Annotated in this window: 51 protein-coding genes and 1 pseudogene (2 of these 52 cut by a window edge); 23 read left to right on the forward strand and 29 right to left on the reverse strand. The window is 62.6% G+C overall.

The annotated features are described in order from the left end of the window. Positions 1-492 carry the end of an NADP-specific glutamate dehydrogenase gene (gene gdhA, locus CAY53_RS01375; protein ID WP_104935621.1) on the forward strand. It extends 861 nt beyond the left edge of the window, so only the last 492 of its 1,353 coding nucleotides appear in the window; its start codon lies off the left edge, out of view; the stop codon is at positions 490-492. Positions 493-699: 207 nt separating this feature from the next. Here gdhA and CAY53_RS01380 read toward each other — a convergent pair whose 3' ends face one another. The 12 genes from CAY53_RS01380 to CAY53_RS01435 form a co-directional block, all read right to left on the reverse strand. Further along, positions 700-1,653, reverse strand: coding sequence for a D-alanine--D-alanine ligase family protein (locus tag CAY53_RS01380; protein WP_104935622.1), 954 nt, complete (start codon positions 1,651-1,653; stop codon positions 700-702). Positions 1,654-1,748: 95 nt separating this feature from the next. Further along, positions 1,749-3,254 (reverse strand): sensor histidine kinase, encoded by a 1,506-nt coding sequence (locus CAY53_RS01385; RefSeq protein WP_245874833.1) that lies wholly within the window; start codon positions 3,252-3,254, stop codon positions 1,749-1,751. Between the two features lie 88 nt (positions 3,255-3,342). Beyond that, positions 3,343-4,572: a cell division protein FtsZ gene (gene ftsZ, locus CAY53_RS01390; RefSeq protein ID WP_104935624.1), complete on the reverse strand. Its 1,230-nt coding sequence runs from the start codon at positions 4,570-4,572 to the stop codon at positions 3,343-3,345. 151 nt (positions 4,573-4,723) lie between these two features. Beyond that, positions 4,724-6,016: a cell division protein FtsA gene (ftsA, locus tag CAY53_RS01395; RefSeq protein ID WP_104935625.1), complete on the reverse strand. Its 1,293-nt coding sequence runs from the start codon at positions 6,014-6,016 to the stop codon at positions 4,724-4,726. Positions 6,017-6,082: 66 nt separating this feature from the next. Beyond that, a complete protein-coding gene (locus CAY53_RS01400; protein ID WP_181040347.1) occupies positions 6,083-6,832 on the reverse strand; it encodes a cell division protein FtsQ/DivIB in 750 nt (249 codons plus the stop codon). 203 nt (positions 6,833-7,035) lie between these two features. After that, positions 7,036-7,962, reverse strand: a complete 927-nt coding sequence (murB, locus tag CAY53_RS01405; protein ID WP_104935627.1) for a UDP-N-acetylmuramate dehydrogenase — start codon at positions 7,960-7,962, stop codon at positions 7,036-7,038. A gap of 52 nt (positions 7,963-8,014) precedes the next feature. Beyond that, positions 8,015-9,403 carry a UDP-N-acetylmuramate--L-alanine ligase gene (gene murC, locus CAY53_RS01410; RefSeq protein WP_104935628.1) on the reverse strand — a complete coding sequence of 463 codons (1,389 nt, stop codon included), beginning with the start codon at positions 9,401-9,403 and terminating at the stop codon, positions 8,015-8,017. A 4-nt stretch (positions 9,404-9,407) separates the two neighbouring features. After that, entirely contained in the window at positions 9,408-10,499 is a 1,092-nt protein-coding gene (murG, locus tag CAY53_RS01415; RefSeq protein ID WP_104935629.1) for an undecaprenyldiphospho-muramoylpentapeptide beta-N-acetylglucosaminyltransferase, read from the reverse strand. 1 nt (position 10,500) lies between these two features. Continuing rightward, a complete protein-coding gene (gene murD, locus CAY53_RS01420; RefSeq protein WP_104935630.1) occupies positions 10,501-11,889 on the reverse strand; it encodes a UDP-N-acetylmuramoyl-L-alanine--D-glutamate ligase in 1,389 nt (462 codons plus the stop codon). A gap of 2 nt (positions 11,890-11,891) precedes the next feature. Next, positions 11,892-12,971 carry a phospho-N-acetylmuramoyl-pentapeptide-transferase gene (gene mraY / locus CAY53_RS01425; RefSeq protein WP_104935631.1) on the reverse strand — a complete coding sequence of 360 codons (1,080 nt, stop codon included), beginning with the start codon at positions 12,969-12,971 and terminating at the stop codon, positions 11,892-11,894. After that, positions 12,961-16,020, reverse strand: coding sequence for a UDP-N-acetylmuramoyl-L-alanyl-D-glutamate--2,6-diaminopimelate ligase (locus CAY53_RS01430; protein WP_181040348.1), 3,060 nt, complete (start codon positions 16,018-16,020; stop codon positions 12,961-12,963). Before CAY53_RS01430 ends, mraY begins: the two co-directional genes overlap by 11 nt. Next, positions 16,017-17,684 (reverse strand): PASTA domain-containing protein, encoded by a 1,668-nt coding sequence (locus CAY53_RS01435; protein ID WP_181040350.1) that lies wholly within the window; start codon positions 17,682-17,684, stop codon positions 16,017-16,019. Before CAY53_RS01435 ends, CAY53_RS01430 begins: the two co-directional genes overlap by 4 nt. On the opposite strand from CAY53_RS01435, the gene CAY53_RS12845 reads away from it, so the two are divergent. Further along, positions 17,676-18,161: a hypothetical protein gene (locus CAY53_RS12845; protein ID WP_181040351.1), complete on the forward strand. Its 486-nt coding sequence runs from the start codon at positions 17,676-17,678 to the stop codon at positions 18,159-18,161. The genes CAY53_RS01435 and CAY53_RS12845 overlap by 9 nt on opposite strands. A gap of 88 nt (positions 18,162-18,249) precedes the next feature. On the opposite strand, the gene rsmH is transcribed toward CAY53_RS12845, so the two are convergent. The 10 genes from rsmH to recN all read right to left on the reverse strand — a co-directional run bounded on the left by rsmH (position 18,250) and on the right by recN (position 27,671). Continuing rightward, positions 18,250-19,146: a 16S rRNA (cytosine(1402)-N(4))-methyltransferase RsmH gene (gene rsmH, locus CAY53_RS01445; RefSeq protein ID WP_104935635.1), complete on the reverse strand. Its 897-nt coding sequence runs from the start codon at positions 19,144-19,146 to the stop codon at positions 18,250-18,252. A gap of 8 nt (positions 19,147-19,154) precedes the next feature. Next, a complete protein-coding gene (gene mraZ / locus CAY53_RS01450; RefSeq protein WP_181040353.1) occupies positions 19,155-19,607 on the reverse strand; it encodes a division/cell wall cluster transcriptional repressor MraZ in 453 nt (150 codons plus the stop codon). 241 nt (positions 19,608-19,848) lie between these two features. Beyond that, positions 19,849-20,925, reverse strand: a complete 1,077-nt coding sequence (gene ruvB / locus CAY53_RS01455; RefSeq protein ID WP_104935637.1) for a Holliday junction branch migration DNA helicase RuvB — start codon at positions 20,923-20,925, stop codon at positions 19,849-19,851. Between the two features lie 21 nt (positions 20,926-20,946). Next, a complete protein-coding gene (gene ruvA, locus CAY53_RS01460) occupies positions 20,947-21,564 on the reverse strand; it encodes a Holliday junction branch migration protein RuvA (RefSeq protein WP_104935638.1) in 618 nt (205 codons plus the stop codon). 33 nt (positions 21,565-21,597) lie between these two features. Continuing rightward, entirely contained in the window at positions 21,598-22,074 is a 477-nt protein-coding gene (gene ruvC, locus CAY53_RS01465; protein WP_104935639.1) for a crossover junction endodeoxyribonuclease RuvC, read from the reverse strand. A 6-nt stretch (positions 22,075-22,080) separates the two neighbouring features. After that, positions 22,081-22,827, reverse strand: a complete 747-nt coding sequence (locus CAY53_RS01470) for a YebC/PmpR family DNA-binding transcriptional regulator (RefSeq protein ID WP_104935640.1) — start codon at positions 22,825-22,827, stop codon at positions 22,081-22,083. Positions 22,828-22,833: 6 nt separating this feature from the next. Then, positions 22,834-23,454 carry an SAM-dependent methyltransferase gene (locus CAY53_RS01475; RefSeq protein WP_104935641.1) on the reverse strand — a complete coding sequence of 207 codons (621 nt, stop codon included), beginning with the start codon at positions 23,452-23,454 and terminating at the stop codon, positions 22,834-22,836. A 1-nt stretch (position 23,455) separates the two neighbouring features. Beyond that, on the reverse strand, positions 23,456-24,964 hold the full coding sequence (locus CAY53_RS01480) for an HD domain-containing protein (protein ID WP_104935642.1): 1,509 nt from the start codon (positions 24,962-24,964) through the stop codon (positions 23,456-23,458). Further along, positions 24,961-25,995 carry a thiamine biosynthesis protein gene (locus tag CAY53_RS01485; protein ID WP_104935643.1) on the reverse strand — a complete coding sequence of 345 codons (1,035 nt, stop codon included), beginning with the start codon at positions 25,993-25,995 and terminating at the stop codon, positions 24,961-24,963. Before CAY53_RS01485 ends, CAY53_RS01480 begins: the two co-directional genes overlap by 4 nt. After that, complete coding sequence (gene recN, locus CAY53_RS01490; protein ID WP_104935644.1) at positions 25,992-27,671, reverse strand: DNA repair protein RecN; 1,680 nt, start codon at positions 27,669-27,671, stop codon at positions 25,992-25,994. The genes CAY53_RS01485 and recN overlap by 4 nt, the downstream gene beginning before the upstream one ends. A gap of 193 nt (positions 27,672-27,864) precedes the next feature. Here recN and CAY53_RS01495 point away from each other — a divergent pair, with 193 nt between their 5' ends. Next, the gene (locus CAY53_RS01495; RefSeq protein ID WP_104935645.1) at positions 27,865-29,082 is read left to right on the forward strand and encodes a type II secretion system F family protein; all 1,218 of its coding nucleotides are present in this window, start codon (positions 27,865-27,867) and stop codon (positions 29,080-29,082) included. A 31-nt stretch (positions 29,083-29,113) separates the two neighbouring features. On the opposite strand, the gene CAY53_RS01500 is transcribed toward CAY53_RS01495, so the two are convergent. From CAY53_RS01500 to tnpA, 5 genes and pseudogenes are all read right to left on the reverse strand, one after another. Continuing rightward, positions 29,114-29,773, reverse strand: coding sequence for a tetratricopeptide repeat protein (locus tag CAY53_RS01500; protein ID WP_181040355.1), 660 nt, complete (start codon positions 29,771-29,773; stop codon positions 29,114-29,116). Between the two features lie 192 nt (positions 29,774-29,965). Further along, positions 29,966-30,013: pseudogene (locus CAY53_RS14015) on the reverse strand (hypothetical protein); the annotation flags it as partial. Between the two features lie 247 nt (positions 30,014-30,260). Continuing rightward, positions 30,261-30,464 (reverse strand): hypothetical protein, encoded by a 204-nt coding sequence (locus CAY53_RS14020; RefSeq protein ID WP_146106361.1) that lies wholly within the window; start codon positions 30,462-30,464, stop codon positions 30,261-30,263. Beyond that, complete coding sequence (locus CAY53_RS14025) at positions 30,445-30,636, reverse strand: transposase (protein ID WP_425430771.1); 192 nt, start codon at positions 30,634-30,636, stop codon at positions 30,445-30,447. The genes CAY53_RS14020 and CAY53_RS14025 overlap by 20 nt, the downstream gene beginning before the upstream one ends. Positions 30,637-31,251: 615 nt before the next feature. Continuing rightward, the gene (gene tnpA, locus CAY53_RS01505; protein WP_104935414.1) at positions 31,252-31,695 is read right to left on the reverse strand and encodes an IS200/IS605 family transposase; all 444 of its coding nucleotides are present in this window, start codon (positions 31,693-31,695) and stop codon (positions 31,252-31,254) included. A 275-nt stretch (positions 31,696-31,970) separates the two neighbouring features. On the opposite strand from tnpA, the gene CAY53_RS01510 reads away from it, so the two are divergent. The 3 genes from CAY53_RS01510 (at position 31,971) to CAY53_RS01520 (ending at position 36,399) form a co-directional block, all read left to right on the forward strand. Beyond that, positions 31,971-33,857, forward strand: a complete 1,887-nt coding sequence (locus tag CAY53_RS01510) for an alkaline phosphatase family protein (RefSeq protein ID WP_104935647.1) — start codon at positions 31,971-31,973, stop codon at positions 33,855-33,857. 27 nt (positions 33,858-33,884) lie between these two features. Beyond that, on the forward strand, positions 33,885-34,439 hold the full coding sequence (locus CAY53_RS01515) for a hypothetical protein (RefSeq protein WP_017865861.1): 555 nt from the start codon (positions 33,885-33,887) through the stop codon (positions 34,437-34,439). Positions 34,440-34,779: 340 nt separating this feature from the next. After that, on the forward strand, positions 34,780-36,399 hold the full coding sequence (locus CAY53_RS01520) for a BCCT family transporter (RefSeq protein ID WP_104935648.1): 1,620 nt from the start codon (positions 34,780-34,782) through the stop codon (positions 36,397-36,399). A gap of 238 nt (positions 36,400-36,637) precedes the next feature. On the opposite strand, the gene CAY53_RS01525 is transcribed toward CAY53_RS01520, so the two are convergent. Next, positions 36,638-38,053 carry a sigma-54 interaction domain-containing protein gene (locus CAY53_RS01525; protein WP_219842697.1) on the reverse strand — a complete coding sequence of 472 codons (1,416 nt, stop codon included), beginning with the start codon at positions 38,051-38,053 and terminating at the stop codon, positions 36,638-36,640. A 306-nt stretch (positions 38,054-38,359) separates the two neighbouring features. On the opposite strand from CAY53_RS01525, the gene CAY53_RS01530 reads away from it, so the two are divergent. From CAY53_RS01530 to lplA, 8 genes are read left to right on the forward strand one after another with little or no spacing between them, the layout of a single operon-like run. Continuing rightward, complete coding sequence (locus CAY53_RS01530) at positions 38,360-38,797, forward strand: OsmC family protein (RefSeq protein WP_104935649.1); 438 nt, start codon at positions 38,360-38,362, stop codon at positions 38,795-38,797. A gap of 9 nt (positions 38,798-38,806) precedes the next feature. After that, the gene (gene lpdA, locus CAY53_RS01535) at positions 38,807-40,285 is read left to right on the forward strand and encodes a dihydrolipoyl dehydrogenase (protein WP_104935650.1); all 1,479 of its coding nucleotides are present in this window, start codon (positions 38,807-38,809) and stop codon (positions 40,283-40,285) included. Then, positions 40,269-40,646, forward strand: coding sequence for a glycine cleavage system protein GcvH (gene gcvH, locus CAY53_RS01540; protein ID WP_104937387.1), 378 nt, complete (start codon positions 40,269-40,271; stop codon positions 40,644-40,646). The genes lpdA and gcvH overlap by 17 nt, the downstream gene beginning before the upstream one ends. Positions 40,647-40,676: 30 nt before the next feature. Beyond that, positions 40,677-43,124 carry a choline trimethylamine-lyase gene (gene cutC / locus CAY53_RS01545; protein WP_104935651.1) on the forward strand — a complete coding sequence of 816 codons (2,448 nt, stop codon included), beginning with the start codon at positions 40,677-40,679 and terminating at the stop codon, positions 43,122-43,124. Positions 43,125-43,178: 54 nt separating this feature from the next. Then, positions 43,179-44,111, forward strand: coding sequence for a choline TMA-lyase-activating enzyme (cutD, locus tag CAY53_RS01550; protein WP_104935652.1), 933 nt, complete (start codon positions 43,179-43,181; stop codon positions 44,109-44,111). A gap of 13 nt (positions 44,112-44,124) precedes the next feature. Next, entirely contained in the window at positions 44,125-44,463 is a 339-nt protein-coding gene (locus CAY53_RS01555; protein ID WP_017865962.1) for a DMT family transporter, read from the forward strand. Continuing rightward, on the forward strand, positions 44,456-44,803 hold the full coding sequence (locus tag CAY53_RS01560; protein WP_104935653.1) for a DMT family transporter: 348 nt from the start codon (positions 44,456-44,458) through the stop codon (positions 44,801-44,803). Before CAY53_RS01555 ends, CAY53_RS01560 begins: the two co-directional genes overlap by 8 nt. A 38-nt stretch (positions 44,804-44,841) precedes the next feature. Next, on the forward strand, positions 44,842-45,822 hold the full coding sequence (gene lplA / locus CAY53_RS01565; protein ID WP_104935654.1) for a lipoate--protein ligase: 981 nt from the start codon (positions 44,842-44,844) through the stop codon (positions 45,820-45,822). A 164-nt stretch (positions 45,823-45,986) separates the two neighbouring features. Here the strand turns inward: lplA and CAY53_RS01570 are convergent, their stop codons facing one another. Next, a complete protein-coding gene (locus CAY53_RS01570; RefSeq protein WP_104935655.1) occupies positions 45,987-47,432 on the reverse strand; it encodes an RtcB family protein in 1,446 nt (481 codons plus the stop codon). Between the two features lie 298 nt (positions 47,433-47,730). On the opposite strand from CAY53_RS01570, the gene CAY53_RS01575 reads away from it, so the two are divergent. From CAY53_RS01575 to CAY53_RS01610, 9 genes are all read left to right on the forward strand, one after another. After that, a complete protein-coding gene (locus tag CAY53_RS01575; RefSeq protein WP_219842700.1) occupies positions 47,731-48,282 on the forward strand; it encodes a TetR/AcrR family transcriptional regulator in 552 nt (183 codons plus the stop codon). A 147-nt stretch (positions 48,283-48,429) separates the two neighbouring features. Next, positions 48,430-48,813 (forward strand): flavin reductase family protein, encoded by a 384-nt coding sequence (locus CAY53_RS01580; RefSeq protein WP_281261058.1) that lies wholly within the window; start codon positions 48,430-48,432, stop codon positions 48,811-48,813. Positions 48,814-48,907: 94 nt separating this feature from the next. Beyond that, positions 48,908-49,108, forward strand: coding sequence for a hypothetical protein (locus tag CAY53_RS12410; RefSeq protein WP_181040357.1), 201 nt, complete (start codon positions 48,908-48,910; stop codon positions 49,106-49,108). A gap of 7 nt (positions 49,109-49,115) precedes the next feature. Then, complete coding sequence (locus tag CAY53_RS01585; protein WP_104935656.1) at positions 49,116-50,141, forward strand: radical SAM protein; 1,026 nt, start codon at positions 49,116-49,118, stop codon at positions 50,139-50,141. Between the two features lie 722 nt (positions 50,142-50,863). Next, complete coding sequence (locus tag CAY53_RS01590) at positions 50,864-52,063, forward strand: efflux RND transporter periplasmic adaptor subunit (protein ID WP_104935657.1); 1,200 nt, start codon at positions 50,864-50,866, stop codon at positions 52,061-52,063. Beyond that, a complete protein-coding gene (locus CAY53_RS01595) occupies positions 52,063-54,015 on the forward strand; it encodes a MacB family efflux pump subunit (protein ID WP_104935658.1) in 1,953 nt (650 codons plus the stop codon). The genes CAY53_RS01590 and CAY53_RS01595 overlap by 1 nt, the downstream gene beginning before the upstream one ends. Before the next feature lie 49 nt (positions 54,016-54,064). After that, positions 54,065-55,444, forward strand: a complete 1,380-nt coding sequence (locus CAY53_RS01600) for a TolC family protein (RefSeq protein ID WP_104935659.1) — start codon at positions 54,065-54,067, stop codon at positions 55,442-55,444. 190 nt (positions 55,445-55,634) lie between these two features. Next, positions 55,635-55,964, forward strand: coding sequence for an ArsR/SmtB family transcription factor (locus tag CAY53_RS01605; protein ID WP_104935660.1), 330 nt, complete (start codon positions 55,635-55,637; stop codon positions 55,962-55,964). 24 nt (positions 55,965-55,988) lie between these two features. Continuing rightward, positions 55,989-57,671: the beginning of an MFS transporter gene (locus CAY53_RS01610; RefSeq protein ID WP_104935661.1), read on the forward strand. The gene runs 2,286 nt beyond the window's last position; 1,683 of the gene's 3,969 nt are visible here — the first part of the coding sequence; its start codon is at positions 55,989-55,991; its stop codon lies off the right edge, out of view.

Genomic DNA, 57,671 nt, shown 5'->3' on the forward strand with positions numbered 1-57,671 from the left:
ATGCGCTATGAGGAGCTGGTGTCAACCGCAAAATACACGCCGCTTGCCGACTACCCGAAGGGACGCAACGCGGTATGGGACGTGCCCTGCTTCGCGGCCTTCCCCTGCGCCACCCAGAACGAGCTGAACGGGGCCGATGCCCAGGCGCTGTTGAAGAACGGCTGCAAGTGCGTGACCGAGGGGGCGAACATGCCCTCCACCCTGGAGGCGACCAATACCTTCCTCCAGGCGGGCATTGCCTATGCGCCGGCCAAGGCCGCCAATGCGGGCGGTGTGGCCACGAGCCAACTGGAAATGGAGCAGAACGCCAGCATGCAGAGCTGGACTTTCGAGGACGTGGACGCCAGGCTGCGGGCCATCATGCAGAATATCTACCAGAATGCCGCGGGTACCGCCGCCGATATGGGCGCACCGGGCAATCTGGTGGTGGGCGCGAATATCGCCGGTTTCCGCAAGGTCGCCGACGCCATGCTGGCCCTGGGCGTGTGCTGAAGCGACAGCCGCCGCAAAGCGCAGACAGGAGGCCGTTCAGCTCAAGCTGGACGGCCTCTTTTGCAAGACAGCCCAGCTCAGGCCAACCGGCCTCCGCTGCCTGGGCGCACAGCGCGCTCCACCACAACCCGAACCTGGTTTTTGCAGCCCACGTTCCGGAGGATTCCGGACAAGGGCCTGTAGGCCTTGGCCTTGAACCGGCAGGGCTCAGGCCTTTTTCTGCTCCCGCCTGGCGAGCGCCAGTTCAATCAGCTTGTCCAAAAGCTCCGGGAAGGCATAACCGGCCTTGGCCGCCGCCTGGGGCAGCAGGCTGGTCGGGGTCATGCCGGGAATGGTGTTGGTTTCCAGCAGATACAGGCGGCCGTCAGGGGCCATGATCATGTCGGTGCGGCTGTAGTCGGACAGGCCCAGGCAGCGATGCGCGGCCACTGCGTAGGCCTGGGCCTGGTCGCGGATGCTGGCTTCGATCTCCGCCGGACAGACCTCGCGGGTCGCGCCCTGCCTGTACTTGGCCTCGTAGTTGAAGAAGGCGTAGCGGCTGTCCGGGATGATCTCGATCACCGGCAAGGCACGCAAATCCTCCTCCCCGCCCATAACCGACACGGTCAACTCGCGGCCCCGGACATATTCCTCCACCATGACCTGGGCGTCATGCCGAAAGGCCAGCGCCAGGGCCGGGCCGAGTTCGTCCTGGGTATGCACAATGGACATGCCGATGGACGAGCCCTGGCTCACCGGCTTGACCACGCAGGGCAAAAGCAGCTCACGGGCCAGTCGCTCCGGCTGGCGGGCGTCCGCGGGCTCTGCCATGCGCCACGGCGCGACCGGCAGACCTGCCGCCCTGTACAGCGTCTTGGCGCGATGCTTGTTCATGGCCGAGGCGCTGCCCAGCACCCCCGAACCCTGGTAGGGCAGCCCCAGAAGATCGAGAAAGCCCTGAATGGCGCCGTCTTCGCCGTAGCGGCCGTGCAGCACCAGAAAGGCGCAGTCCAGATCGCCCGCATCCCTGGCCAGTCTGGCCAGATCGCTTGCCGGATCATAACGGCTGATCTCGTATTTTTCGGAACTCAGCGCGGCCGCCACGCCTGCCGCGCCCCTGAGGGAAACCTCCCGCTCATCGGACATGCCGCCTGCGATCAGGGCCAAACGAATCTTTGCCATCATGTGCTCCTTGGGGAATATGAATCAGACACAGGTTGCCGCTTCCGGGACATGCGGACAGAAGAGGCGCAAGCGGCAGGATCGCCATCCACGCCTCAGGAGGTCGCGGTTTTCCTGTGTTCCTGCGGGCCGGACTCCGTCGGCACCGGCAGAACAATGGTGAAATTGCTGCCAGCGCCCACGAGGCTGCTCACCTCTATCCGGCCGCCATGCTTTTCCACAATGCTGCGGGCAATCGCCAGCCCCAGTCCGGTACCGCGGGTTTTGCTGGTGAAGAAGGGGGTGAAAATCTGTTTCAGGTCCTCAGGAGCAATGCCGCAACCCGTATCGACGATGGCCAGCCTGACCGCCCGGCCGCCCGGCGCGAACCCGGTTTCCAGCCGCAGGCGGCCGCCGCCCCTCATGGCCTGCATGGCATTGTACACCATGTTGAAAACCATCTGATACATATGGGCACTGTCCATGAGCACAGCAGGCAGGTCAGGGGCGAAATGCGTTTCCACCTCAATGCCTGCCTGCTCCAGCTCGGCATGCAGAAAGGCCAGGACACGCTCCGCCGGTTCCTGCAACTGCCCTGGCGTCAGGGCAGAGGTACGCGGTCGGGCGAAATCGAGGAAGTCCCGGACAATCCGGTCCAGGCGGGTGGTTTCCTCCACAATGATGCCGGCCAGCCGCTCGCTGCCCGGCGCCAGCTTGCCGATACGGCCGGACAGCACCTCTGCGGTCGACCGCACGATGCCCAGGGGATTCTTGATCTCGTGGGAAACCGAGGCCACCATTTTGCCCAGAGCAGCCAGGCGCTGCGCCTCGTTCAGTTCCTCTTCCAGGCGAATGCGCTCCTCTGCCCGGCGCGCCATAATGCGGTTGGCGCGGACGACGATCATGCTCAGGATGGCAAAGAGCAAAGACATGATGGCCAGGGACAGCAAGATGACCTTGCCCTGCAGCACGATGATGGCGCGCATGTCCTCCGAAATGTCCTGCTCCACCTCGATCACGCCTATGACATCGTCCGTCTGCCGGGCCTGCCGGGTTTCGGGGCGGAACGGCACATAGGTCTTCACGGTGCAGAAAATGGCCTCGCTGCCCGGCAGCAGGCTCAGCAGGGAACCGCTGGAGATCACGACAGAATTTTCTTCACCCAGCGCCGCCTTGCTGTACTCCAGGCCACCCAGCCCCCGCTGGCCCATGAGCGGCTGCACGGTGGAATAGGCCACGATATTGTCCACTGAATCGTAAATCGTGACCTCCTTGATGTTCATGCCGCGGGTCAGGTTCTTGACGATCTCGTCCAGATTCTCGTACTGGTTCTGGTTGGAAATGGCGATATGGCCATAGCGGACCACAGTCGGCAAAACGAACTGGACAAAGACCTGCCGGTTCAGATTGTCGGCAAAGAGCTGGGAATAGGCCTCGCTGCGCCTGATCAGGGTGCTGCGGGCATTGTCCGCGATCAGCCAGGACAGCACAAAGGCAGCCGCCAGAATGACGGCAAAGGAGGTGAAGGCAAAATAGTTCACCAGGGCAAAGGGCAACAGACTCTTGTCCGTGACCTTTGCCCTCAGCAGGCGAAACAGACTGCGCAGACTATGCTCCGGCATGGCAGGTCCCTGATCGGGTACGCAAAAACCGGAGCAAGGTGGAAACTTGCCCCGGTTCTTTTGCAGACCATCTCGGATTACAGGATACTCAGTTGGCGTTCCGGCGCACATAGGTTGGGATTTTCTCCAGCTCGTCCTCGTCCACGCCGTCATCGTCGAAGCTGGTCGCCGGCATCGGCGTCAGGCCGGTCGGCAGGGGATTGGGCCGGGCCGGGCTTTCATTGCCAAAGCCAAAGGAGCTGCCCGTATTGGTCCGCGCGGGCGGATCGTCAAAAGTGGTCCGGCGACTGCCCAGGCGAATCACCGGATGCCTGGGAGAGCGTACCGGAGTTTCAACCTCTTCACGGCTGCTGATGCCGGTGGCAATGACCGTGACCCGCATTTCCTCGCCCAGAGACTCGTCGTAAATCACGCCCAGAATGATGTTGGCATCTTCATGGGCCTTTTCCTGAATCAGGGCCATGGCTTCCTGCCATTCGGTCAGGGTCAGGGTCTCCCGGGCAGCGGAAACGTTGACCAGCACGCCCCTGGCGCCGTCAATGCCCACGTCCTCCAGCAGCTGGTTGTCGATGGCGGTCCTAGCCGCCTCCACGGCGCGATTCTCACCGGAGGCCACACCCGTGCCCATGATGGCCGGACCGACTTCACGCATGACGGTGCGCAGGTCTTCAAAGTCCAGGTTGATCTGGCCGTGCACCTTGATGACATCGGTAATGCCGCGTACCGCATCCAGGAGCACGTGGTCCACCTTTTCCAGCATCTCGCTCATGGTGGAATTCTTGTTCATCATGGTGAGCAGGCGGTCGTTCGGCACGGTAATGATGGTATCGGCATGCTCGCGCAGGGCCTCCCAGCCGGCCTCCGCGTTTTTCATGCGTTTTTTGCCCTCAAAGCAGAAGGGCTTGCTGACCACGGCCACGGTCAGTGCGCCCACTTCCTTGCAGGCCCTGGCGATGACAGGCAGTGCGCCTGTACCCGTGCCGCCGCCCAGACCTGCGGTAATGAACACCATGTTGGCGCCGTCCAGTATGCCCAAGAGCTCTTCATAGCTCTCCTGCGCCGCTTCACGACCGCGATCCGGATCGGCGCCGGCCCCCAGGCCCTTGGTCACGCCAGAGCCCAACTGCAGCCTCCTCGGGGCGAGCGACATGTTCAGGGCCTGCATATCCGTGTTGGCCGCGATGAACTCCACGCCGGTCAGTTCGTTGGCCACCATGGTGTTGATGACGTTGCCGCCGCCGCCGCCCACGCCGATCACCTTGATGACGATGTCATCATTGATGACTTCCCCCCGCCCATACTCAGTCCTTATGTCCATAGATGCCTGGTCCTCGTGTGGAGTATCCGTATTCTGCCCGGTTTCTGCCCCGGCCCGCAAATAGCTCGACTTGTCCATATCCCACCCCAACTGCCTTTCCGGCGTATGTTCGTGTTTTGATTGTTTCACGGGATCTCCAAATGGCAAAAGTTCAGATCATGCCCCGCAGCCAGCGTTTGAATCTGCTGAAGATCCCGCCCTGCTCCTGGGCGGCGAACTTCTTGGAATGGCTGCCAAAAAGCACCAGACCAACTGCAGTGGTCGTGCGCGGCGTATTGATCTGCTCCAGAAGACCGCCCACATTGCTGGGGTAGCCTATGCGCACCGGCATGTCGAAGACCTGCTCCGCCAACTCGACCACGTTGGGCAAAAGCGCGGTGCCGCCGGTCAGCACCAGGCCGGCCTTGATGCGATTGCGGACGCCGGCGGTGGCAATATTCTTGTCCACCAACTGGAAGATTTCCTCCATCCGGGCCTCCAGAATGCCGACCAGACTTTTCTGGGAGACCTTGCGGTTCTTGCGTTCGCCCACAGTCGGCACGTCAATCATCTGGTTTTCCTTGATGATGGACGACAGGGCGCCGCCATAGAGATACTTCAGCTCCTCGGCTTCCTGCAAGGGGGTACGCAAGCCCACGGAGAGGTCATTGGTCAGGTTGTTGCCGCCCAGCGCCAGCTCCCAGGAGTACTTGATGGTCCCATTGCTGAACACGGCCAGATCCGTGGTGCCGCCACCGATGTCGATAAGACCGACGCCCTGATCCTTTTCCTCGGGTGTCAGCACCGCGTCGGCCGCTGCCACCGATTCCAGCACCACCTCGACCACGTTGAGGCCGGCCTGACTGCAGCAGGCAATCAGGTTGTGCAGGGCCGTCATGTCGGCGGTGACAATACGTACATTGGTGACCAGCCGCACGCCGGTCATGCCCAGGGGACTCTGGATGCCGGTGTGGTCATCCACCATGAACTCCTGCGGGAGCACGTGGATGATCTGCTGGTTGTCGGAAATCTTGACGGTCTGCGCCGCCTGCACGACAGCCTCGATATCCTTCTGCCGGACTTCCTGATTGTTGATGGCAATGATGCCCGGGGAATCGAAACTCTTGATATGGCTGCCGGCAATGCCCACATAGACCTGATTGATGTCGCAGCCAGCCATGTCGGAGGCCTTTTTCACCGCCGTCCTGACGGCCTCGACCGTGGACTGAATATTGACCACCACCCCCTTGCGCATGCCGGAAGACTGGCTGGTGCCCACGCCGATGATGTCCACCCGATCAGGAAATACTTCGCCGATCATGGCGCAGATTTTGGTGGAGCCGATATCCAGACCGGCTACCAGAAGGCCGGGTTCCCGGTCTTCGCGTGCGTCAATCTGCACCCGTCTTTCTTCCAAGCCTCCGCCGGCAGACTGTTCCCGCTCCGTCATCCATGATTCATTCATTATATACCCTGTCAATTCGTATTCTCCTGCCACAGCAGGGCAATCCGGAACCCGTTCCGCACCCGCTCACTTGGACTGTGCTGAACGACATAACATTTTATTTACATCATCACCATATCCCATTTCAAGCACAGTGGTCCGTCCGATGTCGCCGCTGTCGTAGAGTTGCTTGAGCACATGCAGCAACTCGTTGAATTTATGCTCTAAATGATCACGCCCAAAATGAATGGGAAAAGGATGCTCCGCCAGATAAAGAGTAAAATCTTTTTTTGTTCCGATATACACTTCGGAAACCGACTGCAGGGGCAGGAGGGCATTGCCCCGGGCAGCCAGGTGCAAAATCTGCAAGGCCCTCTCGGCTGCGCCCCCCGTGACCAGCCGTCCGTCCGCGATGTCATCCGGGCCAGCGCCATTGATCACCGGATAATCCAGTCCGCCCCCCTCGGGCACCTCGGCAATGACATGGCCATCGTAATCGATGTAACTCAACTGGGAGCCGCCACCGGGATGAACCTGATTGAGCAGGGCAAAGGGCACATACTCGTGCAGCTCCACCAGGACGCCCGAAGGCCACTGCCTTTTGACCTGCACCCCGGCCACCCAGGGATGGGTGGCAATCTGCCGCTCGATCCTGCGGGTGTTCAGGGTCACCAGATTGAGGCCCTGTTCGAGACCGCCCAGACCCAGCACCTGCCCTTCGCTCAGGGTATGCGCGCCCTCGAGGCGCAGTTCCGTCACCCGGAAGATGTTCCAGTGGCAGAGTTGATGCAAGGTCCATCCTCCCAGCAGGGCCAGCCCCAGCAACATGCAGGGCATACGCAAGCCTGCCAGCGAAAAACGTCTGTTTGGGAGGCGCTGGTGTTCGGCGCTGTACAGGCTAGTTGCCGGATACGGCCGTGCCTGACGCCGGCCCAGGAGCCGAAGCAGCCCCCCGCATATGCTCTGCCAGGCGCCGGTCCGGCGGTGGCGTCCGAAAGCACTTCTTTTCCTTTGATAGTTCATTCTCTCTCCTGGCACGCTCAAAACAGGCGCACCTCGGGCTCCAGCACGATGCCGCAGTGCCGGCGCACCCGTTCCTGGACGACGCGCATGAGCCCCAGGATATCTTCCGGGCTGGCGCCGCCCCGATTGACAATGATGTTGCCGTGCCTGGGCGAGACCATGGCCTGCCCGTGACTGTAGCCCTTGAGTCCGGCCCGCTCGATCAGCCGGCCCGCATAGTCGCCGGGTGGATTCTTGAAAAAGGAGCCGGCGCTGGGCATGCCGAGCGGCTGTCTGGCCCGCCTTTGGGCCAGCACCGCGCGCATCCGCTCCCGTATGTCCGCCCCGGCCGCGAGCCGCAGGCCAAGCGTTGCTCCGGTAATCAGGCAGTGCTCCCGGTATGCCGGCGGGAACAGGGTCTGCCGGTACTGGAAGGACAGCAGGCGGGCGGGCAGCTCGGCCGCCTCGCCCCTGGCATTCAGGCAGCGCAGGGCCACGAGCCTGTCGCCCATGCAACCGCCGAAGGCGCCGGCGTTCATGGCCACGGCGCCGCCGACCGTGCCGGGAATACCGGTCATAAACTCCAGACCGGAGAACCCCTGTTGCGCGCACCAGCCCAGAAGGCGGCTCAGGCGGATGCCTGCCTGCACATCCACCAGATGCAGGCCCTCCGGGGCCGGGTCCTCCCGCAGGAGCAGGTCCCTCTGGCTGCCTTTGAGACGCAGGAACACGCCCTCGTGCAGACCGCTTTTGAAAAGAATATTGGAACCGCCGCCCAAAACCTGCCAGGGAATGCGCTCCTCGCCCAGCCAGCGCAAAAGGCCCGGCAAAACGGAGCAGTCTCCGGTTTCCACCAGAGCCTCGATAGTGCCGCCGGTGCGGAAGGAGGAGAAATCAGCCATGCTGACCTGCCACCGCACCATCGGGCAGAGCCGCTCCAGGGCTTTTTTCTGGCTGCTGTTCATGGCATCGTCACCGGATCAGAGTTGTATGAAAAGATCTGTCATGCATGCCCCGCTATGGCCCCACGCCCTGCAAAAGGGCAAGCAACTGCTCGCCCAGCCGGCCGACGCTGCCGGCGCCCAGGGTCAGCACCAGATCCCCCGGCTCCAGCAGCGGCAGGAGCCTTGCCGGATCGGCCAGCACTTCCGGCAGATAGTGGATCTGCTTCTGGCCGTACTGACGAATGGCCTCGGCCAAAGCTGCGCTCGACACCCCTTCGAGCGGCGCTTCGCTCGCCGCATAGATGTCGCAGAGAATCAGGACATCCGAACGCCTGAAGGCGGTCAGAAACTGGTCGAAGAGCGCCGTGGTGCGGCTGTAGCGGTGCGGCTGGAACACGGTCACCACCCGGCGCTCCGGCCAGCCCTCGCGGACCGCCCAAAGCGTGGCGCGAATCTCCGTGGGGTGATGGCCGTAGTCATCCACCACCAGAATGCCCCCGGCCTCGCCTTTGGTCTGCAGCCGGCGCTGCACGCCCTGAAAACTGCCCAGGGCCCGGGCGATACGGCCAAAATCAATGTCCAGCTCCAGCCCCACAGCGACTGCGGCCAGGCTGTTGTAGACCAGATGCCGGCCCGGGCGGTTGAGGCTGATTTCCCCCAGTTCCCGGTCACGGGAGCGCACGGTAAACACGTAGCGGCCGTTCTGGCGGCTCAGTTTCACGGCCTGCAGGTCTGCCTGCTCGGAAAGGCCGTAGGTGATGATGCGCTTTCTGATCTGCGGCAGCAGTTGGGCCACATTGTCGTCGTCCAGGCAGAGCACGGCCACGCCGTAAAAGGGCAGGCGCTCGACAAAGGCCCCGAACACCGAACGAATATGCTCCAGGTCGCGGTAATAGTCCAGATGCTCCAGATCGATGTTGGTGATGACCTCGATGGCCGGGGAGAGCTTCAGAAAAGAGCCGTCGCTCTCGTCCGCCTCGGCAACCAGGAACTCGCCGCTGCCCAGGCGGGCGTTGCTGCCCCCCAGACTCTGCACCTTGCCGCCCACCACGACCGCCGGGTCCAGTCCCGCCTCGGTCAGCACCGCAGCCACCATGGACGTGGTGCTGGTTTTGCCGTGACTGCCGGCCACCGCGATGCCGTAGCGCTTGAGCCGCATCAGTTCGGCCAGCATCTCGGCCCGCTGCACGATCGGGATCTTCTCCGCCACCGCGGCCGCCACTTCCGGGTTGTCGGGCCGGACGGCGCTGGACACCACCACCACGTCTGCGCCCTCTATCCAGCGGGCGTCGTGACCGATGTGCACCGTGCCGCCCAGGCTCTCCAGATGCCTGGTCAGCTCGTTTTCCTGCAGATCGGAGCCGCTCACCCGGTAGTGCAGAGTCAGCAGGAGTTCGGCGATGCCGGACATGCCGATGCCGCCGATGCCCACGAAATGAATATGCAGGTTGTGTCTGTACATAGGCTCAATGTCCTTTTGCCGCCAGGAGCAGGCATTCGTCCACCAGCCGCTCCGCCGCATCCGGCCGGGCCAGGGCCCGCATGGCCCGGCCCATCTCGTAAAGCCGCCCGCGGTCGGCCACGAAGTCCTGCAGACAGGCGGCCAGCCTTTCCGGCGACAGCTCATGCTCCCGGAAGACCAGCGCCGCATGCCCGTCCGCATAGTAGGCCGCGTTGATGGCCTGATGGTCATCGGCAGCATAGGGATAGGGCACCAGAATGGCGGGGAGCCCCATAAGCGCCAGTTCGGCCAGAGTCGTGGCTCCGGCCCGCGACACGGCCAGATCCGCCGCCGCATAGGCCGCGGCCATGTCCATGATGAAGGGCGTGACCTGGGCCTCGATGCCGGCCGCGGCATAGCCTGCGCGCAGCCGCTCCGCATCTGCCTGGCCGCTCTGGTGCTGCACCCGTATCCCAAGGCCCTGCCGATGGAGCAGCATCAGGGCCGCGAGCAGCAGCTCGTTCACCGCGTGCGCGCCCTGACTGCCCCCCAGAACCAGCAGGTGCAGCGGCTCGCCCGCAGACCGCACGCGGCGCCCGCTCCGGGCGGCCGCCACAATCTCTGCCCGCACCGGATTGCCGGTCTGCACGGTTTTGCCTGCCGGAAAAGCCGGCCTGCAGGGCAGAGAAATGCAGATCCTGTCCACAAAGTGCCCAGCCAGCCGGTTGGCCAGCCCAGGCACCGAATTCTGTTCGTGAATGGCCGTCGGCACGCCCAGAGTCTTCGCCGCCACCAGAACGGGCCCAGTGACGTAACCGCCCACGCCAAAGACCAGATCCGGCCGGAACTGCCGCAGCAGTCGCCTGGCCTGCCAGATGGCCCGGGGCTGGGAGCAGAGGGCCCGCAGCCGCGCCCCCAGGCCCCGTCCCTTCAAAGCGCCGCTGGCCAGGGCGGCCAGTTGAAAACCCTGGCCCTGCAGCGCCTGCTGGTCCAGGAGCCGCGAGGTGCCGATGAAGAGGATCTCGCTGCCCGGCTCACGGTGCTTCAGCGCATTCGCCAGGGCAATGCCCGGGAAAAGATGTCCGCCGGTGCCACCGCCGGCAATCGCCGCACGCATATCAGGGCTCCGCTTTTTTCAAGGCCAGGACCGCCTCCGCAAAGACCCGGCCCCGCTCCGCATAACCGGAAAACATGTCGAAGCTGGAGCAGCCGGGCGCCAGCAGCACCGTATCACCGGGCTGGGCCCTCTCCTTTGCCAGGTGCACCGCCTCGTGCATGTCCCCGGCGCGCAGGCTCGGCGTCAGGCTGCCATAGGCCGCTTCGATCAGGGGCGCGGCCTCGCCCAGCAGCACCAGCGTGCGCACCTTCTGCCGCACCAGATCCGCCACCAGCCCGTAATCGCCCCCCTTGTCGCGGCCGCCGGCGATCAGCACCACCCTGCCCGGGCAACTGGCCAGCGCCGCCGCCATGGCGCCGATATTGGTGGCCTTGGAATCGTCGATCCAGTTCACGCCCCCGATCAGGGCCACCGGGGCCATGCGATGCGCCGCCGGCTGAAAACTGGCCAGGCCTGCCGCCATGGCCTCGGGCCCGATGTCCAGCGCCCCCACAGCCAGGAGCGCGGCCGCGGCGTTCAGCCGGTTTACCAGAGAATGCAGGCGGCCGGCTGCCAGCGGGAAGAGCTGTTCCCGGCCGGCCGAGGCCAGCCGCAGGCCATCGGCTGTCACCACGCAATCCGCATCCGCCGCCCTGCCGAAGCTCAGGCGCCGCACGCCGTCGGGCAGCTTCGTGGCCGCCACCAGGGCGTCGTCGATGCCCAGAATGGCCGTATCGCCCGGCCCCTGCCTGGCAAAGAGCTTTCTTTTGGCCGCCGCATACCGTTCAAGGGAGCCGTGGCGGTCCAGATGGTCGGGCGTGAGATTCAAAAACAGCCCGATGTCCGGCCGGAAGGCGCCGGAGATGTCGAGCTGAAAGCTCGACAGTTCCAGCACCACACAGTCGTAGCCTTCGGGATGCAGGCAACAGTCCAGAAGCGGGGCGCCGATATTGCCGCCCACAAAGGGCCTTCTGCCCGCTGTTTTCAGGAGATGCCCGATCAGCCCGGTCGTCGTGGTCTTGCCATTGGAACCGGTAACCGCAATGACCGGCGCCCGAAAACGCCCGGCAGCCAGGGCCAGTTCGCCCATGATCGGAATACCCCGCCGCCCTGCCGCCACGACCAGCGGGTTTTGCAGCGGCACGCCGGGCGCCGGCGAAAGCAGATCCAGACCATCCAGAAAGCTGCCACCCGTGCCGCCAAACTCGCAGACCGCACCGCATCCCTCCAGAAAGTCCAGGAATCCGGGTTCCGCCTCCGCCAGCTGTTCACGGCTGCGCTGGTCGCTGACCCTGAGCCTGAGCCCGAGGCTCGCCAGAAAGCGCGCCGCTGCCCGGCCGGCCAGGCCCAGGCCCAGAACGCCCGCCACCTGTCCCGCCCGCAGCGGCAATGGGTCCGTAGCGCAGCCCATCTTCACCTCAGCTTCAGGGTGCTCAGGGCCAAAAGGCCCAGGATGATGGATATGATCCAGAAGCGCATCACGACCTTGGGCTCGGGCCAACCCTTTTTCTCGAAATGGTGGTGGAAGGGCGCCATGAGGAAGATGCGCCTGCCGTGGCTCAGCTTGAAGTAGCCCACCTGCAAAATGACGGAGACCGCTTCCATGACGAAGAGGCCGCCCACAATCACCAGGAGAAATTCCTGTTTGGTGATAATGGCCACCGCGCCCAGGGTGGCGCCCAGAGACAGGGAACCGACATCGCCCATGAAAATCTGGGCCGGGTAGCAGTTGAACCAGAGAAAGCCCAGGCAGGCGCCGACGATGGCCCCGCAGAACACCGTGACCTCGCCCGCGCCTTCCACATAGGGGATCTGCAGATAGGAGGCTATGACCGCATTGCCGGCCGCGTAGGAAAAGACCAGATAGGTTGAGGCGGTGGTGAGAATCGGCCCGGCCGCGAGACCATCCAGACCGTCGGTCAGGTTGACGGCATTGGAGGCGCCCACAATGACCAGAACCGCGAACGGCAGATACCACCAGCCCAGGTCCGGCTGGATGCTCTTGAAAAAGGGCAGACTGAGCCTGCCGTTGTAGTGCAGACAGGCCAGAAGGATGAAGGCCGCCACCGCCGCCCCCCCAATCTGCAGAACCAGCTTTTCTCTGGGCGAGATGCCCCGGCTGTTGCCCCTGCTGATTTTCTTCCAGTCGTCCATGGCGCCGATGCCGGCGTAAAACACGCTGATGGCCAGCAGCAGCCACACGAGCCCGTTGCGCAGATCGCACCACAGGAGGACGGCCGCCCCCATGCCGGCCAGCACGAGCAGGCCGCCCATGGTGGGCACCCCGCGCTTGGACCAGTGGGTTTCCGGACCGTCGTCGCGCACCACCTGGCCGATCTGCCGGCTCCTGAGCCAGCGGATAAAGGCCGGCCCGCAGAAGGCCACCACTAGGAAGGCGGTGATTGCGCTGCCGATGGAGCGCAGGGTGATGTAGCGAAAGACGTTCAGCCAGCTCCATTCGGTATGGAAGCCGTACAGCAGATTATAGAGCATGGGCCTCTCCTGAAAGTTGGCGCTCCAGCTCTTCGATGAAGCCTTCCATGTGCATCCCGCGGGAACCCTTGACAAAAATCCAGTCGCCCTGCTCAAGCCGGCCCGATCGGAACAGGCCGGCGCACCAAAGGCCGATTTCCGCGGGCGCGGCAAAGACCAGCACCCGCCCGGCCGCCATGCCGGCCTCCTGGGCGGCAGCCGCGATTTCCTCGGCCTGCCCTCCGCTTACGGCCAGCCAGTCCAGATGCAGGGCAGCGGCCAGTTCGCCGATCTCCCGGTGCAGTCTGGCCGAATCCGCTCCCAGTTCCAGCATGTCGCCCAGAACAGCGACGCTCCGCGTTCTCCCGCCCGTCGTGGCCAGGGCCGCCAGGGTGCGCAGGCCGGCTGCCATGGAGGCCGGATTGGCGTTGTAGACGTCGTTGAGCACCTGGAGGCCCCCGGGCAGTTTCCTGAGGGCCAGCCGCCGCTCCAGCGGGCGATACCGGGCCAGACCCAGGGCGATGTTTTCCGGCGTAATGCCCAGGCCCACCGCGATGGCTGCGGCTGCGGCCGCATTGTGGGCATTGTGCTCGCCCAGGGCCGGCAGATCGATGCGCTGGTGCCAGGAACCGATGTGCAGGGTGAAACGCAGGCCGGCAGGACCCAGATTTTCCAGATCCCGCACAGAGACCAGGGGATGCCTGGCCAGCCCCGCCTCGGTCAGGGCAAAGCCAATCCTGCTGCCGCCCGAGGCTTCGGCGATCCGCCAGATGCGGGGATCGTCCTCGTTCACCACCCGAACGGCCTCGGGCCGCATGGCCTGAAAGAGTTCGCCCTTGGCCGCGGCCACGCCTGCCAGGCTGCCCAGACCCTGCAGATGCGCGGGGTGCACGGTATTGATGCAGCCCAGGTCCGGATCGGCGATGCCGGTCAGGGCTGCGATTTCACCGGGCGCGCTCATGCCCATTTCCATGACAGCCACGCGGTGGCCCGCATGCAGGGGCAGCAGCGAGAGGGGCAGACCGATCAGGTTGTTGAAATTGCCGCAGGTCTTGAGCACCGGCTCCGTATTGGCCCACCCGTCTCTGAGAGCGTTCTCGCAAATGGCGGCCACCATCTCCTTGACCGTGGTCTTGCCGGAACTGCCGGTAATGGCCGCAACCCGGAGCGAGCCGGCAAAGAGCTGCCGCCGGAAAGCCGCGAGCGCTCCCAGGGCCGCCAGACTGTCCTCGACCCTGAGGCACAGCGTCGCCCGCTGCGTCAGGGCGCTCTCCGGAAAGGCTTCGCCAATGACGGCGCCCGCGCCTGCGGCCAGGGCCTGCCCGATGAAGTCGTGACCGTCGAAGCGCTCGCCTTTCAGCGCCACGAAAATGTCGCCAGCCGCCAGTTGCCGGCTGTCGGTGCTCACCCGGCCCAGCAGGCGGGGTGCCTCGGCCTGCGCCACAACGGCGCCGCCCACCGGCTTCAGGGCAGCCAGCAGCAGACGCCCGTTCCAGTTCGTGAGCGCATCCAGGGCAAGGACACGGTCGTCACAGTACTGTTTCTCCGTGCCGCAGATCTGATAGTCCTCGTGACCCTTGCCGGCAATCAGGACGATGTCCTCGGGCCCTGCCAGCCCACAGGCGAGAGCGATGGCCCGGCGCCGGTCGCAGACCCGGGCGTAGCAGGGCCCCGGCTGCGACGCCGCAAACAGCCGGGCTTCGGCGCAGGCCTTCGCGCCTGCCTGCTCGAGCCCGGGAATGACGGCGTCCAGGATGGCTTCCGGATCTTCCGTGCGGGGATTGTCCGAGGTGGCGAGAATCCGGTCGCTCAGGCGGGCAGCCGCCTGTCCCATGAGCGGCCGTTTGCCCTTGTCCCGGTCGCCGCCGCAGCCGAACACGCAGACGATCCGTCCACTCTTGCGGATGAGGCGCAGCGTGCGCAGCACATTGTCCAGCGCATCCGGCGTGTGGGCATAGTCCACAAAGACGGCCGGGAAGAGCCGGGAGTCGCCCTTGGGCACGACCCGCTCCAGCCGGCCGGGCACGACCCGAACATTGGCAATGCCCGCGCAGATCTGCGGAAGCGGCACGTTGAGCGCCAGCCCCGCGCCCACGGCCCCCAGGACATTGCGCACATTGTAGGCGCCCACCAGCGGCGAATGCAGCGGCACCCGCTCTCCGCAGGCCCGCAGCGTGCAGTTGAAGCCGGAAAAGCCATACTCGATAGCCTCTGCCCCGACGTCGCAGCGCGGGTCCAGCCCGGTGCGCAGCACCCTGATCCCACCCAGGCCGGCCGCCAGCCGCTCGCCCCAGGCCTGCTCGTCGCCCGGTGCGTCCACGTCGATCACCGCCGTGCCGCCCGGAGCCAGATATTCGGTGAACAGCCGCTTCTTGGCGGCAAAGTAGCGGGCCATGTCGCCATGGTAATCCAGATGGTCCCGGGTCAGGTTGGTGAACACGGCGACATCAAAGGCCAGACCGCCGACCCGGCCCTGATCCAGGGCATGGGAGGACAGCTCCATGACCAGATGGGTCGCCCCCGCATCGACCATCTGCCGCAGGAGCGCCTGAAGGGTCAGCACGTCCGGCGTGGTCAGGGCGGCCTTCTGCAGCACATGCACACCGCTCGCGTCGTGCCAGCGGTAATCGACCGTGCCGATGACCCCGCAACAGAGGCCGGCCTGCACCAGCAGGCCCTCAATCAGCCAGGTGCTGGTGGTCTTGCCGTTGGTGCCCGTGATGCCGATGCAGTGCAGGCTGCGGGCCGGATGACCGTACCAGGCCGCTGCCAGGGCCAGGAGCGCCTGTTGGGGGTCGTCCACCGGAAGGCCGGGAACGGGCCATGTTGCATCGATGCGGCCCCGCTCCGCCACCACTGCGGAGCAGCCCCGCCTGATGGCCTCCTCCACATACAGATGCCCGGCAGTCGTATGACCGGGCAGTGCCACAAAGAGCGCGCCCGCCGTGACCCTGCGGGAATCGCAGACCACGGCCGTGACCGGCACATCCAGTGCGGCGCCGGAAAGACCCGCCGGCAGCCCGGAGGCCGACAGCAGTTCGCCAAGAGAGCGCGGGGGACGGGTGTTCATCGTTCGTCCAAAGTCAGGGCGCATTCATTCGCGCCATGCAGCGGGCTGCCGGCCAGGGGATACTGCGCCACCACCCTGCCGCGGCCCGTAATGTTCACCTTCATCTTGTAGGGATCCATCTTCCGAAGCGCCTTGCGCAGACTGAGACCCCTGAGGGCCGGCATGGTCGCGGCCCGGGCCGCGACTTCCTCCGGCGTTTTGGGCGCGGCCAGACGCCTGCTGATGAAAAACTGGTTTTTGTTTTCTTCGTTGCGAGGCGGCGGCTCTTCGGTCGGGGCCACCTGCGGCGGATGATTCTGAACGTAGCTCAGCATACTGCGGCCAAGCTGCACCAGACTGTCCGTCTGGGTGACGGCGGAGCCCTGCCGGGGCTGCATTTCGCTGGTTTCTACCGCAATCACCAAAAGATACCTGGGGTACTGCGCCGGAACCATGCCGGCAAAAAGCCGCTGGATGGAATATCCGCGCAGCTCGCCGGCCGAGCCGTCCTGCCGCTTTTCCGCCCGATACAGAATCTTGTTGTCCGCAGTCGATACCCAGCAGGAAAACAGGTCGCGCCGCACCTTGACGCTCAGGGCCGGATCCAGCACATGCGCCCGGCTGTCGCCCTCGTTCTTCCGGTAAAAACGGGTCCTGCTCCCATGATCGTAAATGGAATCGACCACAAAGGGATTGATGCGCCAGCCGCCGTTGACCAGACTGGCCAGGGTGGCGCCGATCTGCACGCCGGTCACCGCCTCCTGGCTGCCCTCGCGATTGTCCTGGGACGCCCCGCCTTCCCAGTTGTCGGACACCGAATCGAAGAGCCGGATGCGCCGTGCAAAGTCGTGCAGCATATCACCGGAAAAACCATAGTCAGGCGCTGCCACCGTGGCTGGCAAAAGCGGCGCCCCGTCCAGGCCGCCCCGCTCTATGGCAGCGGCCCGGGCCATGATCGGCCGGATGAGGTCCCGATCGAGCAACTGGCTGTAAATGCGATTGACCCGATTATCATCCCGGGCCTTCCAGAAGTAATTCGGATTGAAGGCCGGCTGGTTGACCAGGGCCAGCACTCGGCCGCTTCCGGGCTCCAGCAGGAGGCCCATGCCCTTTCCCAGCCCCTGGGCGGCAAGATATTCCCGCACCATCTGCTCGAGCTGGCGCTGCAAACGGAGGTCCAGGGTCAGAATCAGATCAACCGATTCCGCGCCCAGGATCTGCTGTCCCTTGAAATCAATGGCCGGAATGTTGCTGTTGCGCACCGTACGCGACGACAGCACGGCATCGTAACGGCCCTCCACACCGGCCAGGCCTGTCCGGCCATCCATGAAGCCCAGCACGTGGGATGCGGCGGTATGGGCCGGGTAGAAACGGTATTCCACGGGCACGCAAAAAACGCCAGGCAGATGCAGGCCTTCTATGGCCGCTGCCTGACGTTCATCCAGATCATCCATGAGCCTGAGGCTCTGGCGGGAGCTTTTCAGGCTGCCCTCCAGATCGGCTGCCGGCCGGCCGGTCACCTGGGCCAGGGCCTGGGCCGTGGCCCGGTGATCAGTCATGTCGGCGGGTCGCACATTCAGGGTGTACAGGCGATAGCTGACCGCCAGTTCATTGAAGCCCTGATCGTAGACAGAGCCCCGCAGGATAGCGGGAGCGGCGTTTTCCCCTGCAGATTCATGAGGCATTTTGCCGACAGCGGACTGGGTGATCCTGCTGATATCCAGGAGGAAGGGAGGGATTCCATACAGAACGGCCCCAGTCGCTGTCAGCAAAATAAGGCCTGCAAAGATCTTGAAAAGTCTGCTCCTGTTACTTTTGGGGGAAACGGCGATCTTTGCCATTACAACTTGCTAAAGATATTGAATCTGTTCCGGTGTTGGCTTGAACAGTTGAAAGCGTGCTGCGGCAATTTTCTCGATCCGCCCGCTGGAACTCAGATACTTTTTCGTGTCGAACAACTGCACATGCTCCTTATGCAGGGCAATGTAGTGTTTTTGTATCTGTTCAGTTTCAGCTGCCATCGCCACCATCCGGGCATGTATGCAAGCGGAACAGGCCAGCCCCAGGCACAGGCCAAAGGCCGCCAGAAAAATCAGGCTCAACTGCTGGGAGGCAGTCAGCGGGAAGCCCCGCCCCCGCTCCCAGACAAGAGAGAGAAATGACCTTTTGCCCTGGAAAGCAGATTGATACCTGCAGGTTCTGCTGTGCATGTCGATGATCATGGCGTCCCCTCCTTTGTAGCCATCACCTTTACTCCAAGCGCCTGGCAATACGCATCCTGGCGCTGCGGCTGCGGGGATTTGCCGCAAGCTCTTCCGGTCCCGGCGTCACCGGTTTTTTACACAGGGGCTGCAGGCGCGGGTCCTGCTCCATAGCCCGCTTCACCAGCCGGTCTTCCAGCGAGTGAAAAGCGATAATGGCCATGCGCCCCCCCGGCTTCAGCACCTGCGGCGCCAGGGTCAAAAGCGCGCGCACATTGTCCAGCTCGCCGTTCACGGCAATGCGCAGGGCCTGAAAAGTCTGAGTGGCCACATGCACCCGTTTCGGGTGATAGCGCCGGGGTACGGCCTGAGCCACCAGTGCCGCCAGCTGCTTGGTCGTCGTTATGGCCTGCAGCTCCCTGGCCCGCACCAGATGCCTGGCAATGCGCCGGGCCTGCCGCTCTTCCCCGTAGTAGTAGAGCAGGTCGGCCAACTGCGACTCACTCGCTTCCGCAAGCAACTGGGCTGCATTCAAGGGCCGCTTCCGGTCCATGCGCATGTCCAGGGGGGCATCGGAGTGGAAGCAGAAGCCGCGCTCGGCAAGATCCAGCTGCAGCGAGGAAAGGCCCAAATCGGCCAGCAGGCCGTCCGCCGCCTGAATGCCCAGATGGTGCAGAACGGCGGGCATTTCCGTATAGGAAGCCGGCACAATCTGGATCCGTTCGCCAAAGGAGGCCAGCCTTTCTCCCGCAATTGCCACCGCCTGCCTGTCCCATTCAAAGCCGATCACCCGGCCATCAGGTACCGAGGCCGCCAACATCGCCCGGCTGTGGCCGCCCAGGCCCAGAGTGGCATCCACATACACCCGGCCGGCTGCGGGTCGCAGCCAGTCCAGCACTTCCTGAAGCAGAACCGGCACATGACGCGCCATCGCAGCTTCGGTCATTTCTGGACCTAGAGCACGCCGACTGTGGCCATGATCTCCTCGTAGTCGTCAAAGGCAGCATACATCTCGGCGAACTCGCGCTCCCACGCGGCCTTGTCCCAAATCTCGAAGTACTGCAGGACGCCGGCCAGCACCACCTCGCTGCCGATGCCGGCATCGTTCCGCATCCTGGGCGGGATGAGAATGCGGCCCTGCTTGTCCACCGGGCATTCCACCAGGTTGCTCACCAGCATGCGGATGAATTGACTGCCCTTGCGGTGCGTCAGCGCCTCGGCGCTCAGCTTTCTCATCAGATCTTCCCACTCGGGCAGGGGATAGGCGCGCAGGCAGCCCCGCCACAGGGTCACCTTCAACATCTCGGTGTCATAGACCTCCTTCAGCACCTCGCGAAAGCGGGCGGGGATATTCAGGCGGCCCTTGGGGTCCAGGCCATGCTCGGAATTGCCTTCGAACTGGAGCACAATGACACGGAACTATAAAAGGTTTTTTTGGGGATTCACTCCACCTTGCAGCCACTTCACACCACTCTTTGCCCCAAGGATAAACAGGACTGAAACAAGAAGTCAAGCACAAAGAAGGAGAGAATCGGGGGAAAAACAGGGGGCTACAAAAACGTTGTTTCAGGCGGTCGGCGGGAAACAAAAATGAGGCGGGCGCGGCAAATGACAAAATCCGCATGAAAAAACAGGGTGGTCTGTTGCTTCAGGTGCCGTCCCGGGGTTCGGATTCGTCGAACAGGCTGCCCTGGTAGGCGTTGCCGGTGCGGAACGGCAGGTTGAAATGTTCGTAGGCGCTTTGGGTGGCGATCCGGCCGCGCGGGGTGCGCATGAGGAAGCCGGACTGGATGAGAAAGGGTTCGTACACGTCTTCCAGCGTGTTCTTCTCCTCGCAGACCGCGGTGGACAGGGTCTCCAGCCCAATGGGCCCGCCCTGAAACTTTTCGATCAGCGTCAGCAGAATGCGGCGGTCCATTTCGTCCAGGCCAAAGCGGTCGACCAGGAGGCGGTCAAGGGCCCGGTCCGCCACTTCGGCGCTGATGCAGCCATGTCCCCCCACATCGGAGAAGTCCCGCACCCGGCGCAGCAGCCGGTTGGCGATGCGGGGCGTGCCCCGGGAGCGACGGCCGATTTCCAGGGCGCCCTCCCCGGTAATCTCGATCTGGAAGAGTCTGGCCGAGCGTTGGACAATGGTCGCCAGTTCCTCCGGCGTGTAGTAATCGAGCCTGAGCATGACGCCGAAGCGGTCGCGGAGCGGCGGGGTCAAAAGGCCGGTACGGGTGGTGGCGCCGACCAGCGTGAAGCGCGGCAAATCCATCTTGACGGAGCGTGCGCCCGGCCCCTGGCCGATCACCAGATCGAGCTGATAATCCTCCATGGCCGGGTAAAGGATCTCCTCCACCACGTGGTTCAGCCGGTGGATCTCATCGATAAAGAGAATATCCCCCTGCTGCAGACTGGTGAGAATGGCGGCGAGATCGCCGGCCCGCTCGATGACCGGGCCGGAAGTGACCTTGATGCCCGCGCCCATTTCGTTGGCGATGATGTAGGCCAGGGTCGTTTTGCCCAGGCCCGGGAAGCCGTGAAACAGCACATGATCCAGGGCCTCATGGCGCTGCCTGGCCGCCTGGATAAAAACGGAGAGGCTCTCCTTCACCTGCCTTTGGCCGATGTACTCGGCAAGCGTTCTGGGGCGGATCTCCACGCCGCCGCCCAGGACGTCGTCGGCTTCCAGCTCCGCACTCACCAGTCTGTTGCCGGTCAGGGGCTCTTCCTGCTTCACTCCGCTTTCCTCCCCAAAAGACTACCTGGCCAGCCGGCGCAGGGCCAGACGCAACCACTCTTCCAGCGACAGCCCGGTGCAGTCCCGCTCCTTTTCCAGGGCGCGCAGAACCGGCCAGACCTGCTGTTCGCTGTAACCCAGGTTAACGAGGGCCGAAACCGTATCAGCCTCAGGCGAGGACCGCGGTCCGGCACCCACCGCGGCAGCGCCCGGGGGCACGGCCGCACTGTCCCCCAGATTGCCCACCTTTTCGGCCAGTTCCACGCAGATACGCTCGGCCGTCTTTTTGCCCACCCCGGACACCGAGGTCAGACGGCCCAGATCGCGCCCCACAATCGCGCTCTGCAGCTCGGCCGCTCCCAGCCCGCCCAGAACGGTCAGGGCCAGCCTGGGCCCAATGCCCGATACCCCCAGCAGAAGCATAAAGAGCGCCTTTTCGCCTGCGTCGGTAAAACCATAGAGGGTGATGGCGTCTTCCCGCACAATGGTCTGCACCAGAAGCTGCACTTCCCGGTTCAGCTCCGGCAGCGTCTCCCAGGTGCGCAGCGACACCAGGACCTCGTAGCCCACCCCTGCCACATCCAGCACAAGGGAGCCCGGATTCTTCTGGATGATGTTCCCCCGCAGGGCGGCAATCATGGCAAAAGCACAGGAAAAGGGAAAGAGAGCCCCTCACAGGGGCAGGGCACTGTGATGGGCGTGGCAGATGGCCAGAGCCAGTGCGTCCGCCGCATCGCTTGAAGGCTCCGCATTCAGGCCCAACAGCACGCGCACCATGTAGCGCACCTGGCCCTTGTCGGCCTGCCCATAGCCGGCCACGCTCTGCTTGACCAGCCGCGGGCTGTAGTTGAAAATCGAAAGTCCGGCGGACAGGGCCGCCACCACGGCCGCCCCCCTCGCCTGCCCCAGTTTGAGGGCGGAGCGGGGCGATCTGGCCACAAAGACCTCCTCCACCGCTGCCGCCTCCGGCGCGTACTGGGCGGCCACATCCTGCAAAGCGGAGAAAATGGCCAAAAGACGGTGGCCGAAATCCGGCTCGCCTGCGGTGCGAATCGTCCCGCAGGCCACAAAGCCCAGTTCGTTTCCCTGCGACTCGATCACGCCGTAGCCGGTAATCCGCGACCCCGGATCAATGCCCAGGATGCGCATCGGCACTCAGGAAATCTTATCCATAATGTCGTCGGAGATGTCGAAGTTGGCCGACACCTTCTGCACATCGTCATGGTCTTCCAGGTTTTCCAGCAGTCTGAGCAGGGACTGGGCCGTTTTTTCTTCGGCAACCGCAATGGTGTTTTTGGGAATCCTGGCCAGACCCGCCTCGTTAAACCTGACCTTGCCTTCCAGCTTCTCCACCACATCGTTGAAATCTTCCGGCGCAGTCAGGATCTGGAAACCATCCCCATCCTCGACCACGTCTTCGGCGCCCGCTTCCAGCGCCAGTTCCATCAGCTCTTCCTCGCTCATGCCCTCCTTGTCCACGGCAATCGAACCCTTCTGGTCAAACATCCAGGCCACACAGTTCGATTCGCCCAGGTTGCCGCCGCTCTTGGTGAAGAAGTGACGGATATCCGCCACGGTGCGGTTCTTGTTGTCGGTCATGGCCTCGACCAGAATGGCCACGCCACCGGGGCCGTAGCCTTCGTAGAGGATTTCCTCATAGACCGCCCCGTCCAGCTCGCCCGTCCCCTTCTTGATGGCGCGATCGATGTTGTCCTTGGGCATATTTTCCGCCTTGGCCGCCAGAATAGCGCTGCGCAGCCGGGGATTGCCCGCCGGGTCACCGCCGCCGCTGCGGGCGGCAATGGTGATTTCCTTGATCAGCTTGGTGAACATCTGGCCGCGCCTGGCGTCATTTGCTCCCTTTTTCCGCTTGATGGTACTCCACTTAGAATGACCGGACACGCGTATCTACTCCTTGTTTTCCTGCTGTTTTGGCCGGCGATATCCCAGCCCCAGAACAAAAATTTCTCGACTTTCCTGTCGGGAACTCCGTGGTTTCAGCACCCTGACCGTGGTGAAGAGCGGCTTGCATTCGGCCAGAAAGGCGGGACAATCGCCGCCCTGAAAGAGCTTGCAGTAAAAGGTGCCGTTTTCGTGCAAAAGCTGGCCGGCCAGCTCCAGGGCCCGGCGGCAGAGGGCGAGCGACTGCTGATGATCCGCATACTGGCTGCCAGTGGTGGCTGGGGCCATGTCGCTCAAAAGCACATGAAAACCAGGCCATCTGTGGCGCAACAGGGGCACCAGTTCCGGAGAGAAGACATCATAACAGAGCCTGTGGATTTCGGCACCGGATTTTTGCTGCAGCTCCGCCCCATGATGTTGGTCAATGCCCACAACCAGGCCCTTTGCACCCACCACGCCCGCGGCATAGAGACTCCAGCTTCCCGGATGGCAGCCCAGATCCAGCACCCGCTGGCCGGGCTTCAAAAAGCGGCAGCGCTCCTGCGCCTCCGCCAGCTTGTACACGGAACGGGCCGGATAGTGCTCCTTTTTGGCCTTGTAAAAGTAGAAATCCTTTTCCCTGCGCATCCTAGGCCCCACCCTCACGGTTCGCCGCGGCCGCCATCTCCCTGGCCAGGGCCAAGGCTTCCCGGCGGGTGGCGATGCCGCCTTCCATGCGGGCCAGGGCCACGGCACCGAGGATTTTTTTGAACAGCGGCCCGGGTTGCAGACCCAGCCTGTCCATCAGATCATGGCCGGTCAGCAGCGGCGGCGCGGTCTGCACCGGCATGACCCGCTCTGCCCGCACCTGCAGCAGGCGATCCGCGATCCACGCCACCTGCGCCTCCAGATCGGCCGGTCGCCGCTCGCCCCGACCCGCCAGGGTATCGGCCTGACAGAGGAGCAAAAGGCCGGGCAAATCCTCATCCACCGCCTGCACCGCCCGGATGCAGGCCCGGAGGCTCAAGCCGCCGCTGCTGCGGGCCGCATGCAGCAGTTGATAGGGCCGCATGTGCAGGGCCACGAGCCGGCAGACCCGCTCGCTGTGCCGCGTACTCCAGCGCAGCCGCTGGGCCAGTTCCCGCACCAACTGCACACCGGCCTGCTCGTGCTGGTAAAAGGTGAGCCTGCCCTGCCGCTCCTGCCGGGCCGCCGGCTTGCCCACATCGTGCAGCAGGGCCGCCCACTTGAGCACCAGCACGGCGTCGGCTGCTGCGAGCCAGTCCTGCAGGGGCGGGGCGCAGTCCGGGAAAAAGGCCCCGGGCCGGGCCACCAGCAATTCCGCCTGCTTCAGCGCTTCCAGATTGTGCTCCAGCACATTCAGGTGATGAAAGGCCCTGGGCTGACTCACATCCCTGCCCAGGGCCAGCTCCGGAATCACGGCAAAGAGCAGCCCGTCCTCTGCCATGCACTGTATGGCCGAAGAGGCGTGGGACGAGAGCAGAAGGGCGTTCAGCTCGGATGCCACCCGTTCCCCGGCGGAGCGGACGATGAGGCTGAAATCTCTGCGCACCAGGGCCCTGGTCTCCGGCGCCAGCCCGCAATCCAGGGTGGCGGCCAGCCGGTAGGCCCTGAGCATCCGCAGGGGATCGGCCGCAAAGGCGTGCTCGTGGGTTGGCCGGATCACGCGGGCCGCAATGTCCGCCTGAGCGCCGCAGGGATCGATGCAGGCAAGCGCCCTGTCAGTATCCCCGTCCAGGAAGGCGGCCAGATCCAGCGCCAGCGCATTCAGGGTAAAATCCCGAAGCTGCAGATCCTGCTCGATCGTGACCGTGGCCCCGCGGAAGGCGGCGATATCCACTTCCGGGCCGGCGGGCAACACCACCCGGGCCACATCCTCGCCCTCATCCAGACACACGAAGGCGGCGCCCGCCCGTTCGGCAAGCGCCCGGGCAAAGGCCACCGCGGCCCGGGGCACACACAGATCGATGTCGTGCACCTCACGGCCCAGCAGCAGATCACGCAGCGTGCCGCCGACCAGATACAGTTCCGGGGCGGCTGCCGGCAGCTCCCGGCGCAGGGCCGTGAGCGCCGTCCGCAGGGGCAGCGGCAGCAGACGGGAGACCTGCTCCTGGCTCACAAGTTTTTCCGCACTCATACCATCAATGCCTCCAGCGCCGCCTCGCCCAGTGGCGCAAAACGGCCTTCCCGCAGGCCTGTCTCGCTCTCCAGCCGGACCACGCCTGGTGCCGCACGGCCGTCCACCTTTCTGGCGTAACGCAAAAGGAGACCGGCTGCGATGCCCGCCAGGCCCCCGTTCCCGGCTGCCCCCATCTCGCCGCCCAGGCTCCGCAAAAGACCAAGCGGGCCAGGGCGGTCCACCGTGGTCAAAAGCCAGTCGCCCGGTGCGCGCAGGGCCAGGAGCCGCTCGTTGTCCTGCTGGTTGCGGCCCAAAACCAGCCACAGTCCCGGCGCCGGCTCGAAATGCCTGCCCGTGAGCAGCAGTCTGAAGCTGTCCACCTGCGCCGCCACATCGGGCAGGCCGAAAATGCCCGGGGCAAAACGGCGGAAACGGGGGCCCAGGTTCACATCCGTGAGCAGACAGCCCCCTGCCGGGGCCGGATAATCCCGGATTCCGAACAGCGCGGCCAGACGCTTCTGTTCAGCGCGGCCCCGGCCCGAAAGACGGAGAAGCCGCAGGCGGTCGACCAGACCCTCCTGTTCCGCGCGCGTGGCAGGCAGCAATTGTGCGCAGAGCGGCCGCACAAGCAGGCCCCCGCAGCCGGAATCCCGCTCGATGATCCCCATGGCGTCCCGGCGCTGGGACATGGGTCGCTGCCCCAGCACCTCGCCGGTGGCCAGAAAGGCCGCACCGTATTCGGCCAAAAGCGCCCGCGCCGTTCTCAGCATGAAGATCCTGCAATCGATGCAGGGATTGAAGTTATGGCCAAAGCCATGGGCAGGATGGCGCAGCACGGCCATGAATTCCCGGCTCACATCCCGTACCTGCACGCCAATGCCGTACTTCGCGCGCATCTCCGCCTGGTAGCGCTCCGCATCGCCCACATCCGCGGCAAAAAAGGGCGTGATGAACCGCAGCGCCACCACATCGATACCCTGCGCCATCAGCACCCGGCAGGCCAGAATGGAATCCAGTCCGCCGGAAAAGAGCGCCAGCGCCCTGGTCATGCCCCGCTCCCCCGGCCCTTTCTGGCCAGGAGTTCACGCACATAGGCATGGGTTTCCGCTCCGGCCCGCTCGCCGTCCAGCATGCGGGCCAGCTCGGCCCGGCGCGCGGCCTCGTCCAGCAGGGTAATGCCGGTGCTGGTGCGGCCATCCGCCACCTGTTTCGTCACCAGAAAATGCCAGTCCGCCCGGGCCGCGATCTGCGGCAGGTGGGTGATGCAGAGCACCTGATGATGGCTGGAGAGTTCCGCGATCTTTTCCGCCACCGCCTCGGCGGCCTGGCCGCCAATGCCGCTGTCCACCTCGTCGAAAATAACCGTTTCCACCGCATCCCGCCGGGCCAGCAGGCATTTCATGGCCAAAAGCATGCGCGAGAGTTCGCCGCCGGACACGATTTTCGCAAGCGGCCTGGGCGACTCGCCGGGATTGGCGGAAAAGAGGAATTCCACCTCGTCCCGGCCCGTGGGGCCAAGCCTGGCCGCCCGGTGCTGCGCCACCTGGAACAGGGGCCGGGCGAAGTCGAGGGAGGCCAGTTCGCGCTCCATGCGCGCTGCCATCCGCTCCGCAGCCCGGGCCCTTGCCTGGCTCAGGGTCTCGGCGCTCCGCTCCGCCTGCCGGCAGGCCTTGTCCGCGGCCTGGCCTGCCCGGCGGATCTCCTCATCCATGTTGTCCAGAATCTCCAGCTCCCGGGCCGCCCGTCCGGCAAAGGCCAGGACATCGGCCAGAGTCGGCCCGAACTTGCGTTCCAGTTGCTTCAGATCGGCCAGCCGCGCGGCAATCAGCTCCAGGCGGCTGGTATCGGTCGGCAACTGGCCCAGATACCTGTCCACCGTGCTTCTCAGGTCTTCCAGTTCAAAACCCGCAGATGCCGCCCGCTCGGCCAGGGGCATCAGTCCGGCATCCAGGGCGACGGCCTGCTCGACCTGTCTCTTCACGGCCACGAGCAAATCCTCCGCCTCGCCCAAGTGCCGCAGCGCCGCATTCATGTGCGCGAGCAGCGCCTCGGAGGATTTCAGCCGCTCGCGCTCGCGGATCAGCGCCTCGTCCTCGCCGGCTGCGGGCTGGATCTTTCTGATTTCCTCCAACTGCAGCCTGAGGAAATCGCGCTCCCGTTCCCTGCCGGCCTCCCGCTCCCTAAGCGCCTGCAGCGCCGCCTCCGCCTGCCGGCAGGCGGCATAGTCGGCGGCATACCTTTGCCTAAGTTCGAAGAGTTCGCCGTAACTGTCCAGAAAATCCAGGTGGGAACGGGCCTGCAGGAGCTGCTGCTGGTCGTGCTGGCCCGCGATGTTCACGAGCAGGCTGCCCAGCTCGGCGGTGACTTTGGCAGTCACGCTCCGGTCGTTCACGAAAAGCCTTGAGCGGCCGTCCCTGGAGAGCAGGCGCCGCACCAGAATCACGTCGCCTTCGGGCTCCAGCCCGTGTTCCTCCAGAAGCCCCGCCACGGCGCCGCTGGCGGCGCCCGCCGAAAACACGGCCTCTATGCCGGCCTGCTCGCAACCCTCGCGCACCCAGGTTCCAGCCCCACGGCCGCCGGTGAGCAGGCCCAGGGCCTGTAAAATGATGGACTTGCCCGCGCCGGTCTCGCCGGTGAGTACGGAGAGCCCGCTGGCGCCATCCGGCCAGCTCAGGCTCAGGGCCCCGATCAGGGCGAGATTGTGGATGCGAAGCTCCTGCAACATGGATGCTGCCTTCCTTTCGGGCAATTTCCCTTGACCGGCGCCAGGGCCGCCGGTATTTTCCGCGACAGGCGCCGGGCCAAGAAAGACCCCGGGCGCACGGCATTTTTATACAGCAAAAATACCCGCTTTCCTACCAGAGTTTCATCCATGCACAGCCCCGAAGCCCAGCTCTCTGCGCCGAGATGCGCCGCCCATGCCGGTTTATGAATACACTGCCCTGGACAAGGAGGGCCGGCAGATCAGCGGCCTGATCGATGCCGAATCCCCTGCCGCGGCCCGGCAGAAAATCCGCGGCCAGGACCAGTATCCAATCGGGCTGACCGGCGCGGATCAGGCCGCTTTCAGTCTGAAACGCCTCATGCGCAGCGGCCCTGCCTTCCGGCAAAAGCGGCAGATCCCGCTCTTCACCCGCCAGCTCGCCACGCTCCTGAGCGCGGGCATTCCGCTGGTACCGGCCTTGAACGGCCTGATCGAGCAGGGCGACGATCCGGCCCTGGGCATAGTCCTGGCCGGGCTCCGGGAGGCGGTGCAGGAAGGCCAGCCCCTGAGCGCCGCCCTGGCAGGGCATCCCGGGCTTTTCTCCCCCATTTTCATCAACATGGTCAGAGCCGGCGAGGCCTCCGGCACCCTGCCGCTGGTGCTGACGCAGTTGGCGGATTTCGGCGAGCGGGAGCAGGGACTGCAAAGCCGCATCCGGGCCGCCCTGCTCTATCCGCTGTTTCTGGCCTTGAGCGGCGCAGCCATGCTGGTGCTGCTGCTGACCGTGGTCTTGCCCAAAATCACGGCGGTTTTCGCAGAAAGCGAACAGGCACTGCCCCTAGCCACCACGCTCTTGATGCAGTTGAGCGCCGGTCTGCGCCACTTCTGGCTGCCGCTCCTCGTGGCGCTTGCGGCCCTGGGCTGCGCTCTGCACCGCTTCCTGAAAAGCGAGGCCGGCAAGCGGCGCTGGCACCGCCTGCAGCTACGCCTGCCCTTTGTGGGTCCCCTCAGGAAAAAGCAGGCTGCGGCCCGCTTTGCCCGCGCGCTCGCAAGCCTTGTGCATGCGGGCGTGCCCCTGGTGGATGCGCTGGCCATTGTCAGCAACCTTTCCGGCAATATCCTGATCGGCGAAGGCATCCGGGCCGCCTGCGGAACGCTGGAAAAGGGACAGAGTCTGGCCGCGCATTTCCGCGGCCAGGACTGGTGCCCGCCCATGCTGACGCAGATGATGGCCGTGGGCGAACAGAGCGGCGCGCTGGACGAGCTGCTCGCCAAGGCGGCCGAGCATCTGGAGCGCGAGCTGGAGGCAAAAATCATGGGCCTGACCACCCTGATCGAGCCGGTGATGATTCTGGCCATGGGCCTGGTGGTGGCCTTTCTCGTGGCAGCCGTGCTTCTGCCCGTCTTCGAGATGAACCAGCTTGTGCACTGAGGCCCGAGCTGCAGGCAGCCCGGGAACGCGCTCAGTGCCGGAACCAGCGCCGCCAGAAAGGCTGCGCCTGCCGCTCCAAGGCCGCCAGCTCCCTCTGCGCGTCCCTGTTGCCCATCTGCCTGTCCGCTGCCGTGGCCCCGCTCAGGGCCCGCCGGGCTTTGGTCAAAGGACCGTCGTCCGGAGAGGTGATCCGGCCCTGCAGATACATGCGGCCCAAAGCGCACTGGGCCATGGCGTCGCCATTGTCCGCGCCCCTGCGAAACCAGACTGCTGCCAGTTTTACAGCATACTGCGCCTGCGGCAGACCTTGATCCGCCGCCTGGCGAAACAGCGATGCGGCCTTTTTTTCATCTTTGGGCATACCCTGCCCCAGGGCATGCATCAAGGCGAGATTGTACTGTGCCGGGGCGTAATTGTCCGCAGCGATCGCCTTGCGATACCATTCGACAGCCTGTTGCTCGTCTTTGGCTACGCCACCTCCCCGGGCGTACAGGGAGCCCAATTGGGCCTGTGCCGTGATGCAGCCTGCCTCGGCTGCCTTGCGGATCCACGCCAGCCCCTTTTTTTCACCTTTGGGCAGACCCAAGCCCATGAGATACATATTGCCCACTCTGAACTGGGCTGCCGGATGCCCGGCCTCCGCCATCCCGGGCAGCCCCTGATAGGCCTTGCCGTACCATTCTGCGGCCAACGGGCATCCCGGCCCACCCCCCGACCCTCTTCGTAAGCCCAGCCCAAATTGCCCTGGGCAAGGGCATGGCCCTGTTCCGCGGCTTTGCGCGTCCAAAAAATGAACTGCCCCTCGTTCCTGGCCCCGCCCCGCGAAGTACATGGCGCCCAATTTGCTCTGGCCATCGGCGTAGCCCTGGAGAGCGGCCTTCTGAAACCACGCGAATGCCAGAGCCGCATCGGCATTCCCCTGCAAAGGCATTGAACAAAAGGCGGCAGCTCATTGCACAATGCACCGCGTGTGGGACGAAAGGCGTAAAGGGACAGAGCGGATTCCGGCAGAGGGTTGGCGGTACCAGTGACTACCAGCCAGCAGCTTCCGCCCTGCCCTGCTGCCATCTGCCCCTGGAAGTCGTCAAAAATCTTTTTGAGTGCAGCATGCCATCCTCATTTTAAGGCCCCATCGAAGAATAAGTTTGGAGCCGTTCAAGGGGATTTGCCTTGGTCGTTTAGAGCATTTCACCTTTACGATTGTATATAGAAGATCTGAACCAGCCCTGGGCATCGTTTGCAGAAACGCGGTCCAGGGCGTTCCCGACTCTCGCAATCAGGTTTTCGTTGGTTCCGGCCTTTATCCGCCACAGTAGCTGCTGCACTTTGCTCCACATCTTTTGGATGGGATTCAGGTCAGGGCTATAGGCCGGTAAAAACAAGACACTCTGTCGTCCCGTCCAGGCGGATGGAAGATAAAACCGTCACTGCCTCCCAGTGCCCGTGGGGCGCTGCGTCATGACAACGCGCGCCCTTTAAAGCGCGGCCATACAATCGGGTCATATTGGTTTTTCCACCGGATTCATCGAGAAAAACCAGGCGATTTGGGGGCAAGCGTTTTTTGAAACTCTGCCCATGCCCCTCTGGTCTGGGCTATATCCAGGCCTTCCTGTTCGCTGGCCCGCAGAGTGTTTTTAACGACAAAGCCGATTTTTTTTTAGGAGCTTGTGAATGGCATTCAACGAGCAATCTTTTCGAAGTGCGAGCGGAGTTCCTCTCATGTGATATCCGGCTGCTTCCCAATCAGTTCAACAAGTTCAAGGCGTTCAGCCTCGGAAAAATAGAGGCCCGATACCCGCTCCATAGGACCTGACCGCAACCGCGCGTAGTTCTGAACTGGCTGTTTTCATGCCTCGACTCTAAACTTTTCTTCAATAATCTGAAAGTTGAAATGCTCTAGACATGCGTTATGACCGCTGCGCACGTACGTTCTTTTCAGCTCTGTGCCTCGCGGCTTCCGTTATATTCTCTCTCAATTAATGAGGCCTGAGCAGCAGGCACTTCGCATGGGTAATTCTGCAAGCGCTCCATTCGGGCTCGCCAATACGACAGAAGTGTCGTGGAGCAAGACAAATATGGTATCAAAAAAAATAATGAATCATTTTGTTAAAGTGAATTCTCTACCGCCTAAAGGCGGTAGCTTCGAACCATTGCCGCCTGCAAGGCGGCTTACGGAGCCAGGGTAAAATCGTCATCGTGGGCTCGCTCCTCCAAGTCCTGCTCTGCAATATATTGCATGATGACATCGTCTGTGACATTGCCTGAACTGGCGGCAAAATATCCGCGACCCCACAGATGACGGCCCCAAAATTGCCCGGACAAACGTCGGTTTTCTGCAAGCAGCTTGCGTGAGGTTTTCCCTTTTATGCGGCCAACCAATTTACTCACAGAAATCTGTGGAGGAAGCGAAACAAACAGATGTACATGATCTTTGGAGACGTGCCCTTTCAAAATATCTATATCCATGGATCGGCATATTTCTCGTATCAGATCCCGTAAACGCACGGCCACGTCTCCAAAGAGAACCGGTTTGCGATACTTGGTAATCCATACAATATGGACCTTGAGGGAATAAATTGAATGCGAGCCTTTGCGATACGCATAGTCATCCATAGTATCGCAAACCTACTGAAGTCTTCGCCTCAAGGCGAGGGATTTTCTCCCATTCCCAGAAAGAGACATTAAAAACCATCTCTTCTGCAGGTTCGACATGATTGTCTGTCTGTCGCCGCCAAACAGGTTGACAGGCCCATGCAACGGCCATGGAGAGCGGCACATGCAAGACGAAGAGGCGTTTCGGGCCGGGGGCTTTGGCACGATTATTGAAAATTATGGGAACAACCGATCCAACAACCCGGCGGCAAGAGGCCGGCCAAGGAGAAATGGCGATGACCCAAAAAGCGAAACGTGCAGCCCTGATCGGCTACGACTGTCTCATCCCCAAGCGTCTCATGAAGATGTTGGATGAGGGCGGACTTGACAACTTCCGCCGCTTCATGAAGGAGGGCAGCTTCATTCCTGAAGGCTACAACTTACCCACCGTGACGCCACCCTCTTGGGCGACGATCTGCACGGGCGCCTATCCGCGTACCCATGGCGTCGAAGACTACTACTACTATCACGAAGGGCAGTCGCTGGATTACAAGTTTACCTCGCAGGCCTTCGGCTCCAGCATCTTGACCGCCGAGACCATCTGGGACCGCTGGGACAGGGTCGGGAAGAAATGCCTCGTGATCAACTATCCTATGGGCTGGCCTTCACGCATGAAAAACGGCGTCATGGTCATGGGGCAGGGGCTTTCCCCGGCAGAAACCCGCTGGCCCCTGCACGGCAACGAGCACAGGGAGTTCTTGGCTTCGGAGAGCGTCATATCCACCGAGTTTTACCCGATGGGCGTGCAGGCTCACTTCGATGACGCCACCGGCTGGAAGAACCTGCCCGAAATGGATGAACCCCTGGACATGTCTGTGAAGCTGCACTTCAAGGAAGGCGTTGATCCGGTCGAGGACCAGACCTGGCATGTACTGGCCTGGCAGAGCGGCAATGAAGGCTATGACCGCATCACCGTCGCACCTGAGAAGGACTTCAGTAAGGCCTTCTTCACCATCAGTCTGGGGGAGTGGAGCGAGCCGGTGGAACACGACTTCAGGGTCATTGCCGGCGGCCGCAGCGAAAAGGGCGTCTTTCGCTGCAAATTGATGCAGCTTTCCGACGACGCGGAAGAGTTCAAACTCTATGTGTCCGGCATAGCAGGCCGCACCGGTTTCATTGCCCCGCCGGAGGCCGCCGCTCAGATCGATTTTTCCAAACAGATCACTGCCAACGACATTGGTCTGGTGGCCTTTCTGCACGGCATCATCGACACAGAGACAGTCTGCGAGCTGGTCGAATTCCACAGCGCCTGGCTCTGGAACACCATAAGCTGCGTGCTGAAGGCCAATCCAGATTGGGATCTCTTCTACATGCATTCCCATCCCATTGACTGGTTCTATCACGGCTGGCTGAGCGCTCTGGACAGCAAAGATGAAAAGGTACGCGCTGCTGCAGAGAAAATGGAGCGCCACATCTACACTGTGGAGGACCGCCTGCTGGGCAAACTCATGGATGCCTTGGGCGAGGATACCCTTATCTGCTGCTGCTCGGATCACGGCGCCACGCCGCTTGGGCCGATCCTGAACACGGCCCACGCCCTCAAGCAGGCCGGCCTGTGCTCCTACGAACCCAAGAAGTCGGAGGATTACTGGGACATTTACGAAGAGACGGAAGGCTTCAACTACGTGCTGGATGTGAGCAAATCCAAGGCCGTGCCGCAGCGCTACATGTTCGTTTACGTGAACCTCAAAGGCAAATATCCCGGTGGCATTGTGGAGCCTGAGGATTACGAAAAGGTGCGCTCGGAAATCATTGACGCCCTGCTCGACTATCGTCACCCCGAAACCGGAGAGCGGCCGGTGCTCATCGCCCTGCGCAGGGAGGATGCGCAGGTCTTTGGCATGGGTGGCAGTCAGGCGGGAGATGTCGTCTATGTGCTTAAGCCCGAGTACATGGCCGAACATGGTTATGGTCTGCCGACCGGCGAGTCCGGCTGCGGCAGCCTGAAGAATCTGCTCATGTTCCGCGGCCCCAATGTCAAGAAGGGCTATGTCTATCCGCGCCCGCGCTGGCTGGCAGACATCGTGCCCACCCTCTGCTACATGACGGGCCAGCCCGTTCCGGCAGATACCGAGGGTGCGCCCATTTATCAGATCATGGAAGACCCGAACCTTGTGAAATAACCTCAACCATCATTACGGGGAAAGACTATGGCTGACAAAAAAGCGATTCTTGTGGATGCCTCCGGCATGAGTCTGGTCGGGACTGGCGATGCCTTGGACAAACTGAACAAAAAGGCGGCCGTGCTCACCAATGCGGACAGGGGTGGTCTGGTGGACCGAGCACTTGCCCTGGGAGGAGTGCGGACCGACGCGGCTTCCCTGGCCAGTGCCTTGGAGGACACGATCTTCGCCGTGATCAGCGGCAAGGAGGAAGCACTCGCCGCAGCGCTGGAAGCGGCCAACCGACGCACGGTTGTGGTTGTCGCTGCCGATGACGGCGTGGCCTTTTACGGTATGGCCGTCAACAGGAATGCGGGGAGGATCGACCGCAAGGTCAATGCGGATGACATCGTTCTGACCATTGCCACCATCGCCGATCTGCCCATCGACGAAGGCTGTACCGCCGCCATTATCTATCAGGTGCTGAAGGATCCCAACCTGAAACTCAACGAAATCATCAAGCTCCAGGAGGCCCTGGCCCGGATGGAGTCTGTCATCGAACGCAACAGCCGCGAGCCCTGGGACAAGCACGACTGCGCCTGAGAGTCCTTGTGTCCCGGAGTTTGGCTGTATCCGCGGCGTTGCCGAAATCCGGCTTCTGCACAGGCAAGAGCGATCTATGAAGACAAGGAGCTCGCTCCATCTGGATTCAGGCGCCGTTACGAGGAAGCAGCACCTGACCGTGACCCGGCACCAGGGTCAGTCCCATTGTCCGAACCGTGGATGCCACGCCATCCTCTGCCCGCCGGGGAAGGGTATCTACATCCCCGGCTCGGGCCGGTCGGCAATATGAGTGCAGCGCAGTTCTTTTCCAGCGGAAGTGTAGACACCGGTTTTTCCTGGCAAGAATGCGGAACCCTCAATTTCACCCATAGGAGCAGCTATGAGCCAGCGACATGAACTTGAAAAAGGATCGCAAGGTGCCTCGCGCATTGAGTCTCCAGCCAGGATTGATCTCCGCCCCGAGCTGGGCATTTTCGTTCCGTCCATCCTGGTCATTCTCCTGGTGGCTCTGCCATCCCTCATTTGGCCCAAGACGTCGGAAAAAATCATCGCGGCCATCTATACCCCCCTGGCCGACAGGTTCGGTGTCCTTTACCTGTGGTTGACGATGGGCTTTATCCTTCTGTGTTTCTGCTTCGCCTTCAGCAGGTATGGGGCCATCCGCTTTGGGCGGGCCGCCGAGAAGCCGGAATTTTCACTGCCGTCGTGGGTCGCCATGATCTTCTGCTCCGGCGTTGCCGGCGCGGTCATGTTTTGGTCCATAGCGGAACCCCTGTATGACCTGACGAGTCCGCCACAGCATGCCGCAGCCATGAGCCGCGAAGCCTTTGAATGGGCTCTGGCCTATCTTCTCCTGCACTGGGGACCCAATGCCTGGGCCAGCTTTTTTATCATCGCCCTGCCCATCGCCTATATCTTTCACGTCCGCAGGAAGCCCTTTCTGCGTATCAGCTCCGCGGCTGAAGATCTGATCGGCCCGCAGACAAACGGACCGCTGGGCCGCATCATGGATGTCTTTTTCATCCTGGGTCTTTTGTTCTGCACTGCCGTGACCATGTGCATTTCCCTGCCCACAGTGGAAGCCGCCCTGGTCGAGGTTTTTGGTATTAAACCAGCCTTTTCCGTGCAACTGTGCATTCTTCTGATCAGTGCCGGCATCGCCGGCACCAGCGTGTATCTTGGCCTGGACAGAGGCATCAAGTGGTTGAGCAACGCCAATGTGGTGATCGCCCTGAGCATGGTCGCCTACGGCGCGCTCTGCGGCCCTACAGCAACACTGTTCAGTACCTTTACCAACGCCTTGGGCAAAATGCTCGGCAACTACATGAACATGACCTTCTGGACCGATCCCTTTGGCGGCGACAGTTTCCCCAAGGACTGGACCATTTTCTACGCCCTGTTCTGGTTGGGCTATGGTTGTTTCATGGGCCTGTTCGTTGCCCGCATTTCCCGGGGCCGTACCGTGCGTGAAATCATCCTCTGGGGCATGTTTGGCTGCATTGCGGGCGGGTATCTTATCCACGGGGTTTTCGCCTCTTATACCCTGTGGGCCCAGCAGACCGGGCTGGTGGATGCCGTGGCCATCCTCAACGAAAAGGGTGGACCAGCGGCCATGATGGCGGTTTTGGGCACTCTTCCCCTGGCAAAGCCCCTGATGCTGGTCTACTGCGTCTTTTCCACCATATTTTTGGCAACCAGCGTGGATTCCGGCTGTTACGTCGTGTCCTCCGTCGCCACCAGAAGTATGCCCGCCGGCTGCGATCCGGACCGCAGGCATCGCGTATTCTGGGCCATAGCCCAGGCTTTGCTGGCCTTGGGACTTCTTGCCATCGGCGGCCTGGGAGTGGCCAAAATTTTTGGCAACCTTTCGGGGGCGCTCATGGCCGTACCTGGAGTCATTCTGACGCTGAGCTGGTTGAAAATCATCCACAAGGAAGGCCGGCGCTTGATCGCCGAACAGACACTGCAGGACCTGGCGGAAGTTCAGGGAAAAGATTGAAAGCAGCCTTGGCCCCGGTTGTAGAAGAACTGGGGAAAAACAGGCCGTTTCCATCAGAAAAGAAAGGCCGCAATGTCTGGCATTGTGGCCTTTTTCAATATCGGCTTCCAGAGGCAGCGACAGCACTGGTCTGGCAAACAGTCTCAGATGAGAAAAGCGCCGCAAGGATGCAGGCTTAGATGAGCAGAGCCAGCAAGCCCATGAGATGTTCAGATTGGCAGACCGAAGGCCCACCCCTTCAGACTGTTTGTTTCGGGTTCAGCCCCAGTGTCTTGATCCTGCGCTGCAGGGTGCGCAGATTGAGCCCCAGTGCCTCAGCCGCTTTGCCTCGGTGCCAGCGGCACCTTTCCAGGGCTTTGAGGATCATCGTCCCTTCGAACTGGCGGGTGGCTTCTTCCAGAGTCAGTGTTTCGGAAACAGGCAGAAGAAAATCTTCCATCCTGCCGAGGCTGTCGACTACAGATTCGCCGAAAGCGGCATAGCGGTCCAGAAAGTTCTGCAGTTCACGGACATTGCCGGGCCAGTCGTAATGCGCCATGGCCAGACGCGTGGTTCTGCTCAGCCTGAGATCAATGCCGTTGCGGCTGCGCCAGGCATCCACGAGCAGGGGAATGTCTTCCTTGCGCTCGCGCAGTGCCGGGATGTCGATGGTCAGGACATTGATGCGGTAGTAGAAGTCAGCCCGGGCCTTGTTCTCCCTGACAAGCATCGCGAGATCCCTGTTGGTGGCTGCAATCAGGCGGAAGGAGGACTTCCTGGTCGTATTGCTGCCCAGGGGCCGGTAGCTCTTGGTTTCTAAAACTCTCAGGAATTTGACCTGCTGGCGCAGGGGCAGCTCGCCGATCTCGTCCAGGAAAAGGGTGCCGTGGTCAGCGGCAGCGAAAAAGCCATCCTTTGGAGCGGTGGCGCCGGTAAAGGCGCCTCGGGCATAGCCGAAAAACTCGCTCTCCAGCAGATTCTCGGGAATGGCCCCACAGTTGACCGGCACGTAGGCGCCCTTGCGGCCGCTGTAGTTGTGGATGGCACGAGCCACGAGGTCCTTGCCGCAGCCCGTTTCCCCATAGATGATCACGTTGGCGTCCATTTCAGCCGCCTTGAGAATCAGGTTATAGACCCGGCGCATGCCCTCGCTTTTGCCCACGATATCACCCAGACCGTCTGTGCGCTCCAGATCCATCTTGAGCTGGCGGTTCTCCTCCTGCAGGGCCAGCTCCTGGAATTTCTGTTCGCTCACGTCCATCATCAGCCCCTCCAGGTACAGGGGCAAGCCGCCGTCGTCATAGACCGCCTCGCCCTGATCCCAAACCCATTTAAGCCGCCCGCTGGGCAGCAGCAGCCGGTACATGACCTCATAGGGTTCATGCGCGACAACTTTGTCGTACAACAGGGGCCGCATACGCTGCAAATCGGCTGGCAGGGTCATGCGTTCGATGGTGTTCCAGCGCTTGGCCACCATTTCCTCGGCCGGAATGCCCAAGAGGCTTTCGCTGCCCGCGCTGGCATACTCCAGGGTCAGTGCAAAATTCTCCTCGATTTTACAACGATACACCAAACCAGGCAGCCGGTTGAGCAGCTTGTCCAGTCTGATTTGAAGCCGCCTGTCTTCCCGTTCGTCCTGAACAGCATCCATGGTGTTCTCCTCGTCTTGGCTCATGCCCCGCCGCTCCACCTTTGTTCCTTTCTTTTTTACGACTATCTGTCATGGAATGCGACAGGAATGTCGCTTTTTTTACAAGTGAATTTCATTGTCTGATCTGGCGGCAGCCCGCAGCATGAGCAGGGACAGCTTGCTGTGAGGGTTCAGAAGGCATCGGCCGTCATAGAGCTTCAGGAAATTCTGGAGCTTTGGTATAGATTGTGCATTTCATAGGATGACGTTTTCGGTGGCATAACGAGCCCCGTCTCTTTTTGAGGCCGTTCGGCCGGCCATGACCCTGTAACCTCCAAAAGGAGCAGCTACATGTCGCAGGAACTTTCCGTCTCTCTGGAACGCCACGGGGCGATCATTGATCTGGATATGGCAGGCGCGGCGCTGGGCCGTGTACATATTGACAACGGGGCCCTGCCCGAAGAGGAACGTGCCGGGACCGCCAAAAAACTGCTGGGCGCATCGGTGCTCTACTGCTACACGGCCGCCTTGGACAAGGCGCTCGACGCCCGCGGCGCCAGATACGAAAGAATCGGGGCCCGCGCCACTGTCAGGACTGGAGCCGACGACAAGGGCCGGGGCCGTATCATGGGGATCACACTGGATGTCACCGTACATATGGATGCGGAATACGAGGATGTCTTCGAGCGCGTCAGCAAAGTCATGCGGAATGGCTGCCTGGTGTCAGCCTCGCTGGATGCGGCCTTCCCGGTAACCTATAACCTCAAACTGGAATGTCCGGATGACTAGGAGAAGGCCATGCGGATCACCATCATCGGCGGCGGCCCGGGGGGATATACTGCGGCCTTTGCCGCAGCGCAGAAGGGTTGCAAGGTCACACTCGTTGAGAATCAGGCGCTGGGCGGAACCTGCCTCAACCGGGGCTGTATTCCCACCAAGACCCTGCGGGCCAGCGCCGATGCTCTGATGCTGGCCCGCAGACTGGCCGAATACGGCGTGACAGGCTGTGTGAGGCCGGCCATTGATCTGGAGGCCGTGCGCAGGCGCAAGGAGCAAGTGCGCGAACTATTGCACGGCGGACTGGAAAAGGCCTGTGCCCGCTTCAGGATCACGCGGCTCCAAGGCACGGCACAGGTCATGGACGCGAAGCAGGTGCTCGTGCACGGCGCTGATGGGGACCACAGGGCGGCAGGCGAGGCCGTTATCATTGCCACCGGTTCTCGCGGGCTGGAACTGCCGGGCCTGACCTTTGACCACAAGTTCGTGCTCAGCAGCGACGAGGCTCTGAAACTGGAGCGCATCCCCGCCCGTCTGCTCATCGTGGGAGGAGGCGTGGTGGGCTGCGAACTGGCCTCAGTATATCGCGCCTTCGGCAGCGAGGTATGCATCGTGGAAGGCCAGGACCGTCTCCTACCCCTGCCTTCGGTGGATGGGGAAATCAGCGCACTGCTCGCGCGCGAGATGCGCAAGCAGAAGATCAGGCAGATGACCGGGAAAACACTGAAGGACGTGCGCATCGGCCAAGGTCACGTGCAGGCGACGGCAACGCTCTCGCCTTTTGCTGTCGATCCTTCGCCCGATGCCGTAAAGGACGAGCCTCTTGAAGCCGATATGGTGCTGGTCACAGTCGGCCGCCAGCCGGCAACAGAGGGACTGGGCCTGGCTGCGGCCGGTATTGGAGTGGACAGGCGCGGCTGGATTACGGTGAACGACCGGCTGGAAACCTCTGTGCCTGGCATCTATGCGATTGGCGACGTCTTGGGGCCGGCGCACATCATGCTGGCTCATGTGGCGGCCGCGGAGGGGCTCTGCGTGGTGGACAACCTGACCGGAAGCAGCCGGCCCATGCGCTACGATGTCGTTCCGTCGGCGGTTTTCACTGCGCCTGAGATCGGAGAAGTGGGGCTTGCCGAAAGTCAGGCCCGGGCCGCATATCCGCATGTGGTCTGTGGAACCTTCCAGACCAGAGAACTGGGCAAAGCCCAGGCCATGGGCGAATTGCCCGGATTTTTCAAGCTGGTGGCCGATGCCGACAGCGGCCGCCTGCTCGGCGCACACTGCGCCGGCGCCCATGCCTCGGACATAATCGCCGAGGCAGCGCTTGCCCTGCGCATGGAGGCGACAGTCCAGGACGTGGCGGACACCATTCATGCACACCCCACGCTGGCAGAGGGGTTTTACGAAGCGGCACGCATCACGCTGGCCGCGCTGACTGACAACGCAAAGAGCCAAGGAGACTGCAATGAAGGCGCTCGACGAACTGAATCTGCCCACTGAACTGCGCTATACCAGGGAGCATGTCTGGATTCGTCCCGATGGGGATGTCTGGCTGGTCGGCATCAGTGACTATGCCCAGGACCAACTTGGCGAGGTGGCCTTTGTGGATCTGACGGCCGTGGACAGACATTTGGCCGCCGGCGAGGAATTCGGCAGCGTGGAGTCCGTAAAGTCGGTCAACGCCCTGTACATGCCAGTGGCCGGGACGGTGCTTGAAAAGAACCCCGCCCTGGAAGACAACCCCACATTGGTCAACGTGAGTTGCTACGGGGAGGGCTGGCTGATACGCATCAAGGCGGACGATATGGCCCATCTTGGCGCCCTTTTTGACGCCGAGGCGTACAGAGAGCAGCTCCGATAAACAACAGTCAAAATCCGGGAGGATTCCACCATGAACCAGGCAACCGTGATTGAGAAGATTCGTGTAGAGGACCTGTCCCGGAAAAGAACCCAGGAGATTCCGGAGGGGCCCACCGAGAGGCACCAGCTCCTGAAAATGAACTACCTGCGGCAACGGCCCACGATCAGCATCCATCGGGCCAGGGCCATCACCGAGATCGCCCGGGCCAATCCCGGTCTGCCTCGCATTGAGCTCAGGGCCAAGGCCTTCCGGCGCTGCTGCGAGACTGCGCCCTTGGTTATCCAGGATCATGAGCTGATTGTCGGCGCACCCAACGGCGCTCCCCGGGCCGGGGCCTTTTCCCCCGACATCTCGTGGCGCTGGCTCCGGGACGAGCTGGACACCATTGGGAACCGGCCCCAGGATCCTTTCTTCGTTGCCGAGGAAGACAAGAAAATTCTCAGGGAAGAAATCTTCCCCTACTGGCAAGGCAGGTCGGTGGACGAATACTGCGAGGCCCAGTACCGGGAAGCGGGTGTCTGGGAGCTCTCCGGCGAATCCTTTGTCTCCGACTGTTCCTATCATGCCCTGAACGGCGGTGGCGACTCCAACCCCGGCTATGACGTCATCCTGATGAAAAAGGGCATGCTGGACATCCAGAAGGAGGCGAAGAGGCGTCTGGCCGCGCTTGACTACGCCCGGCCGGAAGACCTCGACAGAATCTATTTCTACAAGTCGGTCATCGACACCGCCGAGGGCGTGATTGTCTATGCCCGCCGTCTGGCCCGCCACGCCAGACAGCTCGCCGCCAGGGAAAGCGACCCGAAGCGCAAGGCGGAACTCAAGCGGATCGCCGAAGTCAATGCCCGGGTTCCGGCGCACGCGCCGACCACCTTCAGGGAAGCCATCCAGGCCGTCTGGACCATCGAATCCCTCCTGGTAGTGGAAGAGAACCAGACCGGCATGTCGATCGGCCGCGTGGACCAGTACATGTATCCCTTCTACAAGGCCGATATCGAAGCTGGCCGCCTGACCCCTTACGAGGCCTTTGATCTGGCGGGTTGCATGCTCATCAAGATGAGCGAGATGATGTGGATCACCTCCGAGGGGAGTTCAAAGTTCTTCGCGGGTTACCAGCCCTTCGTGAACATGTGCGTGGGCGGTTTGACTAGGGAAGGCCGGGACGCCACCAACGAGCTGACCTGCCTGCTCATGGACGCCGTGCGCCACGTGAAAATCTACCAGCCCTCTCTGGCGGCGCGCGTGCACAACAAGTCTCCCCGCAGGTACCTGGAGAAAATAGTTGACGTCGTTCGTGCGGGCATGGGCTTTCCGGCGGTGCATTTCGACGACACGCACGTCAAGATGATGCTGGCCAAGGGCGCCAGCATGGAAGACGCGCGCGACTACTGCCTCATGGGCTGCGTCGAGCCACAGAAGTCCGGCCGCCTGTATCAGTGGACATCCACCGCCTACACCCAGTGGCCCATCGCCATTGAGCTGGCGCTGAACCGGGGTGTACCCCTGTGGTACGGCAAACAGGTCTGCCCGGACATGGGGCCGCTGGAGAAATTTGACACCTGGGAAAAATTCGAACATGCCGTCAAGGAAGAGATCAGATACATTACCCGTCTGACCGGCACAGCCACGGTCATTTCCCAGCGTGTACACCGGGAACTCGCTCCCAAACCGCTCATGTCCGTTATGTACGAGGGCTGCATGGAACAGGGGCGGGACGTATCGGCCGGCGGGGCTATGTACAACTTCGGCCCCGGTGTCGTCTGGAGCGGTCTTGCGACCTACACGGATTCCATGGCTGCCATTAAGAAGCTGGTCTACGACGACAGGAAGTATACGCTTGAAGAACTGAACACGGCGCTCAGAGCTAACTTCGAAGGCTACGGCAAGGTGCGCAAGGATTGTCTGGAAGCTCCGAAATACGGCAATGATGACGACTATGCCGACAGCATTGCCGCCGACATCATCGAGTTTACGGAAGTGGAGCACCGCAAGATCCGTACACTCTACTCCACACTCAGCCACGGCACGCTTTCCATCTCCAACAATACGCCCTTTGGCAAACTGACCGGCGCTTCTGCCAACGGCCGTCAGGCCTGGTTGCCCCTCTCCGACGGCATCAGTCCGTCCCAAGGGGCCGATTACAAAGGTCCCACCGCCATCATCAAGAGCGTCTCCAAGATGAGCTGCGACAACATGAATATCGGTTTGGTGCACAACTTCAAGCTCATGGCGGGTCTGCTGGAGACGCCCGAGGGCAGGAACGGGCTCATCTCGCTCATCCGTACAGCGAGCATCCTCGGTAATGGCGAGATGCAGTTCAACTATCTCGACAACGAGACCCTGCTTGAGGCGCAGAAGCGCCCCGGTGACTACCGGGACCTCGTCGTCCGCGTTGCCGGTTATTCCGCCTTTTTCGTGGAACTGTGCGAGGATGTGCAAAACGAGATCATCAGCCGCACAATGCTGAATCACTTCTGACAGCTTGATCCGAATGGGCTCCCCGGAGATTCCGGGGAGCCCAGGAATCCGCATATGCCTGCACAAACGACAGCCCGTATTTTCAACATTCAGAGGTACAGCATCTACGACGGGCCCGGCGTGCGGTCACTGGTCTTTTTCCAGGGCTGCCCGCTGCAGTGTCTTTGGTGCTCCAATCCCGAAGGGCAGAGTTCCCAGACGAAGCTGCTCTACAGATCGAGCCGCTGCGTCCATTGCGGTTTGTGCGTGAACGCCTGCCCGGAAGGGCTGCATGCCCCCGTTGGCTCGCCAGCGCGGCACGCCGTGGCACACCAGGGATGCACAGGCTGCGGCGCCTGCGTGCGGGCATGTCCGGAACAGGCGCTCGCCCTGAGCGGCGAAGAGAAAACGCTTGACGACATTCTGGATATCGTCCTAACGGATCGGGATTTTTACGAAACATCTGACGGCGGGCTGACCCTGGGCGGCGGTGAACCCCTGCTGCAGTGGCAGGCCGCTGCGGTCCTGCTCAGGGCCTGTCGCGCGGAAGGCATCAATACCGCCATGGAGACCTCAGGCCATGCTGCCCCGGATATTGTCCGGCAGCTCGCTCCCCACGTCGACCTGTTCCTGTATGATCTCAAGCATATGGAACCAGCGCAGCACAAAAAGCTAACCGGTGTCGACAATGCCCTCATTCTGGCCAATCTGTCTTGGCTTTTGAATAATGACTGCAAGGTGCGGGTGCGCATGCCACTCGTCAATGGCTGCAATACGAATATGGACGAGATGCGGGCCCGGGTCGCCTTCCTTGAGCCCTGGAAGGAAACGCCCAATTTTCTTGGAGTGGATCTCCTGCCCTATCATCGGATGGGGGTGGGCAAGTATGTGCAGCTCGGCATGGCATACACGCTGGACGCAGGCGCTGTGGTGAGCGAAAGGGATCTGACGGCCATTCAGGCGCTTTTCCGCGATGCCGGCATGAACGTGGCGATCATCCGGCACTAGGGAGCGAAATCCGATGGCAAAGTACTGGATTTTCCTCTTTGCCGGCATTCTGTGTGAGGTCCTGGGCACAACGGGCATGCGGGCGCTGGTCTTCAGTCATCCCATGAGCAGCCAGGCATCGGCGACCATTGGCATCGTCATTTCCTACTTCTGCGTTTCCCGGGCTGTGGAAAAAATTCCAATGGGGCTTGCCTACGCCATCTGGTCCGGGCTGGGAACCGGGGGCGTATCTTTCCTGAGTTTTCTGCTCTTCGGCGAGGCCATGCCGCCGCTTAAGATATTCGGCCTCCTTTGTGTGGTTGTCGGCATGATCGTCATCAATTTGGACAAAACGGCCCGCAGCGATGGGTGAGCATGCGCTCTTCAGCTCCGGGATGCTGGGTGCTTTTCTCTGGCTCATGGGCGCCGTGGCTACGGACATGGTCGCCATCTATGCACTGGTGCGCTGCCAGGGTTTCCGCCAGTCCTTCTGGACCTGCCTGTCCATTGCCATGATCTTCCTTTCTTTCATGTGCATGCGGCGGGTGGTACTGGTTATTCCATTGGGTGTGGCCTATGCCCTGTGGTGCGTGTTCGGCATCTTCGGCACAATCATCATGGGTCTGGTCGCATTCAGGCAGAGGCTCTCCGGGCAAAGCCTTATCGGCATCGTTCTGCTGACAACAGGCATCATCTGTATGGCCCTTTCCTGAAATACCGATAACGCAAGGCGTGCCGCTTCACTAACCATATGCAATACCTGCGTCTGTTTTCTCTTGACCCAACATACAATCTCGCAGTGGAAGAGCAGCTGTTCGCTACTCTGCCTCCAGAGCACCCCGGGATCTTTATGCTCTGGCAGAACGCGCCTTCTGTCATTGTGGGCCGCTACCAGTGCACGGCTGAAGAGGTGAACGCCGTGGTTGTCGCCCGTGAACATATTCCGGTCGTCCGGCGTATCACTGGCGGCGGGGCAGTCTACCACGATCTGGGCAATCTGAACTTTTCGTTTCTCGCCAATTCGCATGGCACTGCCCGGGTGAATTTTCAACAATATCTCAAACCCATAGTGGTGGCCCTGGCAGAGCTGGGCGTACAGGCTGCCATCAGCGGCCGCAATGATCTTGAGGTGGATGGGAAGAAAATTTCCGGCAGTGGTCAATTGGTCTGCGGTTCCAGGATCCTGCACCACGGCACTTTGCTGATCAATGTGGATCGCGCCCGCTTGGACGAGGTGTTGACGGTGGCACCGGAAAAAATCCACTCCCGGGGTATTCAGTCGGTGCGCATGCGGGTTGGCGGCATCGCCGATTACTGGCACCCCGGGAGCACGCTGGATATGCTGATTGAGGCACTGCGGAGGCACTGCACCGACGACGATGCCGCGGGGCTGACTCCCATGGAACTGGCTGGCGCTGAGCAGCTCGCGGCTGGAAAATACCGGCAGTGGCATTGGAATTACGGCGCATCACCCCCCTATACCAGGGAACAAAAGCGCCGTTTCCCTTGGGGAACGGTGTGTCTGCGGCTGGATGTGCAACAGGGTGTCATTCGTTCCTGCCGTATTTTCGGTGACTTTTTCTCCATGAGAGACATTGCGGAACTGGAGGCCTTATTCGCGGGATGTCGCCATGAAAGGCAAAGTCTGCGGCAAAGACTCCAAACAGTGTCTTGGGAGGAGTACTTTGTTGGCAGCGAAGCAGCAAGTATGCTGCACTTTTTCGGGTGCTGAAAAATAAGAGCCATCTATAACGAGTCATAATGTTGTTCCGGATCATCGTGGCTGCCAATGGCTTGAGCCCAATAGAGGAAAGGTCCGTCTTTTCATAGCCTGGTATCATAGCCTGGTATCGGCCAGGAAAAGCGCCTGAACCATGAATGCGCCCCTTCGACATCCTACCGGCGCCTTTTCCCAAAGCGCCGCGCCCCGCTGCCAGGGGCCATTTTCACCAGGCGGGGCACAAAGCGGGCCAGAATGTCCACCAAATCCGCCTGTCCGGCCATGACCGCATTGATGTCCTTGTACGCCTGCGGGGCCTCGTCCAGGCCGCCGGAGAGCAGTTCCACGCCGTGCTCGCGCAGGTAGCGAGCCACCTCTTCCGGCCGGATGCACCTGAATGCGGCAGTGCGGCTCATCAGGCGGCCCGCACCGTGGGAACAGGAGGAAAGCGCGGCCTCGTTGCCCCGGCCCTGGATCACAAAGCCGGGCGTGCCCATGGAGCCGGGCACCACGCCCTGCACGCCCGCACCCGCAGGTGTCGCGCCCTTGCGGTGCACAATCACCTGTTCGCCGCTGTGTTCCTCTTTCCAGGCGAAATTGTGGTGGTTTTCCACGTGGGTCAGCTCCGCTGCGCCCAGATGCGCCAAAATGTGGCGGTGAATCAGCTCGTGATTGGCCGAGGCATAGCGGCCCATCAGCTCCATTGCGGCCCAATACGCCTGCCCGGGCTCGCCCGCCAAATCCAGCCAGGCCAGATGGCGCAGGTTTTCCGGCAGGGACGGATGCAGACGCACGGCAAGCTGGCTGTAATGCGTCGCCACCGCCTCGCCCGCGCCCCGGCTGCCGGAATGGCTCAGGAGCGCCAGATAGCGTCCGGGCTCCAGGTGCACGCCGCCGATGGTGGCTGCCTCACCAAGCTGCAATTCGCCAAATTCCGCAAAATGATTGCCGCCACCGCTGGAACCAAGCTGTTTCCAGGCCTTGTCTTTCTGCACGCCCGTGGGCTCGAGCATGCCCCAATCCTCGTCCATGACCGCGTGCTGCCGCCGCGCTGCGCCGGTAAAACCCGCGCCCACGCCAAAACTGGTCTCGGTCTCCAGCGCCTCCACCAGCGCCTCGCGCCGGGTTTGCAGGCTGGCAACCGGCCAATCCAAAACGCTCAGCCGCATCCGGCAGGCAATGTCCACACCCACGGCAAAGGGGATGACCGCGCTGCGTACCGCAAGCACCCCGCCAATCGGCAGGCCGTAGCCGGCGTGGGCGTCCGGCATGAGTGCCCCGCGCACCGCAACCGGCAGGGCGCAGGCGTTTTTCATCTGCTGGATGGCCTCTGCCTCCACATGCACCTGACCCCACTGCTGCCAGGGTGCGGGGCTGTCGCGGGGCGTATAGGCCGCGCCCCTGCCGTCGGGCCAGAGCGCCGCCAGGACCTCCGCCACCTCGCCCAGGACCGGATCGGCCGTCATGCCGGCCGGATCGAGGCACAGCCGCCGGATGGCCGCCCGCATTGCCCCCTCGTCCGCACCGTGAGAGAGCGCCACATGTACCGCCTTCATCGCCAGCGGCAGAACCCGTTTGTCCCTGGGCAGGCCCAAGGCCTGCAAATCCTGAGCATTCAGCATGATTTTCCTCCAATGACAGGCCCCAGGCCCTTGCCCCTGCCGGTTGTTGGGCCTCGCTGTGCCGGCCGGCAAACAGTGCAATCACCTGCAGGTCAGCCCGGGCCTGCTGGCTCTGGTGTCGTCGTTCGCAGCCATTTCACCTGCTTGCCGGGCGGTTTCAGGTCTTCCTGCCATCATAAATCCGGGGCAATGCCAAAGCAAAGGCTTTCAGTCAATGAAAAGAAATGGCTGCAGGGCAGTGTTGCCGCCCGGCGGCTTTGCCTCTTTCCATTTTTATACTACCTATTACAATGGCAGCGTGACTCCAGCAATCAGCACATCAGGTCGGGGGCGTCCCCGGGCTTTTGACCGCAACGAGGCCCTGAAGGCGGCCCTGCGCGTCTTTTGGCAGCGCGGCTACGCGCCCGCATCGGTGGCGGAGCTGTGCAAGGCGATGGGCAGCAACGCGCCCTGCCTGTACGCCGCCTTTGGCAGCAAGGCCGGGCTGTTTCTGGAGGCGCTGCACTTCTACGAGAATTCGTACTGGGACGAACCGGCACAGCGCCTGCTGGCCGAGCCGAACCTGTTCCGGGCGCTCGTCAACTTTTTCACCGAGGCTGCCCATATCCTGCTTGGCCCGGACTCGCCCTGCGGCTGCATGGTGGTGCTGGCGGCAAGCAACGTGGGCGACGATGCCGCGCCTGTCATGGACGAGGTGCACAAGCTGCGTCTGGCCACCTGCAACCTGTTCGCGGAGCGCCTGCGCCGGGCCGTTCAGGATGGCCAGCTCGCGGCGGATTGCGATATTGACGCGATTGCGGGCAAGCCGGAGCTGGAGGCGGCCCGCGAGCTGGGCGCGGCCATTGCGTAAAACCTTCACCCGAAAAGGAGCCATTGCATGGAAACGATTGATTTGAGCAGGGCAGGCAGCCTCACTTCTCCGAACCCGGTTACGCTGGTGTGCAGCACCAAGGCGGACGGCAGCGCCAACCTGGCCACGGTTTCCTGATGGACGATTCTGTCCTTCAACCCGGAAATGCTGGGCTTTGCCATGGCCAGGACTTCGTTCACCGGCGAGACCGTGCGCCGCACGGGCAGGGTCGTGATCACCGTGCCGGGAGCGGCGCTGGCACGGGCCACAATGGGTTGCGGCATGACCACGGGCCGCGACACGGACAAGGCCGCGAAGTTCGGGATCGAGCTTGCGGAGGCGCCGGGCTGCGGCATCAAAATCCCGGTCCACAGCCGCCTGGCGATGGTCTGCACGCTCAAGGAGTGCCACGAGGTGGGCGACCATATTTTCCACGTCTGCACCGTGGACAAGACGCTGGCGAACGAGAACGAGGAAGCGCTGTTCGCCTGGAAAGGCTACGCCGTGCTGAAGCCCGCAAAAGAGGCCTGATGCCGCTCTGGGCGACGCAAAAGAAGCGCAGGGCCCAGAGCCGCAAGTGCCCCGGGGATGCTCGCGCAGGCGCTGCGCGGCCGGATTGAGCGCCATGTGCGCCATGCGGCCTCTGTCTCGGACAGGAGGAAAACCCGAGTCCGGCCAGGCCGGTCTGGGCGACAATGCCGGGGCGGATGCTGAAACGGCGCGCGAAGCGATGCTGCGGATCAATGGCAGCCGCCTGCCGGGTTTGAGCGGGATTTTGCCACCACCCGGCGCGACAAGGGCCAGGCGCTGCACACGCTGGTCGTGAAGGCCCGGTGTTCATCCGCACGCCGCAAGGCCGGAAAGCGGCGCGCCTCCACGATGCCACCATGCCGCTGACCGGGACGGGCCAGGCCCTTGCGCTGGCCGCGGCTCGCCGGATATGCAAGTCACCCCAACAGGAAACCATCATGCTGGAACGTTTCACCGAGCCCGCCTACCGTGCCCCCTGCCACGCAAACGACCTGCTCCTGCGCATCACCCAGGGCTGCACCTGGAACCGTTGCCACTTCTGCAATATGTCCAGGGAGCACCAGTTCCTTTCGGTAACGAGCGAGGAGCTGGAGGAGCAGTTGCGCTATTTTGCCGATGCGTATCCCCGGAACACGCCCATCTGGTTTGTCGGGGCCAATCCGCTGGTGCTACCCACGGCAACACTGCTTGCGCATATCGCCCTGGTACGGCGCTATTTTCCGGACTTCGCCGCCATCACCCTGCAGACCCGGGTGGCGGACGTGCTGCACAAAACGCTCTCCGACCTACAGCGGCTCAGGGCCGCCGGTCTGTCCGAGATTTTTCTGGGCGTGGAAAGCGGCGATGACGAGACGCTCCGCTTCATCAACAAGGGCCAGAGCGCCGCGCAGGCACTGGCAGCCATGCGCAAGCTGAACGAGGCGGAAATTGCGCTGGCGCCCATGTACATTATTGGCGGCGGGGGCAAGGGCACGGCGGAGCGCAACGCCATCAGGACAGCGGAACTGCTGAACCAGGTGCGCTGCAAAATCATCTCCACCACGGGCCTGACCGTGTTTCCCGGCGCGCCCTTCTGGGCGATGCGGGAGCGCGGCGAACTCACGGAAATGCCCGAATATGAGAAGGTGCAGGAACTGCTGGCCTTTGTGGAGCACTACACCGGGGAGAGCTTCCTCTATTGCCTGCACTACCTGAACCCGCTCCACTTCACCGCGAGCCTGCCCAGGGACAAGGCAGAGATTGTGGAAAACCTGCGCTGTTTTCTGCGCGAACACACACCAGAAGAGGTGGAAGAACTGGTGAACCGCCAGGAAAAGGCCTCCATTTGACGGCCCGGGCGACCAAAAAGGGGCTAACCAGCAGCCCGTTGAAAACTGAAAATCTGCGGCAAGGGTCCTGGCCGGTTGCCGCTTCTTCATGCTCAATATCAAGCATCCGCCCGACGTCTGAAGCTGCCAACCCGCCGAACCCGCTCTGCCATGGGTAGAACATGCCGCTCGATTGAAGCACTGTGATGATCTGGCACCCAGCAAACCGTCCTTCTTCATGCCGCCCTCCTGGGCTCAGTTGACAGCAGGCTCCTGTTGTGAACGGAGCGCTTTCAGGGGCGGGTACACCATGACCGCCTCCCCCGGATTCGCCCACCTGGGGAGAAAAAAGCTGATTGAAAAAAAACGCCGTTCAGGGCAGGATGGGGCGCCGGAGCGGCGCATTCATAGAGCCGCTTTCGCAGGCCGTTACCGAAAGACGAGCGGACGGAGCTGGCATCTATGCGCTCAGCCTCCTGGCAGGCGGCCGCGACGATCGGCCTGAACCGCATGATGACCCGTTACAGACAAGTTCCTGGGCCCCTTTGCCCGGCTCGGGGCCTGGGCGGCGCATGACTCAGGTTCGCAATGGGTGCAGGCAGCAGGCGAAATGCGCCTGTCCTGCGCCGTTACGCCCCTGTGCCGCCCAGCTCCGGTACGGTTTCACTCTGCCTTTCTGCGGCCCTGGGGCCTGTGCGTTCAGGCCCCTGCTGCCGTATCCTTTCATCCCTGTTCACAGATTTATGAAGAAGATTTCCGTAGCTATCGTCCTGGCCCTTGTCGCCGGGTGCGGCTGGTGGTACTGGCAGCACCGGGAAGACGACGGCAAAGTCTCCTATCTGAGCGAAGCCGTCGAACGCGGCACTATCACCAAACAGGTGGTCGCCACCGGCGTTATTGACGCGGTGGACCTGGTCAGCGTGGGGGCGCAGGTGTCGGGCCAGATCAAAAAACTCCATGTCAAACTGGGCCAGCAGGTCAAAAAGGGCGATATGGTGGCGGAGATCGACTCGGTCTCCCAGCTCAACCAGTACAATTCCGACAAGGCCAATCTGGCCAGCCGCCAGGCCGAGCTGGTCTCCAAGCAGGCGGCCCTGCGCATCGCCCAGGTCCGTTATGACCGGGAGAAGGCCCTGTTCGGGAAAAACGCCACATCCAGAGAAGCCCTCGAGAATGCGGAAAACAGTCTGGCCCTTGCCAGGGCCGAAGTGGTGGCGGTGCAGTCGCTGATCAAACAGAGCCAGTTGGCCATCGACACCGATGAGCTGAACCTGGGCTATACCCGCATTGTCGCGCCCCTGGACGGCACTGTGGTGTCTGTGGTGGTGGACGAGGGCCAGACCGTGAACTCCAACCAGAGCGCGCCCACCATCGTGCAGATTGCCGATCTGGGCAGGATGGAAAACAAGATCGAAATCTCGGAAGGCGATATCGGCGTGATCCGGGAAAAGATGCCCATCGCCTTTACCGTCCTGTCGCTCCCGGACAAGGTTTTCGAGACGCGCATCAGCTCGCTGGACCCCGGCATGACCACGCTTTCCAACGGCCGATACAGCAAGACCAGTTCCGCGGACTCCGGTTCTTCCTCGTCCAGCGCTTCAGAAGCCGTGTACTTCTACGGCAAGGCCGTGCTGGACAACCAGGAAGGCCTGCTCCGCATAGGCATGACCACGGAAAACACCATTACCGTGGCCAGGGCGGAAGATGTCCTGCTTGTGCCGATCATTGCGGTGCAGAACGGGGACGGGCAGCGGAGCGTGCAGGTGCTGGGCGCCCAGGGCCAGCCGGAAGCGCGTGCGGTGGAGATAGGCCTCTCCGATGGTGTGCGGGTGGAGATCAAAAGCGGCCTCAAGGAGGGCGAGCGGGTGATCATGGGGCAGTTGAGCCAGGAGGAAATCAGAAATGCCGCCAAAATGCCCGGCGGTCCGGGAGGCCCCAATTAATGGCCAGCATCATCACCCTCGAGGCCGTCAACAAGTACTATGGCCAGGGGGCAAACCGGATCCATGTTCTGAAGGACATCAGCTTTGCCGTGGAGGACGGCGACTTTGTCGCCATCATCGGTCAGTCCGGATCCGGCAAATCGACCCTGATGAACATTATCGGCTGCCTGGACACCCAGAGTTCCGGCGTCTGCCGCATTGCCGGCGCCGATACCGCGAGCCTCCTGCCCGACCAGCTGGCCGATCTGCGCGGCCGCTTCATCGGCTTCATCTTCCAGCGCTACAATCTGCTGCCGAGCCTCAGCGCCGCGGAAAACACCGCCCTGCCTGCGGTCTATGCGGGCCTGGGCGGCCGGCAGCGCCTGGAACGGGCCGCCAGATTGCTGGAAGGTCTGGGCCTTGCCGACAAGACCGCAAACCTGCCCGCCGAACTTTCCGGCGGTCAGCAGCAGCGGGTGAGCATCGCCCGCGCGCTCATGAACGGCGGCCGCATCATTCTGGCCGACGAGCCCACCGGCGCCCTGGACTCCAAAAGCGGCGAAAATGTGATGGAGATTCTGAAGGGCCTGAACCGCCAGGGCCATACCATTGTCGTTGTCACCCACGACCACGGGGTGGCCGCCCACGCCAACCGGGTGGTGGAGATTCTTGACGGCCGCATTGTTGCCGACCAGCGTAACCGCGAGCAGGCGGCGGTGCCCCCGGGGGCCGGCCACCGTAGCGGTCGGCGGAGCTCCCTGTTGAGCAACAAGCTGGATCAGTGCCGCGAGGCCTTTCGGATGTCCGTCCAGGCCATTCTGGCCCACAAGATGCGCTCGCTCCTGACCATGCTGGGCATCGTCATCGGCATTGCCTCTGTGGTCTCCGTGGTGGCACTGGGCAACGGCTCGCAGCAGAAGATCATCGAAGACATCAATTCGATGGGCAGCAACACCATCGACATCATGCGCGGCGAGGGCTTCGGCGACCGCCATGCGGGCCGCATCCACACCCTCACCGTGGCGGACGCCGACATTCTGGGCCGGCAGCCCTACGTCGCGGCGGTTACGCCCAATACCAGCAACTCCGGCGATCTGGTCTTTGGCAATGTCACCGTGACCGCAACGTTGAACGGCGTGGGCGAGCAGTACTTTGACGTCAGGTCGCTGGAAATAGAGCAGGGCCGCTTTTTTACCAAGGACGACGTCAAGGCCACGGCCGGCTACACGGTGATCGACCATAACACCTACTCCAGGCTGTTCCAGCCCGGAGAAAACGTGGTGGGCAGGGTCATCATGTTCCGGCAGAAGCCCCTGACCATCATCGGCGTGCTGAAAAGGCAGGACCGCAGCTTTGGCCCGGGCCTGGACAGCCTCGAAATCTATGCGCCCTACACCACGGTCATGCGGCGCATTACCGGGGCCAGATTCATCAACTCGATTACGGTCAGGGCAGAGGACCATGTGATCCCGCTCATGGCCGAGAAGAAGATTATCGAACTGCTGACCGCGCGGCACAAGAAGCAGGACTTCTTCACCATCAATACGGACAGCATCCGCCAGACCGTGGAAAACACCACCAACACCCTGAAGCTCCTGATTTCCGGCATTGCGGTCATCTCGCTTGTGGTGGGCGGCATCGGGGTCATGAACATCATGCTGGTCTCGGTCACCGAACGCACGCGGGAAATCGGCGTGCGCATGGCTGTGGGCGCGCGGCAGGGCAACATCATGGAGCAGTTCCTGATCGAGGCGGTCCTGCTCTGCCTGGTGGGCGGCGTCATGGGCATCCTGTTCTCCCGGCTGGTCGGCTGGGGCCTGGGCATGATCTCCGACGATTTTCCCATGCTCTACTCCAGCGGGATCACGGTGGTGGCCCTGGCCTGCTCGTCGGCCATCGGCATCATTTTCGGCTTTATCCCGGCCCGCAACGCGGCCCGGCTCAACCCCATCGACGCCCTGGCGAGAGAATAGTCTTTGCCCCTCGGGCGGAGCGGGGAGAACATGCAACAAGTGATTCATCATGCACATATATGCCAAAGCCACTGCCCTGCTGGTCGCTGCCGCCCTGCTCCTGGCGCTGAACGCCTGCGCGCCGGCGGGCAGGCCGGATGCGAAGCTGGAACGGCCGCTCCTGAGCCGTCAGGAGATGAGCCGGCGCTTTACCGAGGATGTGAACTGGTGGCAGGGCTACCATGACCCGGCCCTGAATCGTCATATCGAGCTGGCGCTGCAAAATAACACAGACCTGGCAAAGAGTGCCCTGCGCATCCACAAGGCGCTCGTGAACGCCCAGTTGGCCGGGGCCGATCTGTTCCCGACCGCGTCCGGCGAGCTGGGCGCGTCGGCCCGGCGCGAACTGGCGAGCGGCAGCCACAGTCACAGCTACCAGAGCACCCTCGGCCTGCAGTACGAGCTGGATCTCTGGCAGCGCTTCAGCAACAGGACAAGGGCCCAGGAGTGGGAGCACGAGGCCACCCTGGCCGACCGGGAGAGCGTACGGCTCTCGCTCATCCATTCGGTTGTCAATGCCTACTACAACCTGCGTTACCTGATGGCAGCGCGTCAGGTGCAGGAAAAGAGCATTGCCCGCTACCGGGATTTGCTGGCGCTCGTGCGCGCCAAGGCCGAACAGGGCAAGGTTTCGCCGGTGGAGCTGCAGGAGAGCGCTCGCTCGCTCCTGGCGGCGGAGGGCAATCTGAGCAGTCTGCTTGCGGAGGAAGCCACGACACGCCAGACGCTGGCCGGCCTGCTGAACTGCCAGGCCGGGGCGCTCCCGCCGGTGTCCGAATCTCCGCTGCTGGAGCTAACAGGTCTGCCGGTCGATCTGGAGGTGCCGGTTTCGGCCCTGGCGGCGCGGCCCGATCTTCAGGCTGCGGAGGCCCGCTTTGCGGCCGCCTTTTACGATCTGCAGTCCAGCTCCGCCTCCTGGTATCCGGCCCTGAGCCTGGGCGGCGTCCTGGGGACTTCGGCCAGCCACCAAAGCCAGTTTTTTACCCTGCCCTTTTTAAACGGCACGCTGGGCCTCAGCCTGCCCTTTCTGGACTGGGCCCGGGTCAGGGCCAAAGTGCAGATCTCCAAAGACGACTACGAGCTGGCCCGGCTCGACTTCATCAATGCCGTCACCGTGGCCCTGAACGAAGTCTGGGCCTCATACCGGATCAGCGAGGAGCGCCGCAAGGAGCTGGCGCTCCTGCAGGAGCGGCTGGGGCGGGACGAGGCCATTACGGCCCACTATCAGGCCCGCTACCGTCTGGGCGCCTCCGAGCTGAAAGACTATCTCGAGGCCCTGAACAGCGAAGACAGCACCCGCCAGTCCCTGCTGCAGGCGAAGTACGCGCTGCTCCGCGATGAAAGTACCGTCTACCGGGCCATGGGCGGCAGATTTCTCGTAAGGCGCTGAGATTCCTGAACGATTCTGACACAGGAGCAAGACTGCGGGCGGGCAGCCCTCTCTTCTCTTTTGGCAGAAGCCTGGGTGGATAGAGCGGAATCGCTTTTTATTTAAAAAGCTAGATTTATAGTTGACAAATAAACTAAAAGAGTGGATATATGGCCTTGACAGCAGGCCACGATCCTTTTATGAACAGGGCATGAACACACAATACCTGAAAGCCCTGCCCGAAGACTGGCAGTCCATTGCCAGCGTCTATTCGGCCCTGGGCGACGAGACCCGGCAAAAGATCCTCCTGCTTTTCGAGCCCGGGGAACGCATCGGCCGCAAGTCGCTGGTCGAGCTGCTCCCCCTGAGCCCCACCGCGGTGGCCCATCATGTGACCACCTTGGTGCGGGCCGGCCTGCTCAGGCCCCACAAGGTCGGGCGGGATGTTTTTTACACCATGAACCACGAGGCGCTGATGCGGGCGCTGGAAGTGGTTCGCAACTACGTGGCGGAGCTGCGGGTCCAGGAGGTGGCATCCTGAGCCCGACTCCCGGAGGGTATCAGGATGGCTCAGGGATTTCTGGGGCGAGCGGCGGCTCTGGGCGCAAGCTATATGCTGGGCGCCTTTAACGACAACTTTTTCAAGCAAAGCGCGCTGCTGCTGGCCGTGGCCATGCAGCAGAGCCAGTATCAGGCCTGGGGCACCCTGCTCTTCGCCCTGCCTTTTGTCCTCTTTTCGGCCTGGGGCGGCTGGCTGGCCGACCGTTTCCCCAAAAAGAACCTCGTCATTGCGGCCAAATGCCTTGAACTCACCGCCATGCTGGCCGGCGCCTGGGGCATTCTGCACCTGAACTGGGCCGCCATCATGCTCATGCTCTTCTGCATGGGCGGCAGCTCCACCCTGTTCAGCCCGGCCCTGAACGGCTCCATCCCGGAGCTGTTTCCCCGCGCGCTGGTCCCACGGGTCAACGGTTTTTTCAAACTCTGCACCACAGTGTCCATCCTCCTGGGCGTGATGCTGGCCGGCTGGGCGCTGGAGCGCCAATGGCTGCCCACGGCCATCCCCTTTGGCCGCTGGCTCGTGGCGGGCGGCGTGGTGCTGGCCGCGCTGCTCGGCCTCATCAGCACGATCTTCATCCCGCGCTGGTCTGTGGCCCATCAGGCGCAGCCCCCTTTTCCCTGGCTGGGCGCCTGGGATTCCCTGAAAGATTTCCACCGGATGCGAGCCGACCGGCCCCTGGTCTTCTGTCTTGCGGCAGACGCCTTTTTTTACGGCATTTCCTCGCTCACGCTGCTGGAAATCAACAGCCTTGGCGTGGCTGAACTGGGCTTCAGCAAGACGCTCACGAGTCTGTTGCCCACCGCGCTCATGGTGGGTATCTGCGCCGGCTCGCTGGTGGCCGCCAGGGGCACGCCGGAGAGCTGGCAGCGCTGGCTCGCGCCCGCCACCGCGGGCATCGGCCTGAGCCTGCTGGCCGCGGGTGTGCTGGCCCGCCTCCCCCTCCCCTCTCCTGCGCTGTTCTGCTGCCTGCTCCTGGTCTACGCCGTGGCCGGCCTCTGTGGCGGCTTCTACATCATTCCGGTGTCGAGCTTCATTCAGGTGCGGCCGGAGGCCGGAGAAAAGGGCCGGGTGCTGGGGACCAACAACTGCCTGACCTTCGGCGCCATTCTGCTGGCCGGGCCGCTTTTCTACGTTCTCGACTTTGCCCCGGCCTCCCTGGCCCATGTGATGCTGGGTCTGGCCACCTTGGCCGTGGCCCTGGGCTTCCGCCTTCGTATCCGTCTCCTGCCCACCGGCAGGGCGACAGGGCAAGCGCCACGGCACAGCCGCCTGCTGAGCCTCCTGCTCGCCCTCATGCGCTTCCTGCTCTCGCTTCGCTACCGGGTGACAGTCACCGGCCTGGAGCAAATCAGGGCCGACGGCCGCGCGCTGCTCTTCCTGCCCAATCATGCGGCGCTCTCCGATCCCATGCTGGTCTACAGCCGGCTGGCGCGCTTTCAGCCCCGGCCGCTTTCCGACGAGGAGCAGGTCAACCGGCCCTTCATCCGCAGCCTGATGCGGCTGGTACGGCCGGTCACCAAGCCGGATCTGCGCAGCAGGGACCTGCAGGGCGGCGCGTCCCGCCGGGCCGTGCTGCATGCGGTGGAAACGGCCCTGCAACGCTGCGCCGATGCCCTGAAAAATGGCGACAACCTGCTTTTTTACCCGGCCGGCGCGCTCACCCATGACGGCCACGAGCATCTGGGC

Source organism: Desulfobulbus oralis (assembly GCF_002952055.1).
GTDB lineage: Bacteria > Desulfobacterota > Desulfobulbia > Desulfobulbales > Desulfobulbaceae > Desulfobulbus > Desulfobulbus oralis.

What these genes read in the sequence shown, in the direction of transcription:
- CAY53_RS01485 (WP_104935643.1), bottom strand. Translation starts at nt 25,995, where the DNA reads ATGACCAGGGCGCTGGCGCTCTTTTCCGGCGGACTGGATTCCATTCTG.
- CAY53_RS01530 (WP_104935649.1), top strand. Translation starts at nt 38,360, where the DNA reads ATGTCGCAGGAACTTTCCGTCTCTCTGGAACGCCACGGGGCGATCATT.
- CAY53_RS12845 (WP_181040351.1), top strand. Translation starts at nt 17,676, where the DNA reads ATGAGGCATTTTGCCGACAGCGGACTGGGTGATCCTGCTGATATCCAG.
- CAY53_RS01380 (WP_104935622.1), bottom strand. Translation starts at nt 1,653, where the DNA reads ATGGCAAAGATTCGTTTGGCCCTGATCGCAGGCGGCATGTCCGATGAG.
- mraY (WP_104935631.1), bottom strand. Translation starts at nt 12,971, where the DNA reads ATGCTCTATAATCTGCTGTACGGCTTCCATACCGAATGGAGCTGGCTG.
- CAY53_RS01590 (WP_104935657.1), top strand. Translation starts at nt 50,864, where the DNA reads ATGAAGAAGATTTCCGTAGCTATCGTCCTGGCCCTTGTCGCCGGGTGC.
- CAY53_RS01480 (WP_104935642.1), bottom strand. Translation starts at nt 24,964, where the DNA reads ATGAGTGCGGAAAAACTTGTGAGCCAGGAGCAGGTCTCCCGTCTGCTG.
- CAY53_RS01525 (WP_219842697.1), bottom strand. Translation starts at nt 38,053, where the DNA reads ATGAGCCAAGACGAGGAGAACACCATGGATGCTGTTCAGGACGAACGG.
- ftsA (WP_104935625.1), bottom strand. Translation starts at nt 6,016, where the DNA reads ATGAATGAATCATGGATGACGGAGCGGGAACAGTCTGCCGGCGGAGGC.
- CAY53_RS01435 (WP_181040350.1), bottom strand. Translation starts at nt 17,684, where the DNA reads ATGCCTCATGAATCTGCAGGGGAAAACGCCGCTCCCGCTATCCTGCGG.
- ftsZ (WP_104935624.1), bottom strand. Translation starts at nt 4,572, where the DNA reads ATGGACATAAGGACTGAGTATGGGCGGGGGGAAGTCATCAATGATGAC.
- ruvC (WP_104935639.1), bottom strand. Translation starts at nt 22,074, where the DNA reads ATGCGCATCCTGGGCATTGATCCGGGGTCGCGGATTACCGGCTACGGC.
- recN (WP_104935644.1), bottom strand. Translation starts at nt 27,671, where the DNA reads ATGTTGCAGGAGCTTCGCATCCACAATCTCGCCCTGATCGGGGCCCTG.
- CAY53_RS01475 (WP_104935641.1), bottom strand. Translation starts at nt 23,454, where the DNA reads ATGCGCAGGGAAAAGGATTTCTACTTTTACAAGGCCAAAAAGGAGCAC.
- CAY53_RS01430 (WP_181040348.1), bottom strand. Translation starts at nt 16,020, where the DNA reads ATGAACACCCGTCCCCCGCGCTCTCTTGGCGAACTGCTGTCGGCCTCC.
- murC (WP_104935628.1), bottom strand. Translation starts at nt 9,403, where the DNA reads ATGTACAGACACAACCTGCATATTCATTTCGTGGGCATCGGCGGCATC.
- murG (WP_104935629.1), bottom strand. Translation starts at nt 10,499, where the DNA reads ATGCGTGCGGCGATTGCCGGCGGTGGCACCGGCGGACATCTTTTCCCG.
- CAY53_RS01605 (WP_104935660.1), top strand. Translation starts at nt 55,635, where the DNA reads ATGAACACACAATACCTGAAAGCCCTGCCCGAAGACTGGCAGTCCATT.
- lplA (WP_104935654.1), top strand. Translation starts at nt 44,842, where the DNA reads ATGCAATACCTGCGTCTGTTTTCTCTTGACCCAACATACAATCTCGCA.
- CAY53_RS12410 (WP_181040357.1), top strand. Translation starts at nt 48,908, where the DNA reads ATGTGCGCCATGCGGCCTCTGTCTCGGACAGGAGGAAAACCCGAGTCC.
- ruvA (WP_104935638.1), bottom strand. Translation starts at nt 21,564, where the DNA reads ATGATTGCCGCCCTGCGGGGGAACATCATCCAGAAGAATCCGGGCTCC.
- murD (WP_104935630.1), bottom strand. Translation starts at nt 11,889, where the DNA reads ATGGGCTGCGCTACGGACCCATTGCCGCTGCGGGCGGGACAGGTGGCG.
- tnpA (WP_104935414.1), bottom strand. Translation starts at nt 31,695, where the DNA reads ATGGATGACTATGCGTATCGCAAAGGCTCGCATTCAATTTATTCCCTC.
- CAY53_RS01495 (WP_104935645.1), top strand. Translation starts at nt 27,865, where the DNA reads ATGCCGGTTTATGAATACACTGCCCTGGACAAGGAGGGCCGGCAGATC.
- CAY53_RS01520 (WP_104935648.1), top strand. Translation starts at nt 34,780, where the DNA reads ATGAGCCAGCGACATGAACTTGAAAAAGGATCGCAAGGTGCCTCGCGC.
- rsmH (WP_104935635.1), bottom strand. Translation starts at nt 19,146, where the DNA reads ATGACCGAAGCTGCGATGGCGCGTCATGTGCCGGTTCTGCTTCAGGAA.
- murB (WP_104935627.1), bottom strand. Translation starts at nt 7,962, where the DNA reads ATGAACAGCAGCCAGAAAAAAGCCCTGGAGCGGCTCTGCCCGATGGTG.
- cutD (WP_104935652.1), top strand. Translation starts at nt 43,179, where the DNA reads ATGCCTGCACAAACGACAGCCCGTATTTTCAACATTCAGAGGTACAGC.
- CAY53_RS01595 (WP_104935658.1), top strand. Translation starts at nt 52,063, where the DNA reads ATGGCCAGCATCATCACCCTCGAGGCCGTCAACAAGTACTATGGCCAG.
- CAY53_RS01400 (WP_181040347.1), bottom strand. Translation starts at nt 6,832, where the DNA reads ATGCCCTGCATGTTGCTGGGGCTGGCCCTGCTGGGAGGATGGACCTTG.
- CAY53_RS01600 (WP_104935659.1), top strand. Translation starts at nt 54,065, where the DNA reads ATGCACATATATGCCAAAGCCACTGCCCTGCTGGTCGCTGCCGCCCTG.
- CAY53_RS01510 (WP_104935647.1), top strand. Translation starts at nt 31,971, where the DNA reads ATGACCCAAAAAGCGAAACGTGCAGCCCTGATCGGCTACGACTGTCTC.
- CAY53_RS01560 (WP_104935653.1), top strand. Translation starts at nt 44,456, where the DNA reads ATGGGTGAGCATGCGCTCTTCAGCTCCGGGATGCTGGGTGCTTTTCTC.
- CAY53_RS01555 (WP_017865962.1), top strand. Translation starts at nt 44,125, where the DNA reads ATGGCAAAGTACTGGATTTTCCTCTTTGCCGGCATTCTGTGTGAGGTC.
- cutC (WP_104935651.1), top strand. Translation starts at nt 40,677, where the DNA reads ATGAACCAGGCAACCGTGATTGAGAAGATTCGTGTAGAGGACCTGTCC.
- CAY53_RS01570 (WP_104935655.1), bottom strand. Translation starts at nt 47,432, where the DNA reads ATGCTGAATGCTCAGGATTTGCAGGCCTTGGGCCTGCCCAGGGACAAA.
- lpdA (WP_104935650.1), top strand. Translation starts at nt 38,807, where the DNA reads ATGCGGATCACCATCATCGGCGGCGGCCCGGGGGGATATACTGCGGCC.
- CAY53_RS01515 (WP_017865861.1), top strand. Translation starts at nt 33,885, where the DNA reads ATGGCTGACAAAAAAGCGATTCTTGTGGATGCCTCCGGCATGAGTCTG.
- CAY53_RS01385 (WP_245874833.1), bottom strand. Translation starts at nt 3,254, where the DNA reads ATGCCGGAGCATAGTCTGCGCAGTCTGTTTCGCCTGCTGAGGGCAAAG.